The organism is Streptomyces sp. NPDC059247 (genome assembly GCF_042754005.1).
Classification (GTDB): Bacteria; Actinomycetota; Actinomycetes; order Streptomycetales; family Streptomycetaceae; genus Streptomyces.
Map to the genome: position 1 here is coordinate 112,441 of NZ_JBHYZW010000005.1, position 54,370 is coordinate 166,810.

Annotated in this window: 59 protein-coding genes (2 of these 59 running past the window's edge); 33 read left to right on the top strand and 26 right to left on the bottom strand. The window is 73.7% G+C overall.

All coding sequences use genetic code 11. The features are described 5' to 3' along the window. Positions 1–227: the 3' portion of a DUF397 domain-containing protein gene (locus ACFXGN_RS12470; protein ID WP_384857115.1), read on the top strand. Its footprint begins 10 nt before the window's first position; only the last 227 of its 237 coding nucleotides appear in the window; the start codon falls outside the window, past its left edge; it ends in the stop codon at positions 225–227. A gap of 96 nt (positions 228–323) precedes the next feature. Then, positions 324–584, top strand: coding sequence for a DUF397 domain-containing protein (locus ACFXGN_RS12475; RefSeq protein WP_384857118.1), 261 nt, complete (start codon positions 324–326; stop codon positions 582–584). A gap of 67 nt (positions 585–651) precedes the next feature. On the opposite strand, the gene ACFXGN_RS12480 is transcribed toward ACFXGN_RS12475, so the two are convergent. Then, positions 652–1,125 (bottom strand): hypothetical protein, encoded by a 474-nt coding sequence (locus ACFXGN_RS12480; protein ID WP_384857121.1) that lies wholly within the window; start codon positions 1,123–1,125, stop codon positions 652–654. A gap of 466 nt (positions 1,126–1,591) precedes the next feature. On the opposite strand from ACFXGN_RS12480, the gene ACFXGN_RS12485 reads away from it, so the two are divergent. The 3 genes from ACFXGN_RS12485 to ACFXGN_RS12495 all read left to right on the top strand — a co-directional run bounded on the left by ACFXGN_RS12485 (position 1,592) and on the right by ACFXGN_RS12495 (position 3,974). Next, positions 1,592–1,792, top strand: coding sequence for a hypothetical protein (locus ACFXGN_RS12485; RefSeq protein WP_384857124.1), 201 nt, complete (start codon positions 1,592–1,594; stop codon positions 1,790–1,792). 778 nt (positions 1,793–2,570) lie between these two features. Continuing rightward, entirely contained in the window at positions 2,571–3,182 is a 612-nt protein-coding gene (locus tag ACFXGN_RS12490; protein WP_384857127.1) for a hypothetical protein, read from the top strand. 255 nt (positions 3,183–3,437) lie between these two features. Continuing rightward, the gene (locus tag ACFXGN_RS12495; RefSeq protein WP_384857130.1) at positions 3,438–3,974 is read left to right on the top strand and encodes a GNAT family N-acetyltransferase; all 537 of its coding nucleotides are present in this window, start codon (positions 3,438–3,440) and stop codon (positions 3,972–3,974) included. Between the two features lie 425 nt (positions 3,975–4,399). Here ACFXGN_RS12495 and ACFXGN_RS12500 read toward each other — a convergent pair whose 3' ends face one another. From ACFXGN_RS12500 to ACFXGN_RS12515, 4 genes are all read right to left on the bottom strand, one after another. After that, entirely contained in the window at positions 4,400–4,603 is a 204-nt protein-coding gene (locus ACFXGN_RS12500) for a hypothetical protein (RefSeq protein WP_384857133.1), read from the bottom strand. Positions 4,604–4,799: 196 nt separating this feature from the next. Continuing rightward, entirely contained in the window at positions 4,800–5,060 is a 261-nt protein-coding gene (locus ACFXGN_RS12505) for a hypothetical protein (RefSeq protein WP_384857135.1), read from the bottom strand. Between the two features lie 423 nt (positions 5,061–5,483). Further along, a complete protein-coding gene (locus ACFXGN_RS12510) occupies positions 5,484–6,068 on the bottom strand; it encodes a DinB family protein (protein ID WP_384857137.1) in 585 nt (194 codons plus the stop codon). A gap of 323 nt (positions 6,069–6,391) precedes the next feature. After that, the gene (locus ACFXGN_RS12515; protein ID WP_384857140.1) at positions 6,392–7,240 is read right to left on the bottom strand and encodes an alpha/beta fold hydrolase; all 849 of its coding nucleotides are present in this window, start codon (positions 7,238–7,240) and stop codon (positions 6,392–6,394) included. Between the two features lie 77 nt (positions 7,241–7,317). Between ACFXGN_RS12515 and ACFXGN_RS12520 the strand changes: the two genes are divergently transcribed. After that, positions 7,318–7,914 (top strand): sigma-70 family RNA polymerase sigma factor, encoded by a 597-nt coding sequence (locus ACFXGN_RS12520; RefSeq protein ID WP_384857142.1) that lies wholly within the window; start codon positions 7,318–7,320, stop codon positions 7,912–7,914. 399 nt (positions 7,915–8,313) lie between these two features. After that, on the top strand, positions 8,314–8,811 hold the full coding sequence (locus ACFXGN_RS12525) for a hypothetical protein (protein ID WP_384857145.1): 498 nt from the start codon (positions 8,314–8,316) through the stop codon (positions 8,809–8,811). Between the two features lie 55 nt (positions 8,812–8,866). On the opposite strand, the gene ACFXGN_RS12530 is transcribed toward ACFXGN_RS12525, so the two are convergent. Both ACFXGN_RS12530 and ACFXGN_RS12535 read right to left on the bottom strand, forming a co-directional pair. Next, complete coding sequence (locus ACFXGN_RS12530; protein WP_384857148.1) at positions 8,867–9,091, bottom strand: ferredoxin; 225 nt, start codon at positions 9,089–9,091, stop codon at positions 8,867–8,869. Continuing rightward, a complete protein-coding gene (locus ACFXGN_RS12535) occupies positions 9,088–10,281 on the bottom strand; it encodes a cytochrome P450 (RefSeq protein WP_384857151.1) in 1,194 nt (397 codons plus the stop codon). The genes ACFXGN_RS12530 and ACFXGN_RS12535 overlap by 4 nt, the downstream gene beginning before the upstream one ends. Before the next feature lie 184 nt (positions 10,282–10,465). Between ACFXGN_RS12535 and ACFXGN_RS12540 the strand changes: the two genes are divergently transcribed. Then, positions 10,466–11,149 (top strand): helix-turn-helix domain-containing protein, encoded by a 684-nt coding sequence (locus ACFXGN_RS12540; protein WP_384857154.1) that lies wholly within the window; start codon positions 10,466–10,468, stop codon positions 11,147–11,149. Positions 11,150–11,457: 308 nt separating this feature from the next. Further along, complete coding sequence (locus ACFXGN_RS12545; protein WP_384857157.1) at positions 11,458–12,243, top strand: SDR family NAD(P)-dependent oxidoreductase; 786 nt, start codon at positions 11,458–11,460, stop codon at positions 12,241–12,243. A 95-nt stretch (positions 12,244–12,338) separates the two neighbouring features. On the opposite strand, the gene ACFXGN_RS12550 is transcribed toward ACFXGN_RS12545, so the two are convergent. Both ACFXGN_RS12550 and ACFXGN_RS12555 read right to left on the bottom strand, forming a co-directional pair. Continuing rightward, complete coding sequence (locus tag ACFXGN_RS12550) at positions 12,339–12,689, bottom strand: hypothetical protein (protein WP_384857160.1); 351 nt, start codon at positions 12,687–12,689, stop codon at positions 12,339–12,341. Beyond that, complete coding sequence (locus tag ACFXGN_RS12555; protein ID WP_384857163.1) at positions 12,686–13,174, bottom strand: DUF6232 family protein; 489 nt, start codon at positions 13,172–13,174, stop codon at positions 12,686–12,688. The genes ACFXGN_RS12550 and ACFXGN_RS12555 overlap by 4 nt, the downstream gene beginning before the upstream one ends. Positions 13,175–13,663: 489 nt before the next feature. Between ACFXGN_RS12555 and ACFXGN_RS12560 the strand changes: the two genes are divergently transcribed. The 6 genes from ACFXGN_RS12560 (at position 13,664) to ACFXGN_RS12585 (ending at position 19,003) form a co-directional block, all read left to right on the top strand. Then, positions 13,664–14,464, top strand: a complete 801-nt coding sequence (locus ACFXGN_RS12560; protein WP_384857166.1) for a HEAT repeat domain-containing protein — start codon at positions 13,664–13,666, stop codon at positions 14,462–14,464. 206 nt (positions 14,465–14,670) lie between these two features. After that, positions 14,671–15,222 (top strand): SigE family RNA polymerase sigma factor, encoded by a 552-nt coding sequence (locus ACFXGN_RS12565; protein WP_384857169.1) that lies wholly within the window; start codon positions 14,671–14,673, stop codon positions 15,220–15,222. Next, positions 15,203–16,018, top strand: a complete 816-nt coding sequence (locus tag ACFXGN_RS12570) for a hypothetical protein (protein ID WP_384857173.1) — start codon at positions 15,203–15,205, stop codon at positions 16,016–16,018. The genes ACFXGN_RS12565 and ACFXGN_RS12570 overlap by 20 nt, the downstream gene beginning before the upstream one ends. Further along, on the top strand, positions 16,015–16,788 hold the full coding sequence (locus ACFXGN_RS12575) for a L,D-transpeptidase family protein (RefSeq protein ID WP_384857176.1): 774 nt from the start codon (positions 16,015–16,017) through the stop codon (positions 16,786–16,788). Before ACFXGN_RS12570 ends, ACFXGN_RS12575 begins: the two co-directional genes overlap by 4 nt. Before the next feature lie 260 nt (positions 16,789–17,048). Further along, a complete protein-coding gene (locus tag ACFXGN_RS12580; protein ID WP_384857179.1) occupies positions 17,049–18,260 on the top strand; it encodes an Ig-like domain-containing protein in 1,212 nt (403 codons plus the stop codon). A 101-nt stretch (positions 18,261–18,361) separates the two neighbouring features. Continuing rightward, complete coding sequence (locus ACFXGN_RS12585) at positions 18,362–19,003, top strand: class I SAM-dependent methyltransferase (RefSeq protein WP_384857182.1); 642 nt, start codon at positions 18,362–18,364, stop codon at positions 19,001–19,003. A gap of 95 nt (positions 19,004–19,098) precedes the next feature. Here the strand turns inward: ACFXGN_RS12585 and ACFXGN_RS12590 are convergent, their stop codons facing one another. The 5 genes from ACFXGN_RS12590 to ACFXGN_RS12610 form a co-directional block, all read right to left on the bottom strand. Beyond that, positions 19,099–20,820: a methyltransferase gene (locus tag ACFXGN_RS12590; RefSeq protein WP_384857185.1), complete on the bottom strand. Its 1,722-nt coding sequence runs from the start codon at positions 20,818–20,820 to the stop codon at positions 19,099–19,101. A gap of 436 nt (positions 20,821–21,256) precedes the next feature. Further along, positions 21,257–22,444 carry a 4-hydroxybenzoate 3-monooxygenase gene (locus ACFXGN_RS12595; protein WP_384857732.1) on the bottom strand — a complete coding sequence of 396 codons (1,188 nt, stop codon included), beginning with the start codon at positions 22,442–22,444 and terminating at the stop codon, positions 21,257–21,259. A gap of 600 nt (positions 22,445–23,044) precedes the next feature. After that, positions 23,045–23,446 (bottom strand): YwqJ-related putative deaminase, encoded by a 402-nt coding sequence (locus ACFXGN_RS12600; protein WP_384857188.1) that lies wholly within the window; start codon positions 23,444–23,446, stop codon positions 23,045–23,047. Then, positions 23,439–23,912: an SUKH-3 domain-containing protein gene (locus tag ACFXGN_RS12605; protein WP_384857191.1), complete on the bottom strand. Its 474-nt coding sequence runs from the start codon at positions 23,910–23,912 to the stop codon at positions 23,439–23,441. Before ACFXGN_RS12605 ends, ACFXGN_RS12600 begins: the two co-directional genes overlap by 8 nt. A gap of 17 nt (positions 23,913–23,929) precedes the next feature. Next, complete coding sequence (locus ACFXGN_RS12610) at positions 23,930–24,253, bottom strand: YwqJ-related putative deaminase (protein ID WP_384857194.1); 324 nt, start codon at positions 24,251–24,253, stop codon at positions 23,930–23,932. A 154-nt stretch (positions 24,254–24,407) separates the two neighbouring features. Between ACFXGN_RS12610 and ACFXGN_RS12615 the strand changes: the two genes are divergently transcribed. Further along, positions 24,408–24,797: a VOC family protein gene (locus ACFXGN_RS12615; protein WP_384857196.1), complete on the top strand. Its 390-nt coding sequence runs from the start codon at positions 24,408–24,410 to the stop codon at positions 24,795–24,797. Positions 24,798–24,924: 127 nt separating this feature from the next. On the opposite strand, the gene msrB is transcribed toward ACFXGN_RS12615, so the two are convergent. The 4 genes from msrB to ACFXGN_RS12635 all read right to left on the bottom strand — a co-directional run bounded on the left by msrB (position 24,925) and on the right by ACFXGN_RS12635 (position 29,186). After that, positions 24,925–25,332, bottom strand: a complete 408-nt coding sequence (gene msrB, locus ACFXGN_RS12620; protein WP_384857199.1) for a peptide-methionine (R)-S-oxide reductase MsrB — start codon at positions 25,330–25,332, stop codon at positions 24,925–24,927. 22 nt (positions 25,333–25,354) lie between these two features. After that, positions 25,355–26,746 carry a UDP-N-acetylmuramate--L-alanine ligase gene (gene murC, locus ACFXGN_RS12625; RefSeq protein WP_384857202.1) on the bottom strand — a complete coding sequence of 464 codons (1,392 nt, stop codon included), beginning with the start codon at positions 26,744–26,746 and terminating at the stop codon, positions 25,355–25,357. Between the two features lie 1,080 nt (positions 26,747–27,826). After that, positions 27,827–28,297, bottom strand: coding sequence for an indole-3-glycerol phosphate synthase (locus tag ACFXGN_RS12630; RefSeq protein ID WP_384857205.1), 471 nt, complete (start codon positions 28,295–28,297; stop codon positions 27,827–27,829). Between the two features lie 106 nt (positions 28,298–28,403). Then, on the bottom strand, positions 28,404–29,186 hold the full coding sequence (locus ACFXGN_RS12635) for a pyrimidine reductase family protein (RefSeq protein ID WP_384857207.1): 783 nt from the start codon (positions 29,184–29,186) through the stop codon (positions 28,404–28,406). A 36-nt stretch (positions 29,187–29,222) separates the two neighbouring features. Here ACFXGN_RS12635 and zapE point away from each other — a divergent pair, with 36 nt between their 5' ends. The 5 genes from zapE (at position 29,223) to ACFXGN_RS12660 (ending at position 34,448) form a co-directional block, all read left to right on the top strand. After that, entirely contained in the window at positions 29,223–30,305 is a 1,083-nt protein-coding gene (zapE, locus tag ACFXGN_RS12640) for a cell division protein ZapE (RefSeq protein ID WP_384857211.1), read from the top strand. A gap of 35 nt (positions 30,306–30,340) precedes the next feature. Beyond that, the gene (locus ACFXGN_RS12645; protein ID WP_351781568.1) at positions 30,341–30,766 is read left to right on the top strand and encodes an OsmC family protein; all 426 of its coding nucleotides are present in this window, start codon (positions 30,341–30,343) and stop codon (positions 30,764–30,766) included. A gap of 134 nt (positions 30,767–30,900) precedes the next feature. After that, the gene (locus tag ACFXGN_RS12650) at positions 30,901–32,286 is read left to right on the top strand and encodes an alkaline phosphatase PhoX (RefSeq protein ID WP_384857214.1); all 1,386 of its coding nucleotides are present in this window, start codon (positions 30,901–30,903) and stop codon (positions 32,284–32,286) included. Positions 32,287–32,581: 295 nt separating this feature from the next. After that, complete coding sequence (locus ACFXGN_RS12655; protein WP_384857735.1) at positions 32,582–33,412, top strand: PPK2 family polyphosphate kinase; 831 nt, start codon at positions 32,582–32,584, stop codon at positions 33,410–33,412. Positions 33,413–33,548: 136 nt separating this feature from the next. Then, a complete protein-coding gene (locus ACFXGN_RS12660) occupies positions 33,549–34,448 on the top strand; it encodes a polysaccharide deacetylase family protein (protein ID WP_384857217.1) in 900 nt (299 codons plus the stop codon). Positions 34,449–34,455: 7 nt separating this feature from the next. On the opposite strand, the gene ACFXGN_RS12665 is transcribed toward ACFXGN_RS12660, so the two are convergent. From ACFXGN_RS12665 to ACFXGN_RS12675, 3 genes are read right to left on the bottom strand one after another with little or no spacing between them, the layout of a single operon-like run. Beyond that, entirely contained in the window at positions 34,456–35,106 is a 651-nt protein-coding gene (locus ACFXGN_RS12665; protein ID WP_384857219.1) for an ABC transporter, read from the bottom strand. After that, positions 35,103–36,056, bottom strand: a complete 954-nt coding sequence (locus ACFXGN_RS12670) for an ATP-binding cassette domain-containing protein (protein ID WP_384857222.1) — start codon at positions 36,054–36,056, stop codon at positions 35,103–35,105. The genes ACFXGN_RS12665 and ACFXGN_RS12670 overlap by 4 nt, the downstream gene beginning before the upstream one ends. After that, positions 36,053–36,178, bottom strand: coding sequence for a hypothetical protein (locus tag ACFXGN_RS12675; RefSeq protein WP_384857224.1), 126 nt, complete (start codon positions 36,176–36,178; stop codon positions 36,053–36,055). Before ACFXGN_RS12675 ends, ACFXGN_RS12670 begins: the two co-directional genes overlap by 4 nt. A 70-nt stretch (positions 36,179–36,248) precedes the next feature. Between ACFXGN_RS12675 and ACFXGN_RS12680 the strand changes: the two genes are divergently transcribed. Then, complete coding sequence (locus tag ACFXGN_RS12680) at positions 36,249–36,956, top strand: peptidyl-tRNA hydrolase (protein ID WP_384857227.1); 708 nt, start codon at positions 36,249–36,251, stop codon at positions 36,954–36,956. Between the two features lie 325 nt (positions 36,957–37,281). Here ACFXGN_RS12680 and ACFXGN_RS12685 read toward each other — a convergent pair whose 3' ends face one another. Then, positions 37,282–37,944 carry an anti-sigma factor family protein gene (locus ACFXGN_RS12685; RefSeq protein ID WP_384857738.1) on the bottom strand — a complete coding sequence of 221 codons (663 nt, stop codon included), beginning with the start codon at positions 37,942–37,944 and terminating at the stop codon, positions 37,282–37,284. Positions 37,945–37,949: 5 nt separating this feature from the next. Next, a complete protein-coding gene (locus tag ACFXGN_RS12690; RefSeq protein ID WP_384857230.1) occupies positions 37,950–38,525 on the bottom strand; it encodes an RNA polymerase sigma factor in 576 nt (191 codons plus the stop codon). Between the two features lie 268 nt (positions 38,526–38,793). Here ACFXGN_RS12690 and ACFXGN_RS12695 point away from each other — a divergent pair, with 268 nt between their 5' ends. The 4 genes from ACFXGN_RS12695 to ACFXGN_RS12710 all read left to right on the top strand — a co-directional run bounded on the left by ACFXGN_RS12695 (position 38,794) and on the right by ACFXGN_RS12710 (position 42,364). Further along, positions 38,794–39,276: a copper-binding protein gene (locus tag ACFXGN_RS12695; RefSeq protein ID WP_384857233.1), complete on the top strand. Its 483-nt coding sequence runs from the start codon at positions 38,794–38,796 to the stop codon at positions 39,274–39,276. Further along, positions 39,266–39,715, top strand: a complete 450-nt coding sequence (locus ACFXGN_RS12700) for a hypothetical protein (RefSeq protein WP_384857235.1) — start codon at positions 39,266–39,268, stop codon at positions 39,713–39,715. Before ACFXGN_RS12695 ends, ACFXGN_RS12700 begins: the two co-directional genes overlap by 11 nt. Positions 39,716–39,798: 83 nt before the next feature. Beyond that, positions 39,799–41,349 carry a DUF692 family multinuclear iron-containing protein gene (locus ACFXGN_RS12705; RefSeq protein ID WP_384857238.1) on the top strand — a complete coding sequence of 517 codons (1,551 nt, stop codon included), beginning with the start codon at positions 39,799–39,801 and terminating at the stop codon, positions 41,347–41,349. A gap of 7 nt (positions 41,350–41,356) precedes the next feature. Next, the gene (locus ACFXGN_RS12710; protein WP_384857241.1) at positions 41,357–42,364 is read left to right on the top strand and encodes a TIGR04222 domain-containing membrane protein; all 1,008 of its coding nucleotides are present in this window, start codon (positions 41,357–41,359) and stop codon (positions 42,362–42,364) included. A 188-nt stretch (positions 42,365–42,552) separates the two neighbouring features. On the opposite strand, the gene hemQ is transcribed toward ACFXGN_RS12710, so the two are convergent. After that, a complete protein-coding gene (gene hemQ, locus ACFXGN_RS12715; RefSeq protein ID WP_030322961.1) occupies positions 42,553–43,266 on the bottom strand; it encodes a hydrogen peroxide-dependent heme synthase in 714 nt (237 codons plus the stop codon). 17 nt (positions 43,267–43,283) lie between these two features. After that, positions 43,284–44,735: a protoporphyrinogen oxidase gene (gene hemG / locus ACFXGN_RS12720; RefSeq protein WP_384857244.1), complete on the bottom strand. Its 1,452-nt coding sequence runs from the start codon at positions 44,733–44,735 to the stop codon at positions 43,284–43,286. A gap of 177 nt (positions 44,736–44,912) precedes the next feature. On the opposite strand from hemG, the gene ACFXGN_RS12725 reads away from it, so the two are divergent. Continuing rightward, the gene (locus ACFXGN_RS12725; protein WP_384857247.1) at positions 44,913–45,926 is read left to right on the top strand and encodes a DUF4349 domain-containing protein; all 1,014 of its coding nucleotides are present in this window, start codon (positions 44,913–44,915) and stop codon (positions 45,924–45,926) included. A gap of 71 nt (positions 45,927–45,997) precedes the next feature. After that, on the top strand, positions 45,998–47,371 hold the full coding sequence (locus ACFXGN_RS12730; RefSeq protein WP_384857249.1) for an FAD-dependent oxidoreductase: 1,374 nt from the start codon (positions 45,998–46,000) through the stop codon (positions 47,369–47,371). Between the two features lie 251 nt (positions 47,372–47,622). Here ACFXGN_RS12730 and hemE read toward each other — a convergent pair whose 3' ends face one another. Continuing rightward, positions 47,623–48,738: a uroporphyrinogen decarboxylase gene (hemE, locus tag ACFXGN_RS12735; RefSeq protein WP_384857251.1), complete on the bottom strand. Its 1,116-nt coding sequence runs from the start codon at positions 48,736–48,738 to the stop codon at positions 47,623–47,625. A gap of 90 nt (positions 48,739–48,828) precedes the next feature. Between hemE and ACFXGN_RS12740 the strand changes: the two genes are divergently transcribed. The 5 genes from ACFXGN_RS12740 to ACFXGN_RS12760 form a co-directional block, all read left to right on the top strand. Beyond that, a complete protein-coding gene (locus ACFXGN_RS12740) occupies positions 48,829–49,524 on the top strand; it encodes a DUF3000 domain-containing protein (protein WP_384857253.1) in 696 nt (231 codons plus the stop codon). Between the two features lie 440 nt (positions 49,525–49,964). Further along, a complete protein-coding gene (locus ACFXGN_RS12745; RefSeq protein WP_015037008.1) occupies positions 49,965–50,630 on the top strand; it encodes a response regulator transcription factor in 666 nt (221 codons plus the stop codon). Between the two features lie 83 nt (positions 50,631–50,713). Continuing rightward, positions 50,714–51,994 carry an HRDC domain-containing protein gene (locus ACFXGN_RS12750; RefSeq protein WP_384857256.1) on the top strand — a complete coding sequence of 427 codons (1,281 nt, stop codon included), beginning with the start codon at positions 50,714–50,716 and terminating at the stop codon, positions 51,992–51,994. A 236-nt stretch (positions 51,995–52,230) separates the two neighbouring features. After that, positions 52,231–53,445 carry a thiolase family protein gene (locus tag ACFXGN_RS12755; protein WP_384857259.1) on the top strand — a complete coding sequence of 405 codons (1,215 nt, stop codon included), beginning with the start codon at positions 52,231–52,233 and terminating at the stop codon, positions 53,443–53,445. Next, positions 53,442–54,370, top strand: the 5' end (the start) of a protein-coding gene (locus ACFXGN_RS12760) for a 3-hydroxyacyl-CoA dehydrogenase NAD-binding domain-containing protein (RefSeq protein ID WP_384857262.1). 1,210 nt of this gene lie beyond the right edge of the window; only the first 929 of its 2,139 coding nucleotides appear in the window; it begins with the start codon at positions 53,442–53,444; its stop codon lies off the right edge, out of view. The genes ACFXGN_RS12755 and ACFXGN_RS12760 overlap by 4 nt, the downstream gene beginning before the upstream one ends.

A 54,370-nucleotide genomic window follows, 5' to 3' on the forward strand; every position in this document is an offset into this window, starting at 1 on the left:
CAGAACTGGCCTGGTTCAAGAGCAGCCACAGCAGCGGCGACGGCGACTGCGTGGAGGTTGCCCTCTCCTGGCACAAGTCCAGCTACAGCAGCGGTGGAAGCGGCGACTGCGTCGAGGTCGCCACCTGCCCCTCCACCATCCACATCCGCGACTCCAAGAACCCCGACGGACCCCAGCTCACCCTGGGCCCCGCCGTCTGGACGGAGTTCGTCGCGCGACTGGTTTGAGACCAGACACCCGGAAGGCCGTACGCCAGAATGCTGACGTGCGGCCCTCCGCCGCACACGCCTCACGAGGAGCACCGCCCCGACGAGAGGAGAACCATGAACGTCACAGACCTGACCTGGTTCAAGAGCAGCCACAGCGGTGGCAGCGGCGACGACTGCGTCGAAGTCGCCCTCTCCTGGCACAAATCCAGCCACAGCAGCAGCGGAAGCGGCGACTGCGTCGAGGTCGCCGCCTGCCCCTCCGCCGTCCACGTCCGCGACTCCAAGAACCCGGACGGACCCCAGCTCACCCTGGAACCCACCGCCTGGGCGGAGTTCCTCGCTCGACCGGGCCTCGTCCGGCCGACCACGCGCTGACGCGGCGAGTCATGCGGACATCGTCGACGACGACCCCGGCCCACGGAAGTGATCCCGGCGAACCGGCCTAGGCGGTCCCGGGAGCGTCCTCGGACCGTCGCACGACGGCCGCCCCGCGCAGTGCGACGGCGCACCAGACGGTCACCAGGAGCAGCGCGGCCGTGGCCAGGCCCGCGAGTTCGAGAGGCTCCGGCCGCCAGCCGAGGGACAGCCGGGTGCCGATCATGACGGTGCCGATGAGGACCTCCGACGGGGAGTAGACGGGCACCCTGGCCGCCACGAACCGCAGGACGGCGCCCAGCCCCAGGCCGATCGCGGCCCAGGCCAGCAGATAGGGCCAGAGCGCTCCCGGCGCGGCGGGCGGCAGGCCGTACTCCTCCGGGCCGATGCGGAACAGGGCGCCCAGCCAGCCCAGCGTCACTCCGGCGGCGACGGCGAGCGCCACCCACAGGGCATGGCGCCACAGCGGGCCGGACCGCACCCCCTCGTCCTCGTGCTCGTCCTGGGTGTCGACGGAGTTCATGGTCTCCGGAAGATCCATCACACCTGAGGAGACGCTCACCGGCCCCCGGACGTTGCCTCGTGGACGGTGTCGCGAGCACATCGAGAACACCGGGGCCCGCCCCGAGCGACCGTAGCCCGACACGGTCCGGACGAGACAGGACGTGGCCCACGCCGTCGGCATCCGCGCGGACGCCGAGGGACGTCCCCACCGTGCCCGTAGAGGTGGCCGACAGGGGACTCCCCCGCTCCCGGGCGTCCCTGTAGCGTGAGCCGACCATGTGGAACTCAGCCCATGGGACTCCATGAACTTGCACCGCAAGACAGCAACTCTCTTATCCGCTCTGACAGTTGCCCTGAGCGGCGGCATAGTCGCGGCTGAACCTGCGGCAGCGGTCGGCGGATGCCCCTCCGACAAGCTCTGCCTGTACCGGAGCACCCAGTACAGGACTCTCGCCTTCACGACGGGCACCACGTACAACTGCTGGCGTCTCGTCGATTTCGGCATGGCTCCGAACTCCAACGGGGTCAACTCCTACGTGAACAACCTCGGCGTGCGTGCCACCTTCTGGTACGGATACCCGGGGAACATGTATCAGTCGGGCGCCATTCGAGTCGGCGGATCCAGCAGCGACGTCCTGGGCGCCATCTCCCCGTCCGACTATGTCTGCACGGGTGACGCGCACCCCAACGTCATCGATGTGTAGCCACGGGCGAGCGGCCCCGTAACATCGTGTGCCCGCTCGGGGCTGCGGTCGTGCTGCGGGAAGCCGAAGAGCCGTCCCATGGGGTGGCGTGCGCGCCTCGCCCGGCACGCCACCGTTCGTTCCCGCTCGTCCCGGGACCACCCGGCACCGTCGGGAGGCTGGCAGACATCGATCCGGTTCAGGTCGGGGTCGACCCTACGACGGCTCGTCATCGACTTCGCTTCTTTGCTTCTTCGCTTCTCCGGCTCTTCGGCCACGAGAACCGGAATCCGCACGGTCCGGGCGAGGAACGGGACTTGTCCGGCCGATCGCCCGCCGGTGAGGGAACGAACATGACGTCCCCCCGGATCGTGGCAACGGCGACGCCACCACGGCCAGGCTTCCGGGGCGAGGGCGGGTCCGGCAGCGGGCGTGCCAGGAAGTCGGCATCGACTTGCTTGACGACCGGCGCGATTTCCCAGGCCGCTCGTCTGTCGAGAGCGCCGATGGCTCGCCGTGCCGCTCGTCGCCGGAAGCGGGCGGACGTCCGCCGCGCGCCTTCAGCGACGAGCGGCAGCGGGCCGTCTGGCGGGCGGTCCTCTCGGGGACGGTGTGCCGGATGCCCCCGGCATTCGCGGCACGGGCCTGAACCGCGCGCACGCGGAACCGCCCGGAGGGCCGTACGCCGGAGTGGCCGCGCACGGCCCTCCGTCGTACCGTCTGCCGCGCGGAGACCCCGGCGGGCCCTGCGGGGAGAAAAACTCGCCCTCGGCCGCGGAACGACTGGGACGATGACCCGATGAACGACTTCTCGCACCTCAAGATCGGCCCTGGTCACGGCTGGCCCTACATCCCGGAACCCCACCCGGTCGAGCCCGGCCGGTGGCCGGAGCTGGAAGCCGCGCTCGCCGTGGTCAACCGCGATCTGGCGGCGACCCTGCCGGACCAGGACCCGCTGATCCTGATGCTCTCCCCGTTCTCGGAACAGACACCTGGCAGCCCCGTGGAACACGGCCAGATCTACGTGGCGATGGCGGACGGCCGCTGGCAGGGCAACCCGGTCCATACGCACGACCTGGAAGAGGACGACCCGTCGGAGCTGGACGATGCCACGGAGGTTCTGGCCGTGGTCGCGGATGCGGCGCAGGAGACCGTCATGGAACTGCTCTGGCAGGCCTGGCCGCTCTGCTCCGCGCACGGGATCGGGATGCATCCCCGGCCCGCCGGGACCGCCAATGGCTGGTACCCGAGCGAAGTGGACCCGGCGGGCCCGCCGGTGTGGTGGTGCCGTGGCGGTCGGGGCGACACGCACCACGACGTGTGTCTCGTAGGCGAGTTGGCCACCGACCTGCCGAGAAAGCAGCGCCGGGCCCTGCGGCGCGGCGAGCGGGGACGGGACGGCCACCGCTGAACGGAGGCCGTACGGCTGCGCGTTGCCGCCGCGACCCGCCGTCCACGGCCACCCGCTCCGGGCGCTCCGTACGTGACGAGCGGCTCGTCCCGGACGGCGGCCGACCGGATGCCGCCCCGGGCCGCCACCCCGCGCGGACGGCGGTCACTCCACGCGGACGGCGGTCACGGGTGCTGCGGCGGCCGGACCGGGCGGAGTCCGCGCTGGTGAAAGTGGCTTGTCGGGCAGGACGTCGGGTGGTTAGTGTCGCCGTCCATGACCCCGATCCTGCGCACCGAACGCCTGCTCCTCGCCCCGTACGTCCCCGGGGACGAAGAGGGCTTCGTGGCACTGTTCCAGGACGCGAGGGTGTCGCGGTGGATGGGTGACGGCCTCGCTTCCGAGGAGGAGGACCGGGCCGTGTTCGGGCGCATCTTCACGAAGGTCTACGCCGAGAACCTGTTCGACGTCTGGGCCGTCCGCCGGGAGGGCCGGTTCGTCGGACACGCCGAGATCAAACCGACCGATGAGGTCGGGGGCCACGAGATCGTCTACGCGCTGGCCCCGGCGGCGTGGGGATCGGGCCTGGGGACGGAGCTGGCCCGGGCACTCGTGGCCTACGGCTTCGACGCTCTCGCGCTGACCGAGGTGCACGCCACCGTGGCCGCGCGGAACAGCGTCTCGCTGACCCTCCTCGGCAGGATCGGATTCGAGCACGTCCGGGACATCGACGAGGACGACGGCAGCACCACGCGCGTACTGACCCGCCGCGTGGCCGCCACGGACAGGACCCCGGCGGTCCGGCAGGGCTGAGCAGGGCCGGTCGGCCCGGTCGAGCAAACCCTGAGCCGGACACCGGCCCACCGTTCGGACGGGCGGACCGGGGCCGGGCCCCCCGACGGGAGCGGCACCCCGAACTGACCGCGCTGCTCGAAACGGGGTACGGGCGGGCATCGCGTCCGCGTGGGGACCCCGTACGGCGGGAAGGGCGTTGAACGGTACGGGCGACCGGCACGGGCGGTACGCGGACCGGTGCCGACGTGCGGACCGCCGCACAAGACCCTCCTCGCCGGGTTCCGTGGCGCGAATGCCCCGGACGTCTTCCGGGCTGCGCTCGACGGCTCCCCCATACTGGCTCCAGAGCAACGGTCCGATCCGCGCCCACCGCACGTCAGTCGACGACACACATCGACCAACGGCCGGATGGTCCACCGGCATTGGTCCGGTGTCGTCGCACGTCAGGACAGCTCGAAGCCGCTCTGGACGACGCCGTACTCCGCAGGCGTCTCCCAGCAGGTGTAACGGCGTCCGGGGAGATCCGCGATACCGACCCCCAACTCCTGCGCCAGCCCGGCGGCTACGGTCTTGCCCGTCCGCAAGGCGTCATCGGCGGCCCGATAAAGGGCCAGGGCTCCACGCAGCTCGACGATCACATACTCCACACGCTTTCCCGAGCCGGCCGTCGACCCACCGTCACACCGCTCGTGCCGAACACTCGAAGGCCGCCCACAGAGCCCACAGAGCCCGCCATCCGAGTCGTCCCGCGATACGTCCACGGCCACACCGTACGTCTCGAACGCCTGCGGCCGACTCGCGTTTCCACGGCTGGCGGACCGGTGGCGCCGCTTTCTCCATACGTCAACGCTCGAAGGTCGCAACGGAGTAGGCGATGAGGAGAACCAGGATCGCCAGTCCGGCCAGAAAGCCGATGGCCGCAGACCTTTCAGACCGATCCCTGTGAGATCGGTCCTGCTCCAGATCGTCCCTGCGCCGAATGCGCTCATGAATCTCCACCGCGGCCGGATCGTCAGCGAGTTCATCGATACCACGCTTCATCAAGCGCGCAAGGTCTCGATCCGTGACCTTCCTGGACAGGTCAGCGTCGGATTCATCTGACATAACCCACCTCACACATACCTTTTCCGAGGGTTCCTCATGTGGCAAGTATCCCGAGCTTCTCGTAGCAGGTCAGGGCGGCCCTTCCCGTCGCGATCGACCGGGTTCGGCCGGTCAGCGGTCCTCCCTTCTGACGCGGACGGAGGCCGCGTCGACGATCGCCGAGGTCCGGCCCGCCTCGCCCCGGGGCCCGAGTCCGTCCAGCGCCGCCCGGTGCCGTCCAGTGCAGCCGACGCCACAGGCGGTCTCGGTCCATACCGTGAAGCGGCGATGCGCGGAGACAGGCGACCGGCGACGGGCGACGGGCGACGGGCGACGGGCGACGGGCGACGGGCCGAACGTCGGTGGCTGATCCCGCCAGGCGGGATCAGCGCCCACGACCGGCATCGTGCCGCACGAACATCGAGCCAGGTGAGACGACGACCTCTAAGCCTTGATCGACGCGGCCGATCTGGCGGCCTGTTCGATCTTCGCGCAGTGGGCGGCGCGGGCTTCCTCGTCGACCTGCTTCTCGTGTTCGGCGCGCAACCCGGTCCGGCCGTCGATGCCCTCGCGCAGGATGTCGGCGTGCCCGGCGTGTCGGAGGGACTCGCCGAGGACATGGACCATGACGGCGAACAGGTTCGTGCGGGCATGGGGCTCCGGCCACCACGGCACGTGGCCGGGGGCGTCGAGGGGAAGCTCATCGATCGTCGCGTCCGAGTGTTCCCATGTACGCCGGTAGAACCCGATGATCTGATCGCGGGTCTCGTCCTCGGTCGCCCATTGATCGCTGCCGTCGGAGTCCTGCCACCGGCGCAGCGGTTCCGGGGAAGGGCGGTCGAAGACCTCGCCGAAGTACCTGGCCTCGACGGTGGCCACGTGCTTGACCAGACCGAGGAGGTTGGTCCCGGTCGCGGTCAAAGGCCGACGGGCGTCGTACTCGGACAAGCCGTCGAGTTTCCAGAGCAGCGCCTCGCGGTCCCGCCGCAGTCTCCCGTGCAGGTTGCCCTTCGCGAATTCATCGATCATGCGACATGAGCCTGCCATGGGCCGCTCGTGGTCTCAAAGTCCCGTACGCGGTCCCGCAACGACCGGCAGAGCCGAGGCCAGGCCATGGCCGCCGCCCTGACCTGCTGCCACGCGAGACGACCTCCTACGACGGTGTGCGGGGGCGTCCGGCGGCTGCGGCCGATGCCTGTCGTCCCGCACCGTGAACACGTGGCCGGGCCCGCTGTCCCGCGAAGACCAGGGCAGCGCGCCGCCTCATGATCAGACCCGCCACCGTCCCGCCTTCGGCCTGGCCGGACGCGGCTTCCCCGATTCGCCTCAACCACCCGTGCCCACAGCGGACTTCAAGGGCGTGAGCCGGATCGTCCACGGAGGAACGCCTCCGTGGTCGCCACGAATCGCCCGGCGTCGTCGAGCCATGGGCAGTGGCCCGCTCCCGGCTGCACCACCAGCGTGGCGTCGGGGAACGCTTCCGCGCATTCGGCCGCCATCACGGGCGGGCTGTTCACGTCGAACTCTCCGGTGAGCAGCAGGACGGGAGCCCCGCAGGAGGCGAGAGCCGCCCGGGTACTCTCCGGGCTGAAGGCTCCCTCGGCCCCGAAGCGGGCGACGGCCTCCTGGTTGCGGGGCCGACCGGCCTCGTGGTGCTGGCGCGCCGCGGCATCCCACCGGCCCCAGAAGAAGGGGATGACGGCCTGCCAGTCCTCGCCCGTACCCTCGGTGATCGCCCGCAGGGCGGCGAACGCCGCCGGGAACCACGGCTCGCCCTTCCGCAGCCGCGCGACGTCGAGCCGCGCCCCTCCCGTGACCGTCACGCCGACAGCCCATGGGCTGGGGCCGATGAGGGCGAGCTTGCTGACGTTCTCCGGATGCCGGGCCGCGTACTGCGTCACGATGTTCGTACCGGCGGAATGGCCGAGCAGATCCATCCGCGTGAGGCCGAGGTGCTCGCGCAGCGCCTCGACGTCGTCGACCAGACGGTCACAGCGGTAGCTGGAGCCGTCCCGGGGGATCGCGGACCGGCCCGTGCCGCGAAGGTCCATGACGATCAGCCGGCGATGTGCGGACAGGCCGCCGAGGTCACCGAGGTAGCGGGAGTCCGCAGGGCCTCCCGGGACGCAGACGACCGGGTCGCCCTCGCCGGTCGCACGGTACGAGAGCAGGGTTCCGTCAGATGCGGGGAAGGTAGGCATGGGACGGAACCATGTCAGCCATAACCAGGTTTTACAACTGGGTTATGGAGGGGGTCGCTCTCGTGTATAACCGGGTGGTGACACGAGAAGAGAGCACCCACCCGATCCCCGCGACGCTCACCGAGGAACAGGCTCGGCGGATGCTCGCGGAGATGAACGAGGTCATCCGCGCGGGCGAGGAGATGCGGAAGCTGCGCGCCGAGATGATCGAGGTGTTCGCGGGCTTCGGCTGGACCCAGGAACGGATCGCGCGGCTCACCGACATGAGCCAGCCCGCCGTGTCCAAGCAGATGGCGAAGCACAGGAGCGACGAGCCACGGCCCCCGATGGAGGTGGCCCTCGACCAGCGCGACACCCCCTGGCTCGAAGGGCGGCTCTGGGGCCTCGCCGAGGAGATCTCCCGGACCCTGGGCGAAACCGCGCACTGCACCCGCTGCGTCCAGGCGCTCGCCCGGGGGAAGAAGCGCTTCACGCCCCAGAACGTCGACGAGCTGAGGCGTCTCGTCGAGGAGGACCTGAGGCTGAGCCGGGCAGAACTGCCCGGCGGCCACCGGGCCGCGTACGACCAGATCAGCCGTGGTCTCGACGTCCCCTCGGGGGTCACCACCACCACTTCGGCATCGGTGCGCCGCACGGTCGCCCACCAGATCCAGCGGGATCAGCTCAGGGGCTGACACCCGGGACCGCTCCGCGAACGGACCTCTCCCCCGAACGGACCTCTTCCCGGAGCGAGGCGGGGAACTACCGGCGGAAGCGGTCCGGTAAGGACTGAACCGGACCGGACCGGACCGGACTGGGCTGGGCTGGGCTGGGCTGGTCTGGGCTGAACCGGACTGAGCTGGGCCGGACCGCTCCGGTCCAGCCCATGGATCGGTCACCGTGGGGGAACACCACCGCCTTACGGCGGCCCCCCGGCCGGGAGGCGCCAAGGCCCCCGTCCCGGTGGGCCGGGACCGCTGCCTCATGCGGTCGGGACGCCGGGACCGCCAGCATGAGCCGGGTCAACGACAAGCGCGGGGGCCGTGCTCACCACGAGTCCGGCCGTCCCCGCGTGGATCTTCTGGGGAGGAAGAATGTCCGGCACACTTCGCCGACGCACGGCGGTCGGCGTGATCAGTCTGGCCCTGGCCGTCCCGCTGGGCCTCGCGGCCCCCGCCGCCGGGGCGGCCGAGCGGCCCGCCACCGCCACCGTCGCGCCGTCCCAGCAGGACTACAGCGTCTACAACGGCCGCCGGCTCGAGGACGCCGCCGGGATCATGGGCATCTGGCTCGTCATCGACGGGAAACGATGGGGCATCCCCGACATGCAGACGTACAACAACCTGTTCTACAACGCGAACACCCTCAAGGTGATCGGCCTGGAGAACGTCCCGTTCGGCGGGCATCTGAGCCATGACGCGCACCTGATCAAGTCCCCGTCCACGGGCACCCGATGGCTGTTCTCCAACGGTCAGCGGCGGTACATCATGAGCTCGGCGTTCACCGCGTACCAGTTCGACGCGAGCAAGGTCCAGCCGCTCCGTGACAGCGTGCTCGACTCGATCCCGATGGGTTCGGTCATCGACGTCTGACGCCGTCGCGCGGGGGTGTCCCGACCGGACGCCCCCGCGCCGGGGCGCGGTCGGCTCAGTGCGATCCCCCGGGGCCCGGCTCGTGGAAGGTGATCGCCCCGGAGGGGCAGACCCCGGCGGCCATCCGTACGGCCGTCCGGTGGGCCGGGTCCGGCTCGGTGCGCAGCAGGAGCACGAGGCCGTCGTCCGGGTCCTGGTCGAAGACGTCGGGGGCGGTCATGGCGCACATCCCGGCGCCGATGCAGCGCTCGCGGTCCAGGCTCAGATGGGGCGCGTTCACTTCGCGTCCCAGGTGACCGGGAGGCTCTTCACCCCGAAGATGTCCGCGGTCTCCGGGCGCAGCACGACCTGCTCGGCGGGCACGGCCAGACGCAGACCGGGGAAGCGGTCGACCAGCGCGCGGAACGCCACCCGCATCTCGACGCGGGCCAGCTGCTGGCCCAGGCACTGGTGGATGCCGTGGCTGAAGGCCAGATGTCCGGCGGACTGCCTGCGCAGGTCGAGCGTGTGGGGGTCGGTGAAGCGGTCGGGGTCGCGGTTGGCGGTGTTGAACGAGAGGAGGACCGTCGTTCCGGCCTCGATGGTCCGGCCGTCCAGCTCGACGTCCTCAAGGGCCGTCCGGTGGAACGTCTTGGCGACGCTGAGGTACCGCAGGAGTTCCTCCACGGCTCCGTCGGTGAGCGCGGGATCGGCGCGCAGGGCGGCGAGCTGGTCCGGGTTCCGCAGCAGCGCGAAGGTGCCGAGGGACAGCATGTTCGCGGTGGTGTCGAATCCGGCGGCCAGGAGGATGAGGCTGATGCCCTTCAGTTCCTCGTCGGTCAGATCGCTGTCGGTGAGTTCGCTGAGGACGTCGTCGGTGGGCCTGGCCCGCTTCTCGGCCACGAGCCCCGCGAGGTACTCCTGGGTCGCGGTGTAGGCGGCCATCAGCTCCTCGTCGCCGACCTCGCCGCCCATGAACGTGTCGATCTGCTCCTGGAAGGACGCCCGGTCCGCGTACGGCACGCCCAGGATCTCGCAGATCACGATGGTGGGGATGGGTTTGGCGAACGCGGTCACCAGGTCCGCCGGCGGCCCGGTCTCCTCCATGGCGTCCAGGCAGTCGGCGGTGATCCGCTCGATCCGCTCGGTGAGCATCCGCATCCGCCGCACGGTGAACTTGCCCACCAGGGGCTTGCGGTAGCGGCTGTGCTCCGGATCGTCCATGAGGAGGAACTCGCCGGGCGGCGCCGGGGGGAGGTCGAAATCGACCACGTTCATGAGGTCCCTGCGGGAGCTGAACCGGGGGTCGGCCAGGACGGACCGCACCGCCTCGTACCCGGTGATCAGCCAGCCCGGGGTCCCGCCGGGGTGGGTGAAGCCGCTGACGGACCCGTGGCGGCGGGCGTCGAGCAGTTCGGCCGGCGGGTCGAAGGGGCAGCCGCTGCTCCGCTCCGTCGGCAGGGCCGTGACGGTGTGTACGGACTCACTCATGAAGACCATCCCCCGGTTCGCGATATGACGTGTTCGCTCCGACTCGAACGCTACGTTGCATTCACGATGTCGTCAATCAATGAAACCCGTAATTGCAGTTAGGTGCGGCTAAATTGATGCAACGACTGAAGCCGAACGCAACGAACCCGTTGCAATGATTGAAGGCGAAGGCAATACTGGCGCCATGCCAGGAGGACGGTTGACCCAGCAGGAACGCCAGCGCATCGCGGCCGGACTCACCGACGGCCTGTCCTACGCCGAGATCGCCCGGCGGCTCGGACGTCCGACCTCGACCGTCAGCCGGGAGGTGACCCGCAACGGCGGCCCCGGCGACTACCGGCCCCGCTCCGCGCACCGGGCGACGGTCCAGCGGGCCCGGCGCGGCGCCCCGGCGGACCCTCTGGACGGAACCCCGGACGGAACCCCGGGCGGCACGGTGGACGACCGGATCGTCGAGCTCGCGGTCAGGTCGGGGATGCCCAGGATGATGGCGCGGGTGCATGTCGATCTGCTGCTGTCCGAGGACGGCAGGCGCACCGCGGCCGACCTGGTCCGCAGGCTGAAGGTCAGCCCGGCGTCCGTCTCCGTGGCCGTGAACTCCCTGGTCGAGCACGGATACGTGCGGCGCGAGCGCGATCCACTGCGGCGGCGGGACGTCTACGTCGTGGACGACGAGGCCTGGTACCACTCGGTCGCGATCAGCGCCCGGCAGACACTCGGATCGGCGCGGGCCGCCCAGGAGGCGGCCGAGACGCTCGGGCCCGGATCGCCGGTGGGACAGCGGCTCCTGAAGGCGGGGACGTTCCTGGAGCGGGTCGTCGGGGACATGCAGGAATCGGCCGACCGCTGGCGCACCCTCCTGCGATGACAGCGCCCGCCCGGGGGCTTCTCCGGAGATCCCGCCGGGGGTGGGGGTGACCCGGTTGGGCCTGCACCCTGTGGTGGGCCCGCGCCTCCCCGACGGTGGGCCCGCGCCTCCCCCCTGGTGGACCCGTACCTCTAACCTGCGGCGGACCCCCACCCCCCGCCCCGCGGAAACGCTTCCTCCCCGCCCCCGGGGCCCCCGCGCGCCACCTACGTGCAGGGGGCACGGAGCTCGTGTGCCAGGATGCGGGCACCGGCCGCCCGCCGCACCCGGACGGCCGGTGGCCGTACGACACGAGGAGCACAGCCCAGATGAGCACCACGCCCGGCGGATACCTCTCCGGTCTCTTCTCCCTCGAAGGGCGCACCGCCCTCGTCACGGGCGGCAGCTCCGGCATCGGCCGGGCCGTCGCCGGGGCGCTGGCCCGCGCCGGGGCGAGCGTGGTCGTCGTCGCCCGCAAGGAGGCCGAACTCGCGGCCACCGTGGACGAGCTGACCGCCGAAGGCCGCCGGGCCGCCTGGGTGAGCGCCGACCTGAGCAGCCGTACGGGCATCAAGGCGGGGGCCGAGGAGGCGGCGGGCGTCTTCGGGGAGCCCGACATCCTCGTCAACTCGGCCGGGATCAACCTGCGCCCGCCCTTCGGGGAGCTGGGCGAGGAGGTCTGGGACACGACCATGACGGTGAACCTGGAGGCGCCGTTCCTGCTCGGTCAGCGCTTCGGCCCCGGGATGGCCGGGCGGGGCTTCGGCCGGATCATCCACATCACCTCCCAGCAGGCGCACCGCGCGTTCGTGCAGAGCGGGGCGTACGGGGTGTCCAAGGGCGCCCTGGAGTCGCTGGCCCGTTCACAGGCGGAGGCCTGGTCCCCGTACGGGGTCACGGCCAACACCCTGGTCCCCGGCTTCGTGATGACCCCGCTCAACCAGCGGCTCTCCTCCGACCCGGACAAGGTGGCGGCCCTCGCCGCCCGCACGATGACCGGCCGCAACGGGCTCCCGGAGGACTTCGAGGGCGCGGCGGTCTTCCTGGCGAGCCGCGCCTCCGCGTACGTCACGGGCCAGTCCCTCTTCGTGGACGGCGGGTTCTCCGTCCACTGACCGGACGATTCCCCTCCGGAGGGGAATCGGAGAGACGGCGGGCGCGTCCCGCCGTCCGGAAACCCCGGCGTCCCGGGCCCCGGGACGGCAGCACCTCAGCTCAGGAGCTGGATCAGCTTGCCGACCGCGTCCGCGACCGGCTGGGCCAGCGGGCCGATGACGCTCGCGAGCAGACCGAGCCGCGCCAGGGCGTCCCCGCGCGCCTCGGCCGTCGCCGGGCGGCCCTGGGCGAGCACGGGCAGGGCCTCCTGGACGACCCTGGCCTGGTCCGGGGTGAGCAGGTCCTCGACGGCGCGGAGCCGTTCGATCAGCTCCCGGGCGGCGGCCCTGAGCTCCTGGTCGCCCTGGGCGGCGCCGACGGAGCCGTAGTTGATGCCGATGTTGCCGTCGCCGTCCTGGCGGACGACGGGACCGTTGTAGGTCGTGTGGCGGGTCGGTTCGGTCACAGCCTCATCCCCGTGTTCCCGTTGCCCTTCTGCTGGACGACCGGCCCGTTGTACTGGGTGAACCGGTAGACGTTCTTGGTGAACTCGGCCTCCGGGTGGTCGATCGCGTGGACGATCCGCCCGGCGATGTCCCGCAGTTCGTCCGCGTTCGGCAGGGTCACGACCATCCAGGTGCCCCCGGCCGTCTCCACGATCAGGATCGGCGTCGCCGCTTCGAACAGCGCCCTGCCCGCGAAGACGACTACCAGGACGAGGACGACGAGCAGCGGCCCCTCGTTCCCCTTCACGGCGCTCGTGTCGCCTCCGAACACCAGATCGAGCACCGCGAACGCGACGACGGCGCCCAGCAGCCACTTCAGGAGGCCGAGCAGGGCCGCGCCCCGGTCGGGCACGTACCTGGCCGCCTGGACCCGGCTGAGGTTGTGCAGCGGGAAGGCCGCCGCGCCCACCCAGAGCATCCGGCGCCGCACCGAGATCTCCAGCATGGCGCCCGGAGGCGGCAGCGGCGGGAACGGCAGCGGTGGCCCGCCAGCGGGATCGCGCGGCGGCTCGGACGGTGGCGCGGGCGGCGCCCCCGGCGGCCGTCCGGGCGGCCCGGAGCCCTCCCCGCCCCACGCACCGGGTGCCGGTGCCGCGGCCCTCGACCTCCAGGGCCGCTCAGATCCGGACCGATCCCGTCCGGACCGATCCCGTCCGGACGACGCTCCCCGTGGTGGTACCGGCCGCTCGGGCGGTCCCGAGTTCCCTGTGGTGTCCATGCGCTCCCCCGTGGACGGGTCCGCTCACCCCGCGTCCCGCGCGGGAGCCCCATTAAGCGCCGCTCCCACCCCTCGCGGCAGATGAGAACTGGCCAATTCCGCCGGGGCGCCGTCCGGGCCGCCCCGGTGGACGCCGCCGACGGTGGCCCGGGGCGGGTCCCGTGCCCGCTTCCCTCCGGCCCCGGGGCCCGGCCCCCGGGGCTAGCATCTTCGGTCATGGCCATGTTCGTACACCTCACGTCGGCGGCGGACGTCCCGCGCGTCCGGCGGTCCGGCGTCCGGGCGGTGAGTCACGGGCAGGGCGGGGCGCGCGGCGCGTACTGCTTCCCCGTGCTGCCGTCGCACACCCTCACCCACCAGTGGCTGCGCGAACTGGCCCGGTTCGGCAGGCGGGGCGGTCTGGTGGCCGTCCACGTCCGGCTCGACGACGAACAGCCCGTCCTGGTCGGGCACTACGCGGACCGGTGGCGGAACGCCCAGGCCACCGTCCCCGCCGCCGAGGCCGTCCGGCGGATCGGCGCGCTGGACGACCCGCGCGGCTGGGAGGTGTTCGTCCCCCGGGCGATCCACCCCCGCGAGATCCACCGCATCCGCGCCGCGCCCCAGGTGGCGGGCTGGCGCTACCGGCCGGACGCGCACGGCACCCGGCCCTGTGTCTGCCAGGGCTGCCAGGTGCGGGGCGCGTACGGAGCACGGCGCCTGCGCGAACGCCTGACGGACCCGGCCGACGGACCGCCGCCGCCGTCCTCCGTGCTGCTCGCCAGGATCGAGGCGGCGGGCGACCCCGGGGACCCGGTCGTGCTGCGGGAGGCGCTGAACTGGTTCGCGATGTGGCGGCGCGGCCCGCTGCCCCGCCTCGCCCGGCTCGCCGCCCATCCCGACCCCGGCGTGCGGGAGTACCTGGTGTGGGCGGTCTCCCACTGGACCACCCCCGGTGTCGCCGAACTCCTCGACACCCTCGCCGCCGACCCCGACCCTGCCGTGCGCCAGGCCGTGGAGGACGCCCGCAAGCCGTAGGACCGGCCGTACGCCCCGACCGGGGGCCTCAAGGACCCGGGGCCGTGGAAGCGGCTGCCCGGGGCCTCCGCCGCCATCAGGGCCGTAGGAGCGACCCCCTGAACACCCGTAGGACATCCGTACGGAATTATTTCCGTACGGGGGCAACCCGATCCGCCGCCCACCCCGTTCCCCTCATGTGGAACGAGTGAGACGAGGACAGCGGGATGGGCCCCTTGAGCAGCGACGGCGACTTCGAGGCGTTCGTGGCCTCCCGGGGGCCGCGCCTGCTGCGGGTCGCCTGGCTGCTGACCGGGGACGCGCATCTGGCGGAGGACCTGCTCCAGACCGTACTGGCGAAGGTGTGGCCCAAGTGGGAGCGGATCGGCCGCGACCACCCCGAGGCGTACATCCGCGCGGCGCTGGTCAACACGCACCACTCGTGGTGGCGCAGACGGTGGCGGGGGGAGGTGCCGCACGGCGAGTTCCCCCCGGAGACGCTCCGGACGCGGTCGGCGGACCCGTACGACCCCTTCGCCTCCGTCGAGCTGGAGATGGTGCTGGCCACCGCGATACGGGCGCTGCCCGCACGGCAGCGCGCGGTGGTCGTGCTGCGGTACTTCGAGGACCTGAGCGTCGAGGAGACGGCGGCGACCCTGGGCTGCACCCAGGGGACGGTCAAGAGCCAGTCGTCCAAAGCCCTGCGCACCCTGCGGGGGCTGCTGCCCCCTCCCACCGCCGAGGGAACGGGTGACCGCCATGCGCTCCTGGCACTCTGACGACCCGGACACCCCGCAGGACGGGCCGGAGACGGACTCCACCGAGCGGGAGCTGCGCGTCCTGCTGGACCGCACCACCCCGTACCTGCCCACTCCGGCGGACCGGCTGGGGCAGGTACGGGAACGGATCCGGCGCCGTCGACGCCGGGCGGCGGGCGGCGCGGTCCTCGGCGGGGCGGTGCTGGCCCTGACGGCGACGCTGCTCCCCCGTGCCGTGCTGACCGAGCACGTCGAGGCGGGGCCCGCCGTCACCGCCACGCCCGCCACCCCGGCCCGGCCGGAGGGCACGGCCACCACGACGCTGTACGCCGAGAAACTGGCCGGTCTGGTCATCGAGGTCCCCCGGGGCTGGCACACCCTGCTGCTGCCCGGCATCCCCGGGCAGGCCATCCGCCCCGAGGGCTACGTCTCGACGGCCCCGCTCAGAACGCCGCCACGGCCGTGCCAGAAGTCCGGACCGTGCGCACCCGTCGAACGGCTGTCCCCGGACGGCCTGATCGTCGAGTTCGTCCGGTACCGCGGCAGCGACTACTACTCGGCCGCCGAACTCCGCGACGGCCGGAAGCTCGCGCCCGACGAGGACCTCGGCCGTGGCTGCTCGGGGCAGGACCGGGCCACCACCTACACCGGCAGGCTCCCCGGCGCGCCCGAACCCCGTACGGCGATCACCGTCCTCATGTGCGTCGGTGACGAGGTACCCGAACAGACCTTGAAGGAGGCCCTGACGATGGTCGAGAAAGCGACGTTCCGTCAGCCGGACCCCCAGGAGAAGAAGAAGAACGGAACCACGCGATGAACCAGTCGACGACCCGCGCCCGGCGCATACGGCCCGGCATCGCCGTGGCCCTGGCCTCGGGGCTGCTCCTGACGGCCTGCGGGGCCGAGAAGCCGGACCGTCCCACGGACGACCGCGCATACGCCGGTGAGACGGCCGGCCGAGCGGCCCCCGCCGCCCCCTCCGCCGCGCCCGCCGAACTGCCCGGCCTCGGACCCCTCACCCGGGCCACCGTCAAGCCCGACACCCGCCAGGTCGTCGTCGTGACCGGCGAGGACGAGGACTCCGACCACTCCACGGTCCGGCTCTACGAACGCCACCCCACCCATGGCTGGCTGCCCGCCGCCGCGGCCTGGCCCGCCCGCAACGGCCACAAGGGCTGGTCCGAGCGGCACATGCTGGGCGATCTGCGCACCCCGATCGGCACCTTCACGCTCACCGACGCGGGCGGCAGGCTGCCGAACCCCGGCACCGACCTGCCGTACGACCTCAACCGCGGGCCCGTCTACACCGCCTCCGGTCTCAACCCGGAGAAGAAGCCCAAGGCGGGGGCCCTGGACTACGTCGTGGCCATCGACTACAACCGGTACCCGGGCAAACCGCCGTACCACTTCGGCCGCCCGATGGGCGTGGAACGCGGCGGTGGCATCTGGCTCCACGTCAGCCACTACGGCGGCACCGAGGGGTGCGTGGGCATCCCCCGCGAGCAGATGAAGCAACTGCTGCGCGCCCTCGAGCCCGGGGCGAAGCCGATGGTCGTGATGGGCCCCCGCGCGTCGCTGGCCCGCTGAGCCGCCCCGCGCCCCCGGCCCACCGGGCCGCCCCGCCCGGTCCAGGCCCGGCGAGCCGCCCCGTGCCCCCGGCCCGGCGAGCGGCCCCGCGCTCCTGGCCCGCCGCGCCGTCCGGCCCCGCGCCTTCCCGGCCCGCCGCGCCGTTCCGCCCCCTCCGGGCCCGGCCCGGACGCGTCCACGACGGACGCCCCGCACATCCCACCCGCCGACATCCGCTGGAGCTCTCGATGCCCATCGCCTCCCCGCACCCCATAGGTCCCGTGAAACACACCTTCGTACGTCGTCGTTCCACCCGCCTCGCGGTGGTGGCCGCCGTACTCGCCCCGCTCGCCCTGACCGCCTGCGCCTCCGGCGACCCGGTGGCGGAACCCGACGGCAAGGCCGCGGCCACCACGAAGGCCGCGGGCCCCGCCGCGACGGTCGCGGTGACGCCGAGCGGCACCGGGACACGGGCCGGGACCCCGGTGAAGGTCACCGCGCGCGGCGGGACCCTGACCTCGGTCACGGTCACCGACGGCGAGGGCCGGAAGCTCAAGGGCACGCTGTCCGCGAAGGACACCGTGTGGACCTCGGAACGCCCGGCCGCGCCCGGGGAGACGTACCGGGTGAGCGCGGGGACCCGGGGCGACGGCGGCACCCCGGGCACCCAGGAGACGTCGTTCTCCACCGCGAGGGCCGACAAGGTCAACAAACTGGAGATGTGGCCCACGGAGCGGACCGTGGGCATCGCCCACCCCGTCTCCGTCATCTTCGACGACCCCGTCACGAACAAGGCCGCCGTGGAGAAGGCGCTCAAGGTGACCACCGACAACGGCACCGAGGGGGCCTGGGGCTGGATCAAGCACCACGACGGACGCGAGCGCGTCGACTGGCGGCCCCGGGAGTACTGGAAGGCGGGGACGAAGGTCCGGCTGGAGGCACTCCTCGACGGCGTCGACTCCGGGGCCACCGGCGGCCTGTTCGCCAGGGACTACGACCTCTCCTTCACCGTCGGCGCCGCCCAGGTGGTCGAGGTCGACCTCGACCGCAAGCGGCTCGACTTCCAGCGCGACGGGAAGAGCGTCCGGAAGATCCCGGTGTCCGGCGGCGACCCCACCCACGGCGACAAGGCGTCCTGGAGCGGCACCCAGGTCCTGATGCGCAAGGCGGGCACCGTCAGGATGACCTCGCAGAGCGTGGGCCTGGGCGACGCGTACGACAAGGACGTCGCCTACTCGATGCACCTGACCTGGTCGGGGGCGTACGCCCACGCCGCACCGTGGAACGCCGCCTACTTCGGCAAGGCCAACAAGAGCTCCGGCTGCATCGGCATGAGCACCGCGAACGCGGCCTCCCTCTACCGGGACGTCCAGGTCGGCGACCCGTTCACGGTCACCGGCAAGGACACCAAGGGCCTGCCCCCGCAGGGCAACGGCTACAGCAACTGGAACCTGCCCTGGCAGGAGTGGCGGAAGCTCAGCGCCCTGAGCTGAACCGACCGGCCGTCCGTGGTCCCGGGCTCGCGGAACTCAGCGACCCCGGGACCACGGGACCCCCGGGACCACAGGGACCCCGGCACCCCTAGCATCGGTCCGTGGAGGAACACCAGAACGAGACGAGGACGTCCTACGACGGGGTCGTCGAACTGTACGCGTCGCTGTTCGCCGACCGGCTGGAGAGCAGGCCGTTCGCACGGGCCATGATCGGCACCTTCGCCGAGCTGGTGCGCGGGACCGGCAACACCCGGACCGCCGACGTGGGATGCGGGCCCGGCCACCTCACGGCCCTGCTGCACGACCTGGGCCTCGACGCCTTCGGGATCGACCTCTCCCCCGGCATGGTCGGCCACGCCCGGCGGGCCCACCCGGAGCTGCGGTTCGACGAGGCGCGGATGGAGGACCTGCCGGTCGGGGACGGGGAGCTGGGCGGGGTCCTCGCGCACTACTCGACCATCCACACCCCGCCCGCCGAACTGCCCGCGCTGTTCGCCGGACTCGCCCGGGTCCTCGCGCCCGGGGGCCTGCTGCTCGTCTCGTTCTTCGGGACCGATGGTCCCGCCCCCGTCCGCTTCGACCACAAGGTGGCCCCCGCCTACAGCTGGCCGGTGGACCCGCTCGCCGCCCTGCTCACCGAGGCGGGCCTCACCCCCTTCGCCCGGCTGCTCCACGACCCGGCTTCGGAACGCGGCTACCTCGACTCCCACGTGCTGGCCCGCCGGGACACCGCCGGAACCTGACGCGGGCCGGGGACCGCCGCACTCCGGACCGCCCCGTGGCCCGCGTACGACGGACGGGTGCCGTCACCCGGGAGGGCGCGCCCGCGCGGCGCGGATCACCGTCGCCGGGCGTGCAGCACATGGGCCTCCAGGGGCAGCGGGGCGTGGCCGACGAGGTCGAGGCCCGCGTCCGCGAGCAGCAGGGCGTACTCGGCGGCCGTACGTTCCCTGCCGCCCGTGTTGCACATCATGTGGAGGTCCCACGCGGTCGCCAGGGACGGCGCGGAGTCCACCGGCAGCAGCCGCTCCACGATCAGCAGATCGGCCTCCGGCTCCATCGCGTCCGCGCAGTGCCGCAGGATCGTCCGGCACCGCTCGTCGTCCCAGTCGTGCAGGACGCGGGAGAGCACGTACACGTCCCCGCCCGTCGGTACGTCCGCGAAGTCGCCGGTCCTGAAGTCGCACCGCTCCGCGACCGCGCCGAGCCGGGCGCGCGCCGCTTCGACGACCTGCGCGCGCTCCAGGAGGACCCCGCGCAGGGACGGATGCGCGGTGAGCAGCCGTCCCAGCAGTTCCCCCGTGCCGCCCGCGACGTCCACGACGGTACGTCCTCCGGGGGCCGCCGCGGCGGCCGTGACGACCGGATGCCCCGGCAGCGGTGCGAACATCCGGGCGCTCGCCGCCATGGACAGGTCGAACCGGGCGGCCAGTTCGGGGTGGCGCGCGAAGTAGTCGAAGTGGTTCTCGCCGTACCGGTCCTCGAAGCCCGGCTCTCCGGTGCGCACGGTGTGCGCGAGCCGGGCGAAGGACTCGTAGAACGGCCCGCCGTACATCAGCGCCAGGCTCCGCATCGAGCCCCCGGTGTCCTCGCGGAGCAGCAGCCCCGCCCCGGTCAGCCGGAACCGGCCCCGCGCGCCGGGCTCTTCGGCGACCACGCCCACCATGGCGAGGTACCGCAGCAGCGTCGCCAGGTTCTCCGGCCGTGCGCCCACCGCCCGCGCCAGCTCCCCGGCTCCCGCCGCGACGGTCGGGCTCATCGCCTCCGGCAGCCGCAGTTCCGCGCACGCCGCCAGCGCCTGTGTCGTCCAGGCGCCGGTCAGCAGCCGGAGGAGCGATTCCGCCGGGTGCGCCTCCGGGCTCTCCGCGAGGTGCTCGGCCAGGACGTCCCTGTGGTCGCCCCGGGCGTACAACTCCACCCGCCGGTAAGGGGACTTAGTCTCAGCGGGCGCGGCGAAGTAGAAGACGGTGGCGTCCTCGTGCGGGTTGTAGCCGCCGCCGTCCGGCGCCGCCCCGTGCCGCAGGAAGCCCGCGCGCAACCCGCGCAGCACCAGGGGGTCCGGGCGGTCCACGTCGAAGGCGAGGTGCGCCTCGTGGTCCGCCGTCCGCTCCTCGGCGGCGACGACTCCCAGCCCCGAACCCTCCGGGACGGTCAGCGCGAAGACCTCCACCGCGCGCGGCTCGCCGCCGGGCCCGTGGACCGGCGGCCGGAGGATCCGTACGTCCAGTTCCCCGGCCCCGAGGCCGTACCGGGCGGACAGCCGGTCCCGTACCACCACGCTGGGCCGTGCCGCGCCGTCCGGGGCGAGCCCGGCGGACGCCAGCCCGGCGCGCAGGGAGGGTTCGTCGGCCGGGAAGACGAGCAGAGCGGCGTGCGCGAACCGGCACCGTTCGGCCGTCGCCCGCAGCTCGGGCCCGTCGAGCCCCGGCAGGACGCGCGCCAGCAGGTCGGCGGTCTCCTGCTCCCGTACGAACGCGGCGGCGGCCGACAGCCGGGCGGTGTCGTCGGGAACGGCGGGACCCGGGAGACCGGCTGCCGGAGCCGGGCTGATGGTCGTCATGAGGGGACATCCTTCGGGGAGGGCGGGGAAGGGGGAGGTGGGCCGGTGGGGGTGCGCGGGACTCCGCCGGGGAGGACCGGGGGCGGACGCGGGACACCGGGCCGGGGCGGGGAGGGGCTGCGAGGGCCGGGCACGGGGGCCGGTGGCGGGGGCCGGTGGCGGGAAGGGCCGGGGCGCGATCGATCGGGGCGCGGCGGACCGGGTACGGCGGACCGGGGCGCGTCTCAACGCGCCCGCATCGGGGGGCGGATCGGGCCCAGGAGAGGACCAGGTCACTCAGCCGTCGTGGCGGACGAGGCGGCTGGGACCGTCAGGGCGGTCCGGGTGGCCTGGTCCGCCAAGGCCGTCAGGGCGGTCCGGGCCGTCAGGGTGGTCTGGGCCGCCAAGGCGGTCCGGGCCGTCAGGGCGGTCCGGGGCGTCAGGGCGGTCGGGGGCGTCAGACACCCACGTAACGCTCGGCGAACCAGTTCCGCAGGGCGGGCGAGTTCCGCAGCTCCGCCATGCGGGCGCGGCGGAGCCCCTCCTGGAACGGCGAGGCGCCGCCGTCGGGGCCGGGCACGCGGTGGAGGAGCTGGATCATCCAGTGGGAGAACTCCTGGGCGCGCCAGATGTGTTCGAGGCAGCGTGCCGAGTACCGGTCGAGCCCCTCGGTGTCGCCGTGGTGGAGGTCGTCGGCGAGGGCGCGGGCGAGGATCTCGGCTTCGAGGACCGCGAGGTTGGCCCCTTTGGCGGCGGACGGGCTGATCAGGCTCGCGGCGTCACCGACGAGGAACAGCGAGCCGTGGCGCAGGGGTTCGAGGACGTCCGACTCGAAGTCGACGACCGTGCTCCGCAGCACGCGCCCCCGTATCAGCGGCCCGAACTCCCGTGCCCGCAGCCTCAGTTCCAGCTCCTCCCAGACGCGTTCCCCGGACCAGTCGCCGGTCTCGGTGCCGCGCGGGCACTGGAGGTAGTAGCGGGTGACCTCGGGCGAGCGGGCCATGTGTCCGGCGAACCCCCGGGGGTGGGTGGCGTATCCCACGGCGTCGAGGCTCGGCGGCGCCTCGGCCAGCAGTCCGAGCCATGAGACCCCGTGGTCCCGGTGGTGGCGCCGGACCGCGCCGGGCGGCAGCGAGCGCCGCCCCGCGCCGTGCCGTCCGTCGCAGGCGGCGACGTACCGGGCGCGCCACCGCGCGGTCCGCCCGTCCGGCTCCCGTACGGTCACCGAGGGGCGCGGCCCGTCCGCGCCGGTCACGTCGAGGACCTCGGTGTCGAAGAGGATCCGTCCGCCCGCCCCGAGGAAGAGCCCGGCGAGGTCGGTGACCAGATCGTGCTGCGGGTAGACGGTGTGCGGCTCGCCCGTGCCGAGGCGGCCGTAGTCGAGGCGGAAACGCCCGTCCTCGGTGCGGAACTCGCAGACGCCGTGCTCCTGTCCGCGCCTGCGCAGCCCCTCGTCGAGACCGTGCCGGGCCAGGGTCCGTACGGTGCCCGGAGTGAGGAACCCGGCCCGTGCCCGCTGCCGTACGTGCGCGTAGCTCGCCCGCTCCAGGACGACGCAGTCGATCCCGTCACGGAGGAGAAGGTTCCCGAGCACCAGTCCCGCGGGCCCGGCGCCGAGGATGACGACATCGGCGGAGCCCGCCATGTCCCGTACAGGAGAAGCGTTTTGGCTTTCTGTCACAGGAGTGGATCTTAGAGCGGGTCAAACGAGGCGGATACTAAATATCACCCGAATGCCACACAGGAAGAGAAAAGGATTCTGCCACCGGCAACCACGGGTTCGCGCCCCGGGGGCGGCTCAGGGAGCCACTCCCCCGGACCAGTCCGCGAAGGCCCGCGCACAGGCGGGTCACGGCAGCCGCCGACGGGCCCGGGGAGGCGGAGAGGCCCCGGTGAGGGTGAGGCCCGGGTGTTCCGCACGACCGCTCACCGTGACCACACAACTCCACCGTGGCCGGGGCTCCCTCCGTGCCGGGAGGTGCTGGCACGGACAGCGTCAACTCACAGCCTCCGGCCCGCACGCCCAGGGAGCCGGTCCGCTCCGCCCATCGGCTCCTCAAGGCGCCCGGCGGCGCTCCTCAGCGATCCGGTCGCGGCGGGCGGGACGCGCTCAGCCCGTGGGACTCGCGGACGGCCCGCTCGGCGGCGGGGGACGGCTCCGCGCCGACGCTCGCCACGACGAGGATCGCCGGCATCGCTGCCTCCCCCGCGTCACGGCCGGGGCACCGGCCCGCCCCGGTCAGCGTCACGCTCGCCCCTGGTCGTGGAGGACCGTGATGCCGAGCCGTTCCAGGAGCGCCGTGCAGGAGCGGCACACCTCCGCCTCCGTGCCGTGCTCCGGGTCGCCGTGCGGACGGATCTTCCGGGCCACGAGGGCGGCACCCGCGAAGTGCGGCACGGCCTCGTCGAGGGTGGCGCTCCGGCCGTCGCCGCGCTTCCGGTCGAAGCCGGACAGTTCGTCGGAGACGAGCGCGGACTCCGCGCAGCAGCCGAGGAACGGCTCGCGCAGGGCGGGCGGCAGTCCGTCGAAGAAGTCCCGCACGACGGGATGCAGTTCCGGCTCGCCGTCACCGGTGAGGTCGGTGTGGCTGGTGATCGTGCCGTGGATGAGCAGCGAGGCCGCCGTACCGGAGGTCGGATCAGACATACAGGTCCTCCGCGTCCCGCATGGGGGCGTGCGCGAGGGCGATCACGGCCTCGTGCTTGTCGGCGCCCATGGAGTAGTCGCCGGTGTCGTGGACGTAGAAGAACCGGCCCCGTTCGTCGATGAGGACGGGTGAGCCCTCCGAGCCGTCCAGCCCGACCGGGAAGAGCCGTACGCCGAGGTCCCGGCTCAGCTCGGCGACCTCCGCGGGGGCGGACCGGAAGCCCAGGTACGGGGTGAAATAAAGATGGTCCTCACGGGCGGCGTCGAGGGTGAGGCGCAGTCCGCCGTGCTCCGCGAGGAAGGCGGTCGCCGCCTCGAAGGGCTCCACCGGGAAGCCTTCCTTCCGGTACTCCTCGGTGATTCCGGCGATCATCGCCGGTACGGTCCCGGCCACATCGCGTCCCGGGAACCATCCGTACTCCCGGAACCAGGCGTCGACGTCCTCCGGCGTGTTCAAGCGCGGCATGTGTGCTCCGTCGTTCCTCATCCTGCGTAGGCGGTGATTCCGGATCCCGCGTAGACGGTGATTCCGGCCCTCTCCATGGCCATGCTGCACGATCGGCAGGGTGGCTCGTACTCGCCGTGGCCCAGCGGGTGGGGTCCGACCCGCTCGCCGATCCGCACGCCGTAGACCCGTGTTCCCTTCCCGGCATCGCGGACGCCGTCCGCCGAGGTGATCCCGGCGCCCTGCGGATCGAGCTGCCGGAGCCGGTCCGAGAGCAGGTCCACCTCCGCGCACTTGCCGTGCCCGGCCCCGCTCCCGGGACCGGCGGAGGCCGGGCTCAGCGTGTCCTCGGCGGACCGCACCCCGTCCTTGAACCGACGGAAAGCGGTGGCAGAACCGCTGTCGATCCCCTGGCCGGGGGGCCGGGGGCGTGACTAAGCTGGACGGCGACATCGCGTGCCGGTCACCGTCCCGGTGAGGCATGGAGGTGTCGGGAGATGCCTTCGGAGGCATTCCTTGTCGGTCGAGCTGAACCACACCATCGTCCACGCCCGGGACAACCGGGAGTCCGCGCGATTCTTCGCGGAGCTGCTGGGACTTGAGATCAGCGGCGAGCAGGGCCCGTTCGTCGCGGTCGAGCTGAGCAACGGGGTCACCCTGGACTTCGCCGCGATCCCCGAGGACCGGATCACCCCGCAGCACTACGCCTTCCTCGTCTCCGAGGAGGAGTTCGAGGCGGCGTACGCGCGGATCGAGCAGCGCGGTGTCGAGCACTACGCCGATCCGTACCGGCGGCAGCCGAACACCATCAACCACCACGACGGCGGCCGGGGCGTGTACTTCATGGACCCGGTCGGGCACTCCATGGAGCTGATCACGGTGCCGTACGGGGGCCTGCCCTCGTAGCACGGGGACGGGCGGGTCCTGGCCCGTAGCACGCGGACGGGCGGGGAGACCCGGGCGCATCGCCCGCGTCTCCCCGCCCGTGACCCTCTCCGCCGCCCCTCCCGGGCCGTCCGGCCCGGGGTCCGCGTCAGCCCTCCTGCGGCTCCAGCCGCAGCGAGATCGAGTTGATGCAGTACCGCTGGTCCGTCGGGGTCGGGTACCCCTCGCCCTCGAAGACATGGCCCAGGTGCGAGCCGCAGCGGGCGCAGCGGACCTCGGTGCGGACCATGCCGTGGGAGCTGTCGGAGATCAGCTCGACCGCCTCGCTGTCCTTCGGATCGAAGAACGACGGCCAGCCGCAGTGCGACTCGAACTTCTCGCTCGAAGTGAAGAGCTCCGCCCCGCACGCCCGGCAGGAGTAGACGCCCTTGGCCTTGGTGTCCGTGTACTCACCACGGAAAGCGGGTTCGGTACCTGCCTGCCGGAGCACCTGGTACTCCGACGGGCTCAGCTGGGCCCGCCACTCCTCGTCCGACTTCTCGACCTCGTACGCCATGGTTTCGCTCCTCAGCGGCTGATCAGCTCGACAGGCGGGCGAGGATCAGCGGACCGAGGTCCGTGACGTCCCCCGCCCCCATGGTCAGAACGAGATCGCCGGGGCCCGCCATTCCCGCGACCACGTCCGGGACCGTCGCCCTGTCGTGGACCGGCGTCACCTCGGCCCCGGCCGCGCGGGCCGCGTCGACGATCAGCTCGCTGGTGATGCCGGGGATCGGGTCCTCGCGCGCCGGGTAGATGTCGAGGACCACGGACCCGTCGGCCAGGGCCAGCGCGTCTCCCATCTCCTTGCCCAGTTCCTGGGTGCGGGAGAACAGGTGCGGCTGGAAGACGACGAGGAGCCGGGAGGCCCCGGCGGCGCCCCGCATGGCCTCCAGGTCGGCGGTCATCTCGGTGGGGTGGTGCGCGTACGAGTCGATGACCTGCACGCCCCTGGCCTCGCCCTTGAGCTGGAGGCGGCGGCCGACGCCCGTGTAGGCGGTCAGCGCCTCGGCCAGTTCGGCGGGGTCGATGCCGACGCGGGCACCGGCGGCGAGGGCGGCGGCGGCGTTGTGCGCGTAGTGACGGCCGGGGACGGAGACGGTGAACGTGTGCTCGGTGCCGTCGAGGGCGACCGTCACCTCGCTCTTCATCCCGTTCGGGACGATCTTCAGGATGCGGGCGTCGGAGTCCTCGCCCTCACCGACCGTGACGATCTCCAGGCCCTCGCGGTCCGCGACCCGGCGGGCCAGCTCACGGGAGCCCGCGTGCTCGCCGACGACCAGGGTGCCGCCGGGGCGGATCTTGGCCGTGAACGCCTCGAAGGACTCGTAGATCTCGTCCATGGAGGCGTAGTTCGCGTGGTGGTCCAGCTCGACGTTGAGGACGATCGCGACCTCGGGGTCGTACTTCTGGAAGCTGCGGTCGCTCTCGTCCGCCTCCGCGACGAAGACCTCGCCCTCGCCGTGCAGCGCGTTGGTGCCGGGGCCCGCGAGGTCGCCGCCGATGGCGTACGAGGGGTCGAGGCCCAGCTCGGTGAGGGCGACGGCCAGCATGGAGGTGGTCGTCGTCTTGCCGTGCGTACCGGCGACGGCGATCGCCCGCAGGCCGTCCATCAGGGAGGCGAGGGCGTCGGAGCGGTGCACCACGGGGATGCCGAGTTCGGCGGCGCGGGCCAGCTCCGGGTTGTCGGCGCGGATGGCGCTGGAGACGACGACGGCGGAGGCGTCGTCGGCGAGGTGCTCGGCAGCGTGCCCGATGTGCACGGTGGCGCCCAGGGCGCGCAGGGACTCGACGGTCACCGACTCCCTGGCGTCACTGCCCGCGACCTTCGCGCCGCGCTGGGCGAGGATCTTCGCGATGCCCGACATCCCGGCACCGCCGATGCCGATGAAGTGCGGCCGTTCCATGGCCGCGGGAATGGCGGGTGCCATGCGGATCTCTCCCCAGGGGTGCGACGTGCGTGGAAACCCCCAGCGTAGTGGCTACGACGGACTGCCCCCGGCGGACACCACGACGGGAGCACCGACGAGACGGGGCGACACCGGGCGGGGCGGGGGGCGCCGGGCGGGGCGGGGCGGGCGGCGGCGGTCCGGGCCGCCGGACCGGGAGGGGCGGCGACGGGCGGGGCCGTGCCCGGGGGCGGGGTACGGGAGGGGCCGGGTGCGGTGCGCGAGCGGGGGCGGGCGGGACCCAGACCCGCTCCGGGCCGCCGGACCGGGGCGGAGGCGCTGGCGGGGGCCATGCCCGGGTGCGGAGTGTGGGCGGGGCCAGGAGCGGTGGGGCCGGATGCGGTGTGCGACCGGGGGCGGTGAGGCCGGACCCGCTCCGGGCCGCCGGACCGGGACCCGGCACCGACGGGGGCTGTGTCCGAGTGCGGGAGGCAGGTGGGGCCGGGTGTGGTGAGGCCGGACCCGCTCCCGGCCGCCGGACGGGACGGGGCACCGACAGGGGCCATGCCCGGGTGCGGGAGGGAAGTGCGACCGGGTGCGGTGGGGCCGGACCCACGCCAGGGCGCGGCCGGGCAGTCGTGGTCGACGCCGGAACGTGGCCGGATCCGGGTCCACGCGGGCGGGCGAGCGAGCGGCCCGAGCGGTGTCGCTCTTCAACCGGCGCCTCCGGCTCGCCGGGTCCACGCGGGCGGGCGGCCCGAGCCGGAGCCGGGCTGCGGGCGAAGCCGGCATCGAGGCATGACCGGAGCCGGACCCGCACCAGAGCGCGCCCGGGCCAGAGCCGGGGGCCGGGTCGTGGCGGGAGCCGACTCGCGGCCGGGACCGAGCCCCGACGTGGGTGAGGTCCGGGCCGGAACCGGGGTCCGTCCGAGGCGGGCCCGGAGTCGGGTCGCTCCCGCCCCGGTCCGCCCCCGCTCGCGCGAAGCGGACGCGAGGAAGTGGAACCGCCCGGGGGCGGCGCGGCGCGTGGCCGCGCCCCCTGCACGGGGCGCGGCCACGAGTCCCTCCGTACGGGCGTCCGTTCGCACGGACGTACGGGCACGTACGGGCCCCGCGTCGAGGTCAGTCGCTGTGCGCGAAGAGCTTCAGCACCGGCACCCCCACCTTGTGGCGGGCCCGCGAGGCCCAGTCGCGGTGGAAGAACTCCTCCACGTAGTGCGGGGCGGTCAGCACGATCACCTCATCCGCCTCCGACTCGTCGACCACCGCCCTCATCTTGTCGAGCGGATGGTCTTCGACCACCTGCCCCACCGCCTCGCAGCCCGCGTCCCGCAGGGCCCGGAGCGAGTGCTCCAGTGCCTGCTCGGCGGGGAGCCGGGCGGCCTTGCCCTCCGGTTCGTCGCCCTCGCGGGCCGCCTCCTTCAGCTCGCCCATGGCGACGTCGTCGATGGCACGCAGCAGTACATCGGCCTGGTCACCACGCGGCTGCATGAGAACGATGAAGGACACGCCCTCGTCGCCGTGCAGGGTGGTGACGAATTCCACGTCGACGGACGTGAGGGGCTTCTCGATCATCAGAACGCTTGTGAACACCTCAGGAGCCCTTCTGCGGAAACCATCCTTCCCCGTGCCCGCACGGGGTCTGCGACAGTAAGTGTGCCCAGCGGACGGTAAGCGGAACGACAAATTCCGCCGATTGTCAGATCCGAAGGTAGCGGGTGAAGAGGAAGCCGTCCCGCTCCAGCACGGAAGCCACCTGGAAGCGTGTCGGGACCGTCACGGACGGGCCTCCGGCGATCCGCTGGGCCCCGCCCGCCGTCATCGTCGGCGAGAGCGTCAGGCACAGCTCGTCCAGGACGTCCGCCGCGACGAACTGACCCAGCAGCCGGGGACCGCCCTCGGTCAGCTGCCGTCGCAGCCCGCGCGCGGCGAGCGCCGCCACCACCCGCGCCGGGTCCACCCCGGCGCCGTCCCCCGCCACCACCACCTCGACGCCCGCGTCCCGCGCGGCCCGCACCCGCTCCGGCGGCGCCGTGGCCCCGGTGAGCAGCAGGGTCGGCACCAGCGGCGAGGTGAAGAGGGGCAGGGTGAAGTCCAGTGCCAGGGAGGCGCTGACGACGGCGATGGCGGGGGCCGGGCCCTGACCGGCGGCGGCGCGGCGGGCGGCGAAGGCCTCGCGCGCGCGTGCGGGCCGGTACCCCTCCAGGCGTACCGTTTCCGCACCGACGACGACCACGTCCGCGAGACCGCGCAGGGTGCCGAAGATCCGCATGTCCGTCTCGGAGGAGAGCGGCTGGGAGCGCCCGTCGTGCTGACCGGCGCCGTCGAGCGAGGAGACCATGTTCGCCCGCAGCCAGGACTTCCCGCCGGACGGGAGCTCCGGATAGGCGTAGGCGTCGGCGAGTTCGTCGAGGGACCATTCCCCGCCCCCCGCCGAGGTCACGGGGGCTGTCATGTCCGTCACAGGGAGCAGTTGGCGCATCCTGGCAGTCTGACATGGCGCTTACAGTGGGGAACTGTGTCGACCCGTGCCCTCACCGAAGCCGCCTCCGCCGCGGCCCCGCTCTCGCTCTGCTCGCGCGAGCCCCGTGTCCCCGCCGACCGGCTGGTCGCGGAGATGGTGCCACCGCCCCGGTTCGACTCGGTGCGCTTCGACACGTACCTCCCGGATCCCCACCAGCCCAGCCAGTCCGAGGCCGTCAAGGTGCTGGCCGCCTTCGCGGGGGGTCTGGGCGGGGCGCACGCCTCCGGTGCGGGCAGGCGCCGCTGGTTCGCCCGGAAGCCGGCCGCCCCGACGGGCCCGCGCGGGGTGTACCTGGACGGCGGGTACGGCGTCGGCAAGACCCATCTGCTCGCCTCGCTCTGGCACGCGACCCCGGCGGAGCCCGCGCTGAAGGCGTTCGGCACCTTCGTGGAGCTGACCAATCTGGTCGGCGCGCTCGGCTTCCAGGAGACGGTGCGGACCCTCAGCGGGCACCGGCTCCTCTGCATCGACGAGTTCGAGCTGGACGACCCGGGCGACACGGTCCTCGTCTCCAGTCTGCTCGGCAGGCTCGTCGAGGCGGGCGTGGCGCTGGCCGCCACCTCCAACACGCTGCCCGGCAAGCTCGGTGAGGGCCGCTTCGCCTCCGCCGACTTCCTCCGTGAGATCCAGGGCCTGTCCGCCCACTTCCGGCCGCTGCGGATCGACGGCGAGGACTACCGCCACCGGGGGCTGCCCGAGGCTCCGGCGCCGTACACCGACCAGGTCGTCACGGAGACGGCGTACGCGACGCCGGACGCCTCCCTCGACGACTTCCCGCATCTGCTCGAACACCTGGCCAGGGTTCACCCGAGCCGGTACGGCGCGCTCACCGACGACCTCGCGGCCGTCTGCCTCACCGATGTCGCGCCGGTGCCCGACCAGTCGACGGCCCTGCGGCTCGTCGTCCTCGCGGACCGGCTGTACGACCGGGAGATACCCGTGCTCGCCTCCGGACTCCCCTTCGACCGCCTGTTCAGCGAGGAGATGCTGAACGGCGGCTACCGCAAGAAGTACTTCCGGGCCATCTCCCGGCTCACCGCGCTCGCCCGCGACGCCAAGGGGCTCGTGCCGCAGTAGGTTGGAGGCCGCACCCCCGTCGAAAGGGATTCACCATGGCCACCGTGCGTCACGCCCACACCGTCTGGCAGGGCGACCTCCTCAAGGGTTCGGGGGTCGTCACCCTCGACTCCTCCGGTCTGGGCTCGTACGACGTCTCCTGGCCCGCGCGCTCCGAGGAGCCCAACGGCAAGACCAGCCCCGAGGAGCTGATCGCCGCCGCGCACTCCGCCTGCTTCTCGATGGCCTTCTCCAACGGACTGTCCAAGGCGGGTCACGTGCCGACCCGTCTGGAGACCAAGGCGGACGTCACTTTCCAGCCGGGCGAGGGCATCACCGGCATCCACCTCACGGTGCGCGGTGAGGTCCCCGGGCTCGACGCCGAGGGCTTCGGGTCGATCGCCGAGGACGCCAAGAAGAACTGCCCCGTCAGCCAGGCGCTCTCCGGCACGACGATCACCCTCACGGCCGAACTGGCCTGATCCTCCCCCGGCGTTCTTGCGCCACATGAGGCGACGCGTCGATCCGCGTGGTTCACGGGCCACCACCGTGCGTGGTACCACATGCGGGTCACGCGTCACACCCACCTGTCCGCCAACAGGAAAGTGGTTGCCCCATGTCCGCGACCCGACGTCAGATCCTCTCCCGCACCGGCGCCTCCGTCGCCGGGATCGCCTTCACCGGCGCCCTCTCCGAACTCTTCGCCGGCAGTGCGGGCGCCGCGTCCGGCGCCCGCCCCGGACGGCCCGGCCGCCCCGCCGGATACGGCCCCCTCGTCCCCGACCCGGACGGGCTGCTCGACCTCCCGGCCGGATTCCGCTACCGGGTCCTCTCCCGTCAGGGCGACCCGATGCGCTCCGGCGAGGGCCTGGTCCCCAGCAACCCCGACGGCATGGCCGCCTTCGCCGGACGGCGGGGCCGGGTGCACCTCGTCCGCAACCACGAGAACAAGGTCACCGGCAAGATCGGCGTCCCCACCGTCCCCGGACTGACGTACGACCCGGAGGCCAAGGGCGGCTGTACGGCCCTGGAGCTCGACGGGCGGAACAACGTCCTCGGCGAACGGGTCGCCGTCGCGGGGACCGCCGTCAACTGCGCGGGCGGCCCCACCCCCTGGGGAACATGGCTGACCTGCGAGGAGACCGAGGACAAGGCCGGGACCAAGGGCTACACCAAGGACCACGGCTTCGTCTTCGAGGTCGACGGCGCCGACCCCCACCGCACCGGCGCGGTCCCGCTCACCGCGATGGGCCGCTTCCAGCACGAGGCCGTGGCGATCGACCCGGCGAGCGGCGTCGTCTACGAGACGGAGGACGCCTTCGACCATCCCTTCGGCCTCTTCTACCGCTTCCTCCCCCACGAGCCGCTCGGCGGCCGGGGCTCGCTGCGCGCGGGCGGCACCCTGGAGGCCATGCGGGTGCCCGGGGTGCCCGACCTCTCCGTCGTCCAGGAGACCGGCACCCGCTTCGACAAGGTCGAATGGGTCCCCGTACCCGATCCGGGGGCCGCCGGGACCCCGATCCGGCACCAGGACTTCGGCCCCCGGGGCATCACCCACGCCCAGAAGCTGGAGGGGTGTTACTGGGGCGGGCGGGCCGTCTACTTCGTGTCCTCCTTCGCCCGCGTCAAGGACGGCTCCGGCGCCGGTCACTTCGGACAGGTCTGGAAGTACGAGCCGCACCGGCGCCGTCTCACCCTCGTCGTCGTCTTCGGCCCCAGCACCGACGTCCGGCTGCCCGGCGAGTCGCCGGACAACATCTGTCTGACGCCGACCGGCGGCCTGATGGTCTGCGAGGACGGCGACGGGGCGCAGCACGTCTTCGGGGTGAGCGAGCGGGGCGAGGTGTACGCGGTGGCCCGGAACGCGAAGGCCATCGGCAGCCCGGAGGCGCCGGAGTGGGGCGAGTTCGCGGGCGTCGCGTTCTCGCCCGACCGGAGCACGATGTACGTCAACTGCTACACGCCGGGGACGACGTTCGCCGTGACGGGCCCCTGGTGCTGAGCTGACGGTCCCGCGCCCGGCCGTCCGCGCGCTCGCGGACGGCCGGGTTCCGTCGCAGGATCGGGGAAGGACCGACGGCGCGGCGGAAGGGGCCGAGGTGGCGGAGAAGGACGGCGGGAAGAAGAAGGACGGGAAGAAGCCCAAGGGCGGGACGGGCTCGAAGAAGCCGAAGGGCGGGACGGGCTCCGGGAAGGGCGACGCCCGCGAGGGCGGCTCCGGCGGGAGCCGTTCCGGTGGGAGCCACTCCGGGAAAGGCCGCTCCGGGAGGGGGACGGAGGGCCGGCGGGTCGCCCCCCTGCGGGAGCTGCTGCGCGTCCCCGAGGGCGAGCGGATCGACCTCACCGCGTACGACGCCGCCGCGACCCCCGGCGGACCCGCCGGCAAGGCCGCGGGGCTCGCCGCCACCGCCGCCCTCGGGCCCCGCCTCGCCGACCTCCAGGAACGGCTGTACGCGGCGAGCACGGCGGGCGACCCGCGCCGGGTGCTGCTCGTCCTCCAGGGCATGGACACCAGCGGCAAGGGCGGCACGGTCAAGCACGTCATCGGTCTCTTCAACCCCTCGGGCTGCCGCATCCGGGCGTTCAAGTCACCGACCCCGGAGGAGCTGAGCCATCCGTTCCTCTGGCGGATCGCGCGGGCGCTCCCCCGGGCGGGCGAGATCGGCATCTTCGACCGCTCGCACTACGAGGACGTGCTGATCGCCCGGGTGCGGGAGCTGGTCCCGCGCAAGCGGATCGGCCGCCGCTACGGGCAGATCAACCGCTTCGAGAAGGCCCTCGCGGAGGAGGGCGTGACGGTCGTCAAGGTCTTCCTCCACCTCTCGTACGAGGAACAGCGCGAGCGCCTCCTTGAACGCCTGGACAACCCCGAGAAGCACTGGAAGTTCGACATCGGCGACATCGCGGAGCGGGCCCTGTGGCCCGCGTACCGGGAGGCGTACGAACTCGCCCTCGAACGCTGCACGACCGAGGACGCCCCCTGGTACCTGGTCCCGGCCGACCGCAAGTGGTACCGGAACTGGGCGATCAGCACCCTGCTGCTCGAACACCTGGAGTCCCTGGACCCCGCCTACCCGCCGGGAGACTTCGACGTGGCGGAGTGCCGGGAACGCCTGCTGGCCACGTGAACGGCGGCGGTCCGCCGACCCGACGCGTGGACTCCGTCGGCCCGACGCGCGGACTCCGTCGGCTCGACGCGTGGACTCCGGCCTCCCCGCTGTCGCGTCGCGCGCGCCGACGTTTTCGATCAGTTAACTTCCGGACGTGAACATTTCTGTACGAAACCTGGCGGCGCTCGGGGTTCTGGGCGCCGTTCTCGTCGGCTGCGGCGGCGGCACGGGCGGGGACCCGGGCGGGCACCCGGCCGCACGGACGACGGCCACCACCGGCCCGAACGGCACCGGGAACGCCTCGCCCGAGGCCGCCTCGGCGGCGGGCTCCAAGCCGGTGCCCGCCCGTACCGCCCCGCCCACCCTGGCCCCCGCCCCCGGCGGCCTCACACCCGTCTACACCCACCGGGCCAAAAGCACCGAGAAGGTCGTCGCCCTCACCTTCGACGCCGACATGACCGCCGACCAGGGCCCCCGGGCCGCCCGGGGCGAGCACTTCGACAATCCGCAGCTCATCTCGACCCTGCGCCGCCTCAAGGTCGACTCCACCGTGTTCATGACCGGCCGCTGGGCGGAGGAGTACCCCGACCAGGCCAGGGCCATCGGCGGCGACCCCCGCTTCGAGATCGCCAACCACTCCTACAGCCACTACGCCTTCGCGTCCCCCTGCTACGGCCTGCCGACCGTCGCCGGACCCGACATGGCCGCCGACGTGCGCCGCGCCTCCGACGCCTTCCGGAACGCCGGGGCCGTCAACCTCGTCCCGTACTTCCGCTTCCCCGGCGGCTGCTACGACGACGCCGCCCGGCGCGCCCTCGCCCCCACCGGCATGACCGCCGTCCAGTGGGACGTCGTCAGCGGCGACGCCTTCGCCGAGAACGCGGACGCCGTCGCCGACCAGGTCCTCGACGGCGTGAAGCCCGGCTCCCTCGTGGTCATGCACTGCACCCGCAGCGCCGCCCCCGTCACCGAGACCGCGATCCGCCGGATCGTCCCCGAACTCCGCGCGCGCGGCTACCGCTTCGTCAAGGTGTCGGAACTGATGAGCCGCTGACCCCGGCTCACTCCAGCCGGGCGGTGGCCGCGCGGGACAGCGCCGCCACCACCGCCGCGAGCAGCAACGCGCCCCCGCACGCGAGCCACGGCGGGTCGGCCGTCGCCGTCCGCGCCCCGGTGACCAGCGCCGTCACCGCGTGCTTCGCCGGGGAACCGGTCGTCACCAGGGCCAGCAGCGAACCCAGCACGAGCGCCCCGAGCGACCAGCCCGGCGCGGGCAGGAACGGCCGTGAGGACAGCGCGCCGACGGCGGCGCCGGTCCCCGCGCAGGCCAGCACCGCGAGGAGCCCGGTGAGGGCGGCGGCGGCCGTCCCCACCCCGCGCCGGTCCCCGGTCACGGTCACCACCAGCACCGCGACGGCCCCGACCAGCACCGGCCAGAGCGCGCCGGTGACCAGCGCCCCGAGGTGCGCCCGCCCCCGGCCCGCGACGGCGGCCACCACGCCCCGCGCGGCGGGCGGCTCCTGGGTGACGCAGATCCGTACGGACCAGGCCGTCACCGGCAGCAGAGCGGCGGCGGCGAGACCGAGCGAGCCGAGCACCGGCTCCCCGAAGGGGACGCCGACGCCGAGACAGGCCGCGTACAGCAGCAGCGGCGCGAGCCAGCGCTGCGACCGCAGCAGCAGACCCGACTGGTACCGCAGCAGAGCGGTCATGTCCGCCGCCGTCCCGCCGTGGGGGCCGTGGTTCCGGGGGCGGCCGGGGTGTCCGTGGTACCCGTGGTGCCGGAGACACCCGTCGTCTCCGGTACGTCCGTCTCCGCCGTCACCGCCTCCTCCAGTCGTTCGATGTGCCACGAGGACGCGAGCAGCGCCCCGAGGAGCGTGTCGGAGTGGGACGCGGCCACCGTGAGGACCGTGGTCGCGCCGGGGCCCGGCAGGACGAGCGGCGCCCCGGGCAGGTCCCCCGGCAGCGGGCGGAGGCCGCCGGAGGCGACGATCCGCACCCGGCCCGGCGCCCGTACCCCCGGATCCGGCGCCGCGGGGCCACCCCGGGGCCGCGCCGCCACCCGCCCCGCCGCCACCTCGAACACCGCGTCCGCCTCCCCCGCGAGGCGGCGCGGGTCGTGGTCGACGAAGACGACCGTCGCACCCGCCGCCCGGCGCTCGCGCACCGCCGTGTCCAGCACGGTGCGGGCCCCCGCGTCGAGGCCCGTCCAGGCCTCGTCGAGGACCAGCAGTCCCGGCCCGGCCAGCAGCGCCTGGGCCACGGCGACCTTCTGACCGGTGCCCTTGGACAGCTCCGCCATCGGGGTGCGGGCGTGCCCGGCGGCCCCGAAGCGCTCCAGCCACTCCCCCGCACCGGCCCGCGCGGCGGCCCGGCCGAGCCCCTGGAGCCTGCCGAGGTGGACCAGGTACTCGACGGCCGTGAACGGCAGCGCGGCCGGGAAGCGCTCGGGGACGTACGCGGTCAGGACCGGCCGCCCCGCGATCCGGCCCTCGGTCGGCGCGTCGATCCCCGCGAGCAGCCGGAGCAGCGTGGACTTGCCGGTGCCGTTGGCGCCGACCACCCGGACGAGGGCGGCGGCGGGCAGATCGAGGACGACCTCGCGGAGGACCCAGGGCCCCCGCGGGCCGTGCCTGCGTCCGACCCGCTCCAGCCTCAACCCGACGCCTTCCGGGAGGTCGGCCCGCTCGGCCGGACGGCCACGAAGCCGTCCCGGAGGGCCGTCCCGGGGAAGCCGGACGTCCCGGCGGAGCGTCCGCCGACGAGAAGGTCGCTCTGCATACGGGCATCCTGTCCCGGAAGCTCCGGTTCCCACAACGGTCCCCCGTCCCGGCAGTGGCAGACTTGCCGGGTGAGCAGCGACGACACCGACCTCCGCGACGAAAAGCCCCAGTTCGTCCTCCCCCTGGTGGTGAGGATCGAACGGGACGCGCCCCCGTCCCGTACCGATGCCCTGGAGACGGCCGCGCGCGCCGTCCTGGAGATCCTCACCGACGAGCGTTCCCTCGGCGACGGCGAGTGGGCGCGGGCGGTCGCGGACTGGGAGGACGCCCGCATCCGCAAGGTGGTGCGCCGGGCGCGGGGCGCGGAGTGGCGGCGCGCCGGGACGCTCCCGGGGATCACCGTCACCGGGAAGGAGGCGGAGGTACGGGTCTTCCCGCCGGTCCCGCTCGACGGCTGGCCCAAGGACCTCGCCCGCCTCCAGGTCTCGGGCACCCACCTCGACGACCCGGCCGAGCCGGGCCCGGTGCCGGACGGGGCGGTGACGCTCTGGTTCAACCCGGAGCTGGACATGACGGCGGGCAAGTCGATGGCCCAGGCGGGCCACGGGGCGCAGCTCCTGTGGTGGGCGATGCCGGACGCGGACCGCGTGGCCTGGCGCGCCGAGGGCTTCCCGCTGGCCGTGCGGACGGCCCCGGCCGACCGGTGGGCGGCGCTGGTCGCGAGCGGCCTTCCGGTGGTCCGGGACGCGGGTTTCACGGAGATCGCCCCGGGCGAGACGGTCGTCTCCGAGGGCAGCGCCCGTTTCGCTCCCCGGCTGCGGCTCGACCTGCCGTAGGTCCGGCCGGGGCGACCCCGGCCGGAAGGGCGCACCCCGGCCGGTCCGGTCCGGGAGGACCGGTCTTCGGCGCGCCGAGGACGGGCGGGGGTACGGGGCCGAACGCCCCCGAGCCGCCGGGCCCGCGAGCGCCGCACGGGCCTGCGGGACCGGCCGCACGGGCCTGCGGGACTGAACGACGGGCCCGCCTCCCGATGGCTCGGTTGACCCGCTGACCCGCTGACCCGCTGACCCGCTGACCCGCTGACGACAGGCTCCCGAAGGACCCGACCGGCCGCCCGGCGGCACCCCGCCGACCAGCTCCCGGCCACCCCGCCTGCCCCGCCTACCCCACCGGGAACGAAGCCGTCGCCAGGACCGTGCCGGTCGGGGAGACCAGGCGGGCGCCGGTCGCCGTCGTGGGGTCGGTGGGCGCCGGGGCGCCCCAGGCGCCGTAACCGTCCTTGAGGGAGAACGTCCCCACCGGGACCGTCGATCCGTCGGCGCGCACCAGGAGGCAGCGCACCGGGCCCCGGGCGGAGCCGCCGAGGTCGACCGACATGTACACCCAGCCGCCGTCCCCGCCGTGGGCGAAGACCCGGCCCACCGTCCGGCCGTCGGCGACCAGCGACGCCTCCCGCAGGGCCCCGGCCGCCTGCTGCGAGACCGCCGGGGGCGCGCCCTCGACCACCGTGCCGACCGCCCATCCGCCGAACCCGCAGGCCAGGGCCGCCGCGGTACCGGCCGCCGCGAGCCTCAGCCGGTACCTGCCGTGCTTCGGCGCGGGCGCCGCGCCCATCGCCCGTACCGCCCGGCTCTCGAAACCGACCGGGGGTTCCGCGTCCGGCAGCAGCGCGAGCAGCCCGTCACCGGCCGCCGTCAGCCGTTCGACGTGCTCACGGCAGTCCGGGCAGCGGTCCAGATGGGCCAGCGCCTCGGCCCGTTCGCGGGCCGGGAGGACCCCGAGCGCCAGCTCGGCGTCCAGCTCCCGCAGCCGCTCGCACTCCATGCCGTTCACCGCCCCTCCACCGTGTCGAGCAGCGCCCGGACCTTGAGCGTCCCCGTCCGGATGCGGGTCTTCGCCGTGCCCAGCGGCACGTCCTCGGCCGCCGCGACCTCCCGCGCGGTCATCCCGTAGATCCCGGCCATCACCAGGGCCCGCGCCTGCTCCCTCGGCAGCTCCGCGAGGGCCCGCCGGACCCGCTCCGCGCTGTCGTCGGCGAGGGCCCGCCGCTCGGGCGTCTCGGTCACCGCGCCGAGCAGCGCGTCCAGGTCCTCGGGGGCGAACGGCCGGGCCCGCCGGGCCCGTGCCGCGTCGACCGCCAGGTTGTGCGCGATGACCGTCAGCCAGGTCCGTACGGAGCCGCGCCGGGAGTCGTACACCTGCGCGTGCCGCCAGGCCCGTTCGAAGGTCTGCTGGGCGATGTCCTCGGCGAGCTGCGCGTCCCCGAGGACCGCGAGCGCCACGCCGAAGACCGGGCCCTGGAAGCGGCGCACGAACGCGACGGCGAGCGCGGGATCGCCCGTCGTCAGGCCGGTGAGCAGTGCCTCGTCGGACACCCGCCCGGGAGAAAGCCCCATGCGCCACATGCCAGGGATACGGTCCGCGGCCCGGAAGGGATTGCCCCGCCCATTCTCCTCCCCTCTCCTCCCCCGAGCCCGGCCTCCCGGCGGTCCGGCGGTCCGGCGGTCCGGCGGTCCGGCGGTCCGGGAGACGCGGCCCTCGGCCCGGACGCCCGGAATCCCGACCCCGACCCCGACCCCGAGCCCGATCGCCCGAACCCCCGCCCCCCACCGCAATCCCCCGGCCGGGTCAGCCCGTATCCCTGGCAGGGGGAAACGACCGGAGGACCGACCCATGACCATCCCGTCCACCCGTCGGCGCGTGCTGCTCGGTCTGACCACCGGCGGCCTCGTCGGACTGCTCGCCGCCTGCGGGGGCGGCACCACCACCGGCGGCGCCGCCCCCACGGCCCCGCCCCCGGCGACGTCCGTCTCCTCCTCCGCGAACCAGGTCACGGCCGTGCTGACCGACTTCCACATCCAGTTGTCGCCGCAGACGTACCACCCCGGCCCGTACACCTTCACCGCGGAGAACAAGGGGCACACGGAACACGCCCTGGAGCTGGACGGCCCCGGCGGGAACAGCCGCACCGGGATCCTGCAGCCCGGCCGGTCCACGACGCTCACCGTGAACCTGAAGTCCGGCACCTACCAGGTCTTCTGCCCCGTCGACGGCCACAAGGACCTCGGCATGAAGACGCAGATCACCGTCGGCGGCGCCCCCGCCCCCACCGACCGCGTCAACGCCCCCGCGCCCCCTCCCGGCAATGGCTACTGACCGGGCGGTCGCGCGGCTCGTCCTGCGCCTCGCCGGTGCGGGTCTCACCGCCGCGATGGCCGTCATCCACCTGTACCTGTGGCAGGAGGGCTACCGGGACCTGACCACCATCGGGCCGCTGTTCCTGGTCGACGGCGTCGTCGGGCTCCTGCTCGCCGTGGCGCTGCTGGTCGCCCCGGTGCGCGGGCTCGCCCCGCTCGCCGCGGTCGCCGCGCTGTTCACCGCGGGCACCCTGGGTGCCCTGGTCCTCAGCCTCACCACCGGCCTGTTCGGGTTCGAGGAGTCGCTCCACGCGGAGCTCGTACAGCCGACGCTGTACGTCGAGACCGCGGGCACGGCCGTCCTGATCGCCCTCGCGGCGACCACTCTCGGCCACCGAACGCCCCGCCCGGCCCTGCTGTCCCCTCCGGCCCGGACTCCCGGCCGGAACCTCAAATGAAGCTCTGAACGTCCCCCTCCTGGGATTCGAACAGTCGCCGCGGGGCCATCACCTGGGTGACTGAGGACCCGGAGGAGGGGGACATGACGGAACTCGGCATCGGCATGGGCTGGCGTCCCGAGATCGCGGAAGCGGTCGAGGGACTGTCCGGAATCGACTGGGTGGAGGTCGTCGCGGAGAACATCTGCGTCGGCCATCTGCCCGACTCACTGACCAGGCTGCGGCGGCGCGGCGTCACGGTCGTCCCGCACGGGGTCTCGCTGGGGCTCGGCGGCGCCGACCGGCCCGACCCGGCGCGCCTCGCGGCGCTGGCCGAGAAGGCGGTGGCGCTGGGGGCGCCGCTGGTCACCGAGCACATCGCGTTCGTACGGGCCGGGGGGCCGCTGACCGCGACACCGCGCCTGGAAGCGGGCCATCTGCTGCCGGTGCCCCGGACCCGGGACGCGCTCGACGTGCTCTGCGAGAACGTGCGGATCGCGCAGGACGCGCTGCCCGTTCCGCTGGCCCTGGAGAACATCGCGGCGCTCGTCTCCTGGCCGGACGAGGAGATGTCGGAGGGCCGGTTCCTCGCGGAGCTGGTGGAGCGCACGGGGGTGCGGCTCCTGATCGACGTCGCCAATCTTCACACCAACCACGTCAACCGGGGCGAGGACCCGGCGCGGGCGCTGGCCGAACTGCCGTGGGAGGCCCTCGCGTACGTGCACGTGGCCGGGGGCGTGGAGCGGGACGGCGTCTGGCACGACACCCACGCGCACCCCGTCCCGGAGGCCGTCCTCGACATCCTGGCGGACCTGGCGAGCCGGGTCGCGCCGCCGGGCGTCCTGCTCGAACGGGACGACGACTTCCCTCCGGCGGCGGAACTCGCCGACGAACTGAGCGCCGTCAGGGCGACGGTCGCGGGGGCGCGGGCGGCGGACCGTCACGGGATACGGGCCTCCCGGCACCCCGCACCGGCCCGCCACCCCCTGCTCATCGGCGCGGACGCCCACGCCCCGGGCGGCACGATGCCGAACGGTCCGGAGCCGGGGGCAGGGACGGGGCCGGAGCCGGGGGCGGGGTCGCGGCCGGAGCCGGAAGCGGGGGCGGCGGCGAGGTCGGCCGACCTGCCCGTGTCCCGACCGGCCCCCACGCCCGCACCCGACAGCCAGGTCCCGCCCTCCGGAGCCTCCGTCGGAGCGCCCACCGGCAGCACCCCGTCCGCGTCCGGCGGCCCCGCCGCCGCTCCCGGCGCCCGGCAGCGGGTCGCCGTCGCCCAGGTCTCGCTGCTCTCCGCGCTCGTCGCCGGGACGCCCGCGCCCGAGGGCTTCGACACCCGGAGGCTCGGGGTGCAGAGCCGGGCGCTCGCGGCCAAGCGCGCCGGGATCGTCGCGAAGGTCGCGCCCGAGCTGCCCGGGATCCTGGGCGGCGGATTCCGCCCCGCGTTCCTCGCGTACGCCAGGTCCCGCCCCCTGACCGGCACCTACCGCCGGGACGCGCTGAACTTCGCCGAGCACCTCCTGATGGCCGGACGGCCGGAGCGGGAGGAGGCGCGGCGGGAACTGACCGCATGGTGGCAGGAACGTTCCGACAGTCGTCCGCCCGGCCGCGCGACCCGGCTCGTCCGGGCCGCGCGGCACGCCCTGGCCCGGAGATGAGGCGCCCATGAACATCGCCGTCCCGCTCTTCTACCTGGCCGCCGCCGTCGGCGTCGCGCTGGTCGTCACCGGGCTCGTCCGGTCCCGTCGCGGGTCCGGCGGGCCCCTCCACGACCGGTACGAGGCGGCCTTCCTCAACGGCGGGCCCGCCAGGGTCGCCGACACCGCCCTCGCGGCGCTCCAGGCCGACGGCAGGCTGGCGGTCGGCGGCCCCGGCATCGTGTCGGTGCTCCGCCCCCTCGCGTACGACCCGGTGGAGCGCGCCGTGCTCCAGGCACACGCCGAAGCCCCGCACGGGGCGCTGCACCAGCTGCGGCTCGCGGTGATGCGGCACCCGGCGGTCCAGGAGATCGGCGACGGTCTGGCCGCGCGCGGGCTGCTCGTCGCCCCCGCCGTCCGGCGGTCCGTCCTGCGGCGGTGCGCGGTGGTCGGCTTCGGGACCCTCCCGCTGTTCCCGGTGGCGTTCGTCCTCACCGTGATGGACTTCGTCGCCGGGGATCCTTCGTTCCCGTTCGTCCTGAAGGTGGCGCCCGCGCTGATCGCCGCCGTGCTCGCGGCCGTCGTCTGCGGGGCGCTCGGCGCCGGGCAGGTCACCCCGGCCGGGCGCCGGGCGGTGTCCGCGTACGGCCGTGACCACGCGCGTCCCGGGGACGCCGGTCACCTGGTGGCGCTGTACGGCCTCGGAGCCCTGCGGGACCCGGTGGTGCGGGAGCTGTTCGTGGCCGCCGCCCGGTTCTACGGCCCGGTCGGGCGCCGGGGGCGCGGCGGCCGGAGCCGTACGTCGGCCGGGGACGCCTCCTGGGCCGGGGGCGGCGTCGGGGCCGCGACCGTGTGGTGCGCGGGGACCAGCTCGTGCGGCGGCGGGAACTCCTGCTCCGGGGGCGGCGGTTCCTGCTCGTCCGGTGCGTGCTCCGGCGGGGGCTCCGGCTGCGGCGGCGGGAGCGGTTCCTCCTGCGGGGGCTCCGGTTCCTCCAGCTCGTGCGGGAGTTCCAGCTCCAGCTCGTGCGGCGGCTGAGGCGCGGGGCGGGCCGTGCGGGCCCGGAAAGGACGCCGGTGCGGCGCGCTGAGGCGCGCCGCACCCGGTGCCGGACCCGGTGTCGCTGGAACGACGGGCGAAACGTTCCCGCCCGCCGTCTGATCTTCCGGGTCGTGGGTGGCGCACCCGGCCGGGAGCCGGGCCGCCACCAGGTCTTCGTACGGCCGTCAGGCCAGGCCCGCCACCAGCTCGGCGACGCTCTTGCGACGGCCGGTGTAGAACGGGACCTCCTCGCGGACGTGCATCCGCGCCTCGGAGGCGCGCAGGTGGCGCATCAGGTCCACGATGCGGTGCAGCTCGTCCGCCTCGAAGGCGAGGAGCCACTCGTAGTCGCCGAGCGAGAAGGAGGCGACCGTGTTGGCGCGCACGTCCGGGTAGCCGCGGGCCATCTTGCCGTGGTCGGCGAGCATCCGGCGACGGTCCTCGTCGGGCAGCAGGTACCAGTCGTAGGAGCGCACGAAGGGGTAGACCGAGACGTAGTCGCGCGGGTTCTCGTCGGCCAGGAAGGCCGGGATGTGCGACTTGTTGAACTCGGCGGGGCGGTGCAGCGCCATGTTCGACCAGACCGGCTCCAGGGCGCGGCCCAGGCGGGTGCGGCGGAAGAGGTTGTACGCCTCCTGGAGCTCGTCGCTCGTCTCGGCGTGCCACCAGATCATGACGTCGGCGTCGGCGCGCAGACCGGACAGGTCGTACGTGCCGCGGACGGTGATGTCCTTGGCGGCGAGCTGGTCGAACAGCTCCTGGACCTCGTCGGCGTAGCCGCCTCGGTCCTCGGGGAGAACGTCGCGCAGCTTGAAGACGGACCACAGGGTGTAGCGGATGACCTCGTTGAGGTCCTTCGCCTTCTTACCGGCGTTCGGGATCTTTTCGGGCGCACTCATACGCCTATTCTCGCCCGTCACAGGGAGTGCCCCGCACCGGGGTCGGTCCTTTTCGACGTGGCGATGATCTCGTCGGCCGCGCGGTGGGCCGAGGCGACGCACGCGGGGATGCCGACACCGTCGTACGCGGCTCCCGCGACCCGCAGTCCGGGGAGCGCGGCGACCGCCTCGCGGATCCGGGCGACCCGGGCGAGATGGCCGACCGGGTACTGGGGCAGACCGCCGGTCCAGCGGGTGACCGTGGTGGCGACGGGCCGGGCGGCGAGGCCGGTGGCGGCGGCCAGGTCCTTGAGGGAGGCGGCGACGAGGTCGGTGTCCTCGCGTGCGGTCTGGTGCTCCTCGCCGTGGCGTCCGACGGAGGTGCGGAGCACGAAGAGGCCGGGGGCTCCTTCGGCGACCCAGCGCCACTTCCGCGAGGAGAAGGTGGAGGCCTTGACGGTGTGCCCGTCGACGGGCGGCACGAGGAAGCCGGAACCGGCCAGCTCGGGCATGTCGGTGCGCCGGAAGGCGAGGGTGACCAGGGCCATGGAGGCGTACTCGACGGCCCGCAGTTCGGTGGCGGCGGCGGGCGCGTGGTCGGCGAGGAGCGCGGCGGCGGGCCCGGCGGGGGTGGCGAGGACGACGGCGTCGGCGTCGAGGACGCGGTCGTCGGCCGCGACCCGCCAGCCGCCTTCGACGGTGCGGCGCAGCGAGGTCACGGGGGTGCCGGTGAGGATCTCGCCGCCCGCGGCGCGGACGGCGTCGGCGACGGCGGCGGGCAGGGTGCCGACGCCGCCCCGGAGCCCCAGGAAGACGGATCCGCCGAGTCCGGTGGCGGCCCCCGCCGGGTCGGCGGGGACGGTGGCGGCGGCCGACTGGACGGCGCGGACGGCGTCGGTGAGCGTGGGGTGCGCGCGGGCGGCGTCGAAGAGGGCGGGGACGGCGGCGCGCATCGAGATGCGGTAGGCGTCTCCGGCGTAGACACCGCCGAGGAGGGGTTCGACGAGCCGGTCGACGACCTCGCGGCCCATCCGGGCGGCCACGTACGCGCCGATGGCGATGTCGTCGCCGATGTCGGTCGGCGGCAGCTCGGCGTCGAGGGCGACGCGGCGCAGACCGTCCTCGGAGAGGAGTCCCCCGACGGCGCGGGCGTCGCCGGGGACGCCCATGACGTGTCCCTTGGGCATGGGGACCAGGGCGCCCCGGGACCAGACGGACGCGGTGGTGGTGGCGGGGGCCTGGAGCCGGTCGCCGAGGCCGACCGCGCGGGCCAGTTCGACGGCCTCGGGGCGGCGGGCCAGCAGCGACTCGGCGCCGAGGTCCACGGGGGCGCCCTCGATCTCCCCGGCGAGCAGCTTGCCGCCGAGCCGGGGGCCCGCTTCGAGGAGGGTCACCCGGTGACCGGCGGCGGCCAGCCGGTGGGCGGCCGCGAGTCCGGCGATACCGCCTCCGGCGACGACGACATGGGGTCCCGTGGTGTCCGCGTTCATGGGACCACTCTCTCAAATCGCCCGGGGTGCCTTCGCCGGGGGCGGGGCCGTGGCGGGGTCCCCGGGGGCTTCCGTTCCGAGGCCGGACCGTGACCACTTCGCGATCCGGGGACGGCAACCCGTTCCGGGGGTGCGTACGTCGAACGACCGACACGCACCACGATCCCGGGGGGACCCATGAAGAGCACACGGACCACGGCGAGAACGCGTACGGCGGCGGGGGCCGTCCTGCTCACCGCCGCACTGGCGGTGACCGGCTGCTCGGGCGCCACCGAGGGGGCCTCGGAGAAGGCGGACCTGAGCGCGGCGCGGAGCTACGAGGAGGGCGGGGCGGCGGGGGACGCGACCGCCCGGAAGGGGTCGCCGGGGACGACGTCCGGCGAGGCGAAGGCGAAGGTTCCGGCCGAGCAGCACGTCATCCGGACGGCCTCGCTGGAGGTGGAGGTCGCCGACGCGACGAAGTCGCTGGCCACGGCCCGCCGGGTGGCGGTGGGCGCGGGCGGGCACGTGGAGAACGAGACGACGGAGCGGATCGACGAGGGGCACATGACGTCCACCCTGGTGCTCCGGGTACCGCAGGAGCGGTACGACTCCGTCCTCGGGGAACTGGCGGGCACGGGGAAGCTGCTGGCCCGCAAGGCGAACGCCAAGGACGTGACCGAGCAGGTCGTGGACGTCGAGAGCCGGATCGCGACCCAGCGGGCGAGCGTCGCCCGGGTGCGGACGCTGATGGACCGGGCGGAGCGGCTGGCCGACGTGGTGACGCTGGAGGGCGAGCTGAGCCGTCGGCAGGCGGACCTGGAGTCGCTGCTCGCGCAGCGGGCTTCGCTGAAGGACCGGACGTCGCTGGCGACGATCACGCTGACGCTGCTGGAGACGTCGAAGGAGGCGGCGGAGGAGGAGCCGGGCCGTCCGGGCTTCGGTGACGCGCTGGCGGGCGGGTGGAACGCGCTGGCGGGCTCGGTCGCCTGGATCGGGATCGTGCTCACGGCGCTGGCCCCGTGGCTGGCGGTGGCCCTGGTGGCGTACCCGCTGTGGCGCCGGCTGGTCCGCCCGCGCCTGGCCGCGCGCCGCCGGGCGCGGGGCGCCCACTTCCCCGTACCGCCGACGGCCCCCCGGAACGCCGCCGGGGCCCCGGTGCCGACCGCTCCGCCGGAGTCCCCCGGGACCTCCGGGACCTCCGGCGAGTGATCCGGAGGGGCGCGGGGCGTTCCACCGGCTGAAGCGCCCCGGCGGAGGACCGGGCCCTTGAGAATGGGGGCATGAGGGAACGACTGGTGGTCATCGGGGGTGACGCGGCGGGGATGTCCGCCGCGTCCCAGGCACGCAGGCTCAGGGGTCCGGAGGAGCTGGAGATCGTCGCTTTCGAGCGGGGCCGGTTCTCGTCGTACTCGGCGTGCGGGATTCCGTACTGGGTCGGCGGCGAGGTGGCCGCGCGGGAGGAGCTGATCGCGCGTTCGCCGGAGGAGCACCGGGCGCGGGGCATCGGTCTGCGGACGCGGACGGAGGTCACGGCGATCGACGTGGCGGGCCGCCGGGTCCTGGCGCGGGACCTGGCGGCGGGTACGGAGTCGTGGACGGGTTTCGACAAGCTGGTGATCGCGACGGGGGCGCGGCCCCGGCGTCCGGCGCTGCCGGGCATCGACGCGCCGGGGGTGCACGGGGTGCAGACCCTGGAGGACGGGCAGGCGCTGCTGGACGCGCTGGCGGGGTCGCCGGGGCGGCGGGCGGTGGTGGTGGGCGCCGGGTACATCGGGGTGGAGATGGCGGAGGCGCTGCTGCACCGGGGGTACGAGGTGACGGTGCTGCACCGGGGTGAGCAGCCGATGGCGACGCTCGATCCGGACATGGGGCGGCTGGTGCACCGGGCGATGGACGGTCTGGGGATCGTGACGGTGGCGTCGGCGGAGGTGACGGAGGTCCTGACCGGCCCGGACGGGCGGGTGCGGGCGGTGGCGACGGACGCGGCCGAGTATCCGGCGGACGTGGTGGTCCTCGGGATGGGCGTGGTGCCGGAGACGTCCCTGGCGCGGGAGGCGGGCCTGCCGCTGGGGGCGCACGGCGGGCTGCTGACGGACCTGGCGATGCGGGTGCGGGGGCACGAGGACGTGTGGGCGGGCGGTGACTGCGTGGAGGTGCTGGACCTGGTGGCGAACCGGGAGCGGCACGTGCCGCTGGGGACCCACGCGAACAAGCAGGGGCAGGTGATCGGGACGAACGTGGGCGGGGAGTACGCGACGTTCCCGGGGGTGGTGGGCACCGCCGTGTCGAAGGTGTGCGACCTGGAGATCGCGCGGACGGGGCTGCGGGAGAAGGACGCCCGCGCGGTGGGGCTGCGGTTCGTGTCGGTGACGGTGGAGTCGACGAGCCGGGCGGGGTACTACCCGGGAGCGGCGCCCATGACGGTGAAGATGCTGGCCGAGCGGCGTTCGGGGCGGCTGCTCGGGGTGCAGATCGTGGGCCGTGAGGGCGCGGCGAAGCGGGTGGACGTGGCGGCGGTCGCGTTGACGGCGGGGATGACGGTGGAGGCGATGACGGCGCTGGACCTGGGGTACGCGCCGCCGTTCTCACCGGTCTGGGACCCGGTCCTGGTCGCGGCCCGCAAGGCGACGGCGGCGGTCCGCGCGGCGGGCTGAGGCACGGCGACGGGCGCGGGGCGGCCTCGTCGGCCCCGGCGGGGCTGCGGCGATACGGCTCTGGGGACGGCGGGGCGGGGTCCCCGGGGACGGCGGTCCGGGTGCGGCTTCACGGGTCGGCTCGTACGGGTTGGGCTCGTGCGCGTCGGCGCGTGCGGGGTGCGGCGCGTGCGGGTACGGCGACGGCCGCCGGGGAGGGTTCCCCGGCGGCCGTCGTGGGTCCGTGCCGTCGTCGTGGTGGTGGGCGCGGCTCAGACCGCCGTGCGCGTGTGGACGTGGTCGACGAGACGGGTCAGCGCGTCCGGGTCCATCGAGGGCATGACGCCGTGGCCGAGGTTGAAGACATGGCCTTCGAGTCCCTTCGCGGCGGCGAGGACCTCGTCGGCCTTGTCCCGGACGACCTGCTCGGGGGCGAACAGCACGGCGGGGTCCAGATTGCCCTGGAGCGCCTTGCCGGGGCCGACGCGGCGGGCGGCCTCGTCGAGCGGGACGCGCCAGTCGACGCCGACGACGTCCGCCCCGGCCTCGCCCATGAGGCCGAGGAGTTCGCCGGTGCCGACGCCGAAGTGGATGCGGGGGACGCCGTATCCGGCGACCGCGTCGAAGACCTTCGTGGAGGCGGGCATCACGGAGCGGCGGTAGTCGGCCGGGGCGAGGGCGCCGACCCAGGAGTCGAAGAGCTGGACGGCGGAGGCGCCCGCCTCGATCTGGACCTTGAGGAAGGCGGAGGTGATCTCGGCGAGCCGGTCGAGCAGATCGGCCCAGAGCTGCGGGTCGCCGTACATGAGCGCCTTGGTGCGCTCGTGGCTGCGCGACGGGCCGCCCTCGACGAGGTAGCTCGCGAGCGTGAAGGGGGCGCCCGCGAAGCCGATGAGCGGGGTGTCGCCCAGTTCCCCGGTGAGCATCCCGATGGCCTCGGTGACGTAGTGGACGTCCTCGGGGGTCAGGTCTCGGAGCCGGTCGAGGTCGGCGCGGGTGCGGATCGGGTCGGCGACGACGGGCCCGACGCCGGGCTTGATGTCGAGGTCGAGGCCGATGGCCTTGAGGGGGACGACGATGTCGCTGAAGTAGATGGCGGCGTCGACCTTGTGGCGGCGGACGGGCTGGAGGGTGATCTCGGTGACGAGTTCCGGCCTCATGCACGATTCGAGCATGGGGATGCCCTCGCGCACCTTCAGGTACTCGGGGAGGGAGCGCCCGGCCTGCCGCATGAACCACACGGGGGTGTGCGGCACGGGCTCCCGCCTGCACGCCTTGAGGAACGCGGAGTCGTGCGTCCGCGACCGCGGGTCCGTCGGGCGGCCCGCGGCGGGGGTGGCGGCGGCACCGGTGGGGTCTTGGGCGAGGGAAAGGTCGTTGGCACTCACGCCCCGAATCTTCGCATGTGGCGGGAAGCCGCTCGGCCGGGCCGGGTGTCCTCCCTGCACGGAGGGCCCGTTCCGCCTACTCTTCCCCGCATGGCTGCGGCGCAGGGACATTTTTCCGATCATTCCGACGGCGATCGAGGGACGGGCGAAACGGCGGACAGCACGGAGACGAACCCGGTGCCGCTCGCGTTCCGGCGGGCGGTGGAGGCGCTGCGGGGGGCGCGGCTGAGGCCGGAGGTGGAGGTCGATCCGACGCGGCCCCCGCAGCGTCTCGCGCCGTACGCGTACGCGGTGGAGGCGGCCGTGGTGGACGGCGAGGAGGACCTCGCGGACGGACGGCTCGTGCTGCTGCACGACCCGGACGGGCACGAGGCCTGGAAGGGAACGTTCCGCCTGGTGACGCTCGTACGGGCGGAGCTGGAGCCGGAGATGGCGGCGGACCCGCTGCTGCCCGAGGTGTGCTGGTCCTGGCTGACGGGGGCGCTGGAGGCGCGGGGGCTCTCGTACGGGGAGGCGAGCGGGACGGTGACGATGGCGGGCTCGCACTATTTCGGGGGGCTCGCGGACCGCAGGCCCGCGACCCAGATCGAGATCCGGGCGTCGTGGACGCCCCGGGAGGGGCTGGGCGGGGTGCCGGACACGGGGGCGCACCTGGCGGCCTGGTGCGATCTGCTCTGCCAGATCGCGGGGCTGCCGCCGGTCGCGGTGGAACCGGGTGCGGCGGGGACGGTGTCGGGGGCGGGGGTCGTCTCGTTGCCCCAGCGGCGGGGCCCGCAGCAGGCATGAGGTCCGGCGGCGGACGCGTCGCCCCCGGCGGGCCCGGGGTGTCCGACGGGCGGGCGGTCCACGGAAGCGAAACGGCCCGCGGGTGCGGGGCCCCCGGCGGGGCGACGGCCCACGGGCGCGGGGCCCTTCCCGGACGGGCGGCCCGCACGCCTGGCGGGGCGGTCCGGGACGGTCCGGGACCGTGGCCGGGCCGGTCACGGTCCCGGGTGGCCGGACGGGTGCTCCGGTGCTCCCTCGTGGGGGTGACGGGGCGGGGGCCGTTCGTAGGATGATCGATCACGCATCCGAATTGCCCTAATTGTTACTCACCAAATCGTGATCTTTCCCTAAAGGCGGGCCGCCCTCCTGCCGAAGGAGTCAGTGACCCCTTCACAGCACGGGTTCACCCCCCGGCTTCTTCCCCGAGCCGGCCCCGTCCCGCATCCTTTTCAGGAGGCCTGGTGTCCGTTCTCCTCGAGCAGCCCGCAAGCCTGGTCGCCTACCGCCCGAACAAGCCGACGGCCATGGTCGTCGTGGCCGACCCGCGCGTCCGTTCCACCGTGACCCGCCACCTGTGGGCCCTCGGAGTACGTGACGTGATCGAGGCTTCGTCCATCGCGGAGGCACGCCCCCGCGTCGGCAACCCGCGCGACATCTGCGTTGCCGACGTCCACCTGCCCGACGGCAGCGGTCTGACCCTGCTGTCCGAGACCCGCGCCGCGGGCTGGCCCAACGGCCTCGCCCTCTCGGCCGCCGACGACATCGGCGCCGTGCGCAACGCCCTCGCGGGCGGCGTGAAGGGCTATGTCGTCACCGGCACCCGGACCAACATCGGCCATCCGACCAGGCCGGGCGCCGCCCCCATCGGTGCCGCCGCCGCCCGGCTCGGCCACCGCCGCCCCCCGGGTGCCCCGAGCCACCCGGGCGGCTACCGCGAGCTCTCCGGCCGTGAGGTCGAAGTGCTCCGGCTCGTCGCGGAGGGCCAGTCGAACAAGGCGATCGGCGTCTCCATGGGCCTCTCCGCCCTCACGGTGAAGAGCCACCTCGCCAGGATCGCCCGCAAGCTGGGCACCGGAGACCGGGCGGGCATGGTCGCGGTGGCCCTGCGGACCGGGATCATCCACTGACCCACCCGGTCGACAAAGACCCGGCGCCTGTCGACGGAACGTTCCGTCGGCGGGCGCCCGCCGTTCACCGATACCCTTGACAGGTGACCGACGCCCAAGAGACCGCAGCAGACACCGCACTGCGCACCACCGGGGGCGGCCCCCCGGACGACGACGTCCCTGCGATTGGGCTTCCGATCCCGTTGCTGGAGCCCCGCGAAGGGATTCCGCCCGTCGTCGAGACCGCGGACGCCCTCGCCGGGGTGATCGCCGCCTTCGCCGCCGGACGCGGGCCCCTCGCCGTGGACGCCGAGCGCGCCTCCGGCTACCGCTACGGCCAGCGCGCCTACCTCGTCCAGCTCCGCCGCGAGGGCGCGGGCACCGCGCTCATCGACCCGGTCGGCTGCCCCGACCTCTCCGGCTTCGGCGAGGCGCTCGAAGGCACCGAGTGGATCCTGCACGCGGCGACCCAGGACCTGCCCTGTCTGCGGGACATAGGCATGGTGCCGACCTCGCTGTTCGACACGGAACTGGCCGGACGGCTCGCGGGGTTCCCGCGCGTCGGTCTCGGCGCGATGGTCGAGTCCGTCCTCGGCTACGCCCTGGAGAAGGGCCACTCCGCCGTCGACTGGTCCACCCGCCCGCTGCCCGAGCCCTGGCTGCGGTACGCGGCGCTCGACGTGGAACTCCTCGTCGACCTGCGCGACGCGCTGGAGAAGGAGCTGGACCGGCAGGGCAAGCTGGAATGGGCCCTCCAGGAGTTCGACGCCATCGCCTCCGCCCCGCCCGCCCCGCCGCGCAAGGACCCCTGGCGGCGCACCTCCGGGATGCACAAGGTGCGGCGGCGCCGCCAGATGGCGGTCGTACGGGAGCTGTGGACGGCCCGCGACAGGATCGCCCAGCGGCGGGACGTCTCCCCCGGCAAGGTGCTGAGCGACGCGGCGATCGTGGAGGCGGCGCTCGCCGTCCCGGTGAACGTGGCCGCGCTGACCGCGCTGCCCGGCTTCGGGCACCGGATGGCCCGCCGTCAGCTGGAGCAGTGGCAGGCTTCGGTGGACCGGGCCAGGGCGCTGCCGGAGAACGAGCTGCCGCAGCCGGGCACGCAGGTGGCGGGTCCGCCGCCGCCGCGCGCCTGGGCGGACAAGGACCCGGCGGCGGCGGCGCGGCTCTCGGCGGCGCGCACGGCGGTGTCGGCGCTGGCGGAGACCCTGCACCTGCCGCAGGAGAACCTGATCACCCCGGACACCGTGCGCCGGGTCTGCTGGGAGCCGCCGACGGCGGGGACCGAGAGCGTGTCCGCCGCCCTGAGCGGGTACGGCGCGCGGCCCTGGCAGGTGGAGCTGGTGACCCCGCTCCTGGTGAAGGCCCTGACGGCGACCGCCTGACCCCGTACGGGGACGGCCCCCGGCATCCGCGAGGACGCCGGGGGCCGTTCCGTCTTTCCGGGCGGTTCCCCGGCGCCGCCCGGCCTCTTGCGGCAGGGTGGCGGATGTGACCTTCGCCGCTTGGGGCCCAAGGGGTGGGCAGTCTGGTTACTCGTAAGTAGCATGGGGGAAGCAAGCGCACGCTTAGGCGTGGGCCGCAGCAGCAGTGCCACCCCGCACCCTGGAGGAGAGCCATCGTGCCTCGTACCGTCAGGGACGTCGTCTTCGTCGACGGCGTCCGCACCCCGTTCGGCAAGGCGGGCCCGAAGGGCATCTACCACGAGACCCGCGCCGACGACCTCGTCGTGAAGGCCGTCCGGGAGCTGCTGCGCCGGAACCCGGGTCTCGACCCCGCGAAGATCGACGAGGTCGCCATCGCCGCGACCACCCAGATCGGCGACCAGGGCCTGACCCTGGGCCGTACGGCGGGCATCCTCGCCGGACTGCCCCAGTCGGTGCCCGGCTACTCCATCGACCGCATGTGCGCGGGCGCCCTGACCGCCGTGACCTCGGTCGCCGGTTCGATCGCCTTCGGCGCGTACGACGCCGTCATCGCCGGTGGCGTCGAGCACATGGGCCGCCACCCCATGGGCGAGGGCGTCGACCCGAACCCGCGCTTCGTGTCGGAGAAGCTCGTCGACGAGTCCGCCCTCTTCATGGGCATGACCGCCGAGAACCTGCACGACCGCTACCCGGGCATCACCAAGCGGCGCGCCGACGAGTACGCCGTGCGCTCGCAGGAGAAGGCCGCCAAGGCGTACGCCGACGGCAAGATCCAGCAGGACCTGGTGCCGGTCTCGGTCCGCCGCACCGACGCCACCACCGGTGAGACCGGCTGGGGCCTGGTCACGGCCGACGAGCCGATGCGTCCCGGCACCACCCTGGAGTCCCTCGCGGGCCTGAAGACGCCGTTCCGCGTCCACGGCAACGTGACCGCGGGCAACGCGGCCGGTCTCAACGACGGCGCCACCGCCTCGATCATCGCCTCCGAGGAGTTCGCCCGCGAGAACGGCCTCCCGGTCAGGATGCGCCTCGTCTCGTACGCCTTCGCGGGCGTCGAGCCCGAGGTCATGGGCTACGGCCCGATCCCGGCGACCGAGAAGGCCCTCGCCAAGGCCGGACTGTCCATCGAGGACATCCAGCTCTTCGAGATCAACGAGGCCTTCGCCGTCCAGGTCCTCGCCTTCCTGGAGCACTACGGCATCGCCGACGACGACACCCGGGTGAACCAGTACGGCGGCGCCATCGCCTACGGTCACCCGCTCGCCTCCTCCGGCGTCCGGCTGATGACCCAGCTGGCCCGCCAGTTCGAGGAGCAGCCGCAGGTCCGTTACGGCCTCACCACCATGTGCGTCGGCTTCGGCATGGGCGCGACGGTCATCTGGGAGAACCCCCACTGGGAGGGCAAGTGAGCACCACCGCCGAGCTTCTGAAGGGCGCCGCCGAGCTCTTCCCCGACGAGGTCGTCACCAGCGCCCACGTACGGCACTTCGAACTGCCCGCGGGTGCGGGCCGGTTCGCCCTGATCACGCTGGACAACGGCTTCGACCACACCAAGCCGACCACCTTCGGCCCGCAGTCGCTGGCCCACCTGAACGCGGCGATCGACCAGGTCGAGGCCGAGGCCGCGAACGGTGAGATCACCGGCGTCGGCCTCACCGGCAAGCCGTTCATCTTCGCCGTCGGCGCCGACCTCAAGGGCGTCGAGCTGCTGCGGAAGCACGACGAGGCGCTCGCCATCGGCAAGGGCGGCCACGACGTCTTCAAGCGGCTCTCCGGGCTCGCCGTGCCGACCTTCGCGTACTACAACGGCGCGGCCATGGGCGGCGGCGTCGAGGTCGGTCTGCACTGCACCTACCGCACCGTGTCGAAGGCCCTCCCGGCCTTCTCGCTGCCCGAGGTCTTCCTCGGTCTGGTGCCCGGCTGGGGCGGCTGCGCCCTCCTGCCGAACCTGATCGGCCCGGAGAAGGCCGTCTCGGTCATCATCGAGAACTCGCTGAACCAGAACCGCCAGCTCAAGGGCGCGCAGGTCTTCGAGCTGGGCATCGCCGACGCCCTGTTCGAGGGCGCCGACTTCCTGGAGCGGTCGCTGGTCTGGACGGCCGGGGTCCTCAACGGCTCCGTCACCGTCGAGCGCCCGGAGATCGACCGGGGCGAGGCCTGGGACCAGGCCGTCGCCAAGGGCCGCGCCCTCGCCGACTCCAAGGTCCACGGCGCCGCCCCGGCCGCCTACCGCGCCCTCGACATCATCGGGGACGCCAAGGACGGCGACCTGCAGAAGGGCTTCGACGCCGAGGACCGGGCGCTCGCCGACCTGATCATGGGCGGCGAGCTGCG

What these genes read in the sequence shown, in the direction of transcription:
- ACFXGN_RS12560 (WP_384857166.1), top strand. Translation starts at nt 13,664, where the DNA reads ATGGCCATGTTCGTACACCTCACGTCGGCGGCGGACGTCCCGCGCGTC.
- ACFXGN_RS12510 (WP_384857137.1), bottom strand. Translation starts at nt 6,068, where the DNA reads ATGATCGATGAATTCGCGAAGGGCAACCTGCACGGGAGACTGCGGCGG.
- ACFXGN_RS12665 (WP_384857219.1), bottom strand. Translation starts at nt 35,106, where the DNA reads ATGACCGCTCTGCTGCGGTACCAGTCGGGTCTGCTGCTGCGGTCGCAG.
- ACFXGN_RS12495 (WP_384857130.1), top strand. Translation starts at nt 3,438, where the DNA reads ATGACCCCGATCCTGCGCACCGAACGCCTGCTCCTCGCCCCGTACGTC.
- ACFXGN_RS12675 (WP_384857224.1), bottom strand. Translation starts at nt 36,178, where the DNA reads ATGCAGAGCGACCTTCTCGTCGGCGGACGCTCCGCCGGGACGTCCGGC.
- ACFXGN_RS12725 (WP_384857247.1), top strand. Translation starts at nt 44,913, where the DNA reads ATGAAGAGCACACGGACCACGGCGAGAACGCGTACGGCGGCGGGGGCC.
- hemG (WP_384857244.1), bottom strand. Translation starts at nt 44,735, where the DNA reads ATGAACGCGGACACCACGGGACCCCATGTCGTCGTCGCCGGAGGCGGT.
- ACFXGN_RS12710 (WP_384857241.1), top strand. Translation starts at nt 41,357, where the DNA reads ATGAACATCGCCGTCCCGCTCTTCTACCTGGCCGCCGCCGTCGGCGTC.
- ACFXGN_RS12475 (WP_384857118.1), top strand. Translation starts at nt 324, where the DNA reads ATGAACGTCACAGACCTGACCTGGTTCAAGAGCAGCCACAGCGGTGGC.
- hemQ (WP_030322961.1), bottom strand. Translation starts at nt 43,266, where the DNA reads ATGAGTGCGCCCGAAAAGATCCCGAACGCCGGTAAGAAGGCGAAGGAC.
- ACFXGN_RS12505 (WP_384857135.1), bottom strand. Translation starts at nt 5,060, where the DNA reads ATGTCAGATGAATCCGACGCTGACCTGTCCAGGAAGGTCACGGATCGA.
- ACFXGN_RS12480 (WP_384857121.1), bottom strand. Translation starts at nt 1,125, where the DNA reads ATGGATCTTCCGGAGACCATGAACTCCGTCGACACCCAGGACGAGCAC.
- ACFXGN_RS12685 (WP_384857738.1), bottom strand. Translation starts at nt 37,944, where the DNA reads ATGGAGTGCGAGCGGCTGCGGGAGCTGGACGCCGAGCTGGCGCTCGGG.
- murC (WP_384857202.1), bottom strand. Translation starts at nt 26,746, where the DNA reads ATGGCACCCGCCATTCCCGCGGCCATGGAACGGCCGCACTTCATCGGC.
- ACFXGN_RS12570 (WP_384857173.1), top strand. Translation starts at nt 15,203, where the DNA reads ATGCGCTCCTGGCACTCTGACGACCCGGACACCCCGCAGGACGGGCCG.
- ACFXGN_RS12545 (WP_384857157.1), top strand. Translation starts at nt 11,458, where the DNA reads ATGAGCACCACGCCCGGCGGATACCTCTCCGGTCTCTTCTCCCTCGAA.
- ACFXGN_RS12590 (WP_384857185.1), bottom strand. Translation starts at nt 20,820, where the DNA reads ATGACGACCATCAGCCCGGCTCCGGCAGCCGGTCTCCCGGGTCCCGCC.
- ACFXGN_RS12695 (WP_384857233.1), top strand. Translation starts at nt 38,794, where the DNA reads ATGACCATCCCGTCCACCCGTCGGCGCGTGCTGCTCGGTCTGACCACC.
- ACFXGN_RS12555 (WP_384857163.1), bottom strand. Translation starts at nt 13,174, where the DNA reads ATGCTGGAGATCTCGGTGCGGCGCCGGATGCTCTGGGTGGGCGCGGCG.
- ACFXGN_RS12645 (WP_351781568.1), top strand. Translation starts at nt 30,341, where the DNA reads ATGGCCACCGTGCGTCACGCCCACACCGTCTGGCAGGGCGACCTCCTC.
- ACFXGN_RS12635 (WP_384857207.1), bottom strand. Translation starts at nt 29,186, where the DNA reads ATGCGCCAACTGCTCCCTGTGACGGACATGACAGCCCCCGTGACCTCG.
- ACFXGN_RS12650 (WP_384857214.1), top strand. Translation starts at nt 30,901, where the DNA reads ATGTCCGCGACCCGACGTCAGATCCTCTCCCGCACCGGCGCCTCCGTC.
- ACFXGN_RS12600 (WP_384857188.1), bottom strand. Translation starts at nt 23,446, where the DNA reads ATGTCTGATCCGACCTCCGGTACGGCGGCCTCGCTGCTCATCCACGGC.
- msrB (WP_384857199.1), bottom strand. Translation starts at nt 25,332, where the DNA reads ATGGCGTACGAGGTCGAGAAGTCGGACGAGGAGTGGCGGGCCCAGCTG.
- ACFXGN_RS12565 (WP_384857169.1), top strand. Translation starts at nt 14,671, where the DNA reads ATGGGCCCCTTGAGCAGCGACGGCGACTTCGAGGCGTTCGTGGCCTCC.
- ACFXGN_RS12740 (WP_384857253.1), top strand. Translation starts at nt 48,829, where the DNA reads ATGGCTGCGGCGCAGGGACATTTTTCCGATCATTCCGACGGCGATCGA.
- ACFXGN_RS12575 (WP_384857176.1), top strand. Translation starts at nt 16,015, where the DNA reads ATGAACCAGTCGACGACCCGCGCCCGGCGCATACGGCCCGGCATCGCC.
- ACFXGN_RS12535 (WP_384857151.1), bottom strand. Translation starts at nt 10,281, where the DNA reads ATGAGTGAGTCCGTACACACCGTCACGGCCCTGCCGACGGAGCGGAGC.
- ACFXGN_RS12605 (WP_384857191.1), bottom strand. Translation starts at nt 23,912, where the DNA reads ATGCCGCGCTTGAACACGCCGGAGGACGTCGACGCCTGGTTCCGGGAG.
- ACFXGN_RS12690 (WP_384857230.1), bottom strand. Translation starts at nt 38,525, where the DNA reads ATGTGGCGCATGGGGCTTTCTCCCGGGCGGGTGTCCGACGAGGCACTG.
- ACFXGN_RS12700 (WP_384857235.1), top strand. Translation starts at nt 39,266, where the DNA reads ATGGCTACTGACCGGGCGGTCGCGCGGCTCGTCCTGCGCCTCGCCGGT.
- ACFXGN_RS12595 (WP_384857732.1), bottom strand. Translation starts at nt 22,444, where the DNA reads ATGGCGGGCTCCGCCGATGTCGTCATCCTCGGCGCCGGGCCCGCGGGA.
- ACFXGN_RS12490 (WP_384857127.1), top strand. Translation starts at nt 2,571, where the DNA reads ATGAACGACTTCTCGCACCTCAAGATCGGCCCTGGTCACGGCTGGCCC.
- ACFXGN_RS12515 (WP_384857140.1), bottom strand. Translation starts at nt 7,240, where the DNA reads ATGCCTACCTTCCCCGCATCTGACGGAACCCTGCTCTCGTACCGTGCG.
- ACFXGN_RS12485 (WP_384857124.1), top strand. Translation starts at nt 1,592, where the DNA reads ATGGCTCCGAACTCCAACGGGGTCAACTCCTACGTGAACAACCTCGGC.
- ACFXGN_RS12525 (WP_384857145.1), top strand. Translation starts at nt 8,314, where the DNA reads ATGTCCGGCACACTTCGCCGACGCACGGCGGTCGGCGTGATCAGTCTG.
- ACFXGN_RS12730 (WP_384857249.1), top strand. Translation starts at nt 45,998, where the DNA reads ATGAGGGAACGACTGGTGGTCATCGGGGGTGACGCGGCGGGGATGTCC.
- ACFXGN_RS12705 (WP_384857238.1), top strand. Translation starts at nt 39,799, where the DNA reads ATGACGGAACTCGGCATCGGCATGGGCTGGCGTCCCGAGATCGCGGAA.
- ACFXGN_RS12540 (WP_384857154.1), top strand. Translation starts at nt 10,466, where the DNA reads ATGCCAGGAGGACGGTTGACCCAGCAGGAACGCCAGCGCATCGCGGCC.